The following is a 44210-nucleotide window of genomic DNA, read 5'->3' as shown; positions in this document are numbered from 1 at the left end:
TTTGCGACGGCGGACTTCCGATTTTTCGCAACAAAGACCTTGCCGTAATCGGCGGCGGCGACTCGGCAATCGAAGAGGCGATTTATTTGACAAAATTCGCGCAAAAAGTATATTTAATTCACAGAAGAGACGAGTTCAGAGGCAGTAAAATTATGCAACAGCATTTGGCTAAAACTCCGAAAATCGAAGTGCTTCTCAATAAAATCCCCGTTGAATTTTACGGCGAAAAACTGCTCGCGGGAATGAAATTAAAAGATACTAAAACAGACGAAATTTCGGATTTACCCGTCAGCGGCTGTTTTGAGGCGATTGGCAATATTCCAAACACTGCGTTTTTGCAAGATTTGGTAAAATTGGACGAAAACGGATATATCGTCGTCGATGAAAACAATATGACGAACGTCGCGGGAATTTTTGCGGCGGGCGATGTTATGTGCCCGAATTACCGTCAAGCGGTAGTCGCCGCAGGAAACGGCGCAAAAGCCGCTCTGGCTACCGAAAAATGGCTGTTGAACAATTGATTTTATGAAATTATTCGCGCCTTTTGACATTTTTATCGCAATTTTTATAATTGGCGCGTTTGTTATCGTAGGGGCAGGTTTAAAACCTGCCCTTGCACCGCAAAATATCGACAAATTCATAATCTTCGCAGACGGCGAAAAAATAGAAATCCCACTTTCTGTCGACACAACAATAATTCGCAATTCGGTGAAAATCGTTCTGCAAAACCAAACCGCGCAATTTGTGAAAAGCGAATGTCGAAATCAGATTTGTACGTCAATCGGCGTTATTTCGAGCGGGCAAATTGTGTGTGTGCCGAATAGGGTTATGGTTTCTGTTCACCGAAGACCCGTTAGGGCAGGTTTTAAACCTGCCCCTACAAAAATGCCGAGGATAGATGTTTATGCTAATTGATAGACAGAATGAAAAAGCCGCGCTGTTTGTTATGGCGTTTCTTTTGGCGGGGATTGAGCGGTTTTTCCCTGTAATTCCTGTTTTGCCTTGGCTGAAAATCGGGCTTTTTCACGCGGTTGTTATGGTTTGGATTTACAGATACGGACTAATTGACGCGCTTGCCTTTGTTTTCATTCGTCAATGGGTTATTATGGCGTTTTTCGGCTTTGCAATTTTGCCGTTTGTGCTGGGAACAAGCGGGACTGTCGTTTCGGTGATTTTGGGCGCGGCGCTCATAAAATCGCGGAAATTCGGCGCAATCGCAATCGGGATTTTTTGTGCGATAGTTCATAATATCGTGCAATTGTTTGTGCTTTATCACATTATGGGCGGAAATTTCGTATGGCAGTGGCAATTACCGATAATGCTTGCGGTTTCGCTTTTTACGGGGGCGATAACGGGATTTTTGGCGGTGAAAATCAACGGAATTTCGTTTAATGATAATGTAGGGGCGTATTGCATACGCTCAAAAAACGATATGCAATGCAAAAAAAACGACAACGACAATATTGGCGATAGGGCGTATGCAATACGCCCCTACGGGATTGCCGTGTTAATTGTTGTAATCGCAACAACATTTATTTTTGAAAATTATATTTTTTACGCCGCAATATTTTTGGCGGGGTTAATTGTTTCTAAATTCATAAATTGCAGGTTGTTAGGCGCGGTTGAGTTTGTTAAGCGATACGGGATTTTCATTGTTGCGCTGTTTATTTCTTCTGCGTTTTATAATTATCAGGGCGCGTTGCATCATACTGCCAAGATTTCGCTTTGGTTTTTTCTTACGCCGTTTTTTCAAAAGAGTGGGTTCTATCAGTTGTTTTATGGCGCGCTTACTAAGATTTTCCCGCAAAAATATTCCGAAACGCTCAGCATTGGTGCAATAATGCCGCAAGTTTTTCCAAGCGTTTTGGAAGAAATTCCGAGTATTATCAAGAGTGTTTTTAAGAAACCCAAGAGCGCGGCGGAAATTTTGGCGAGGAAAACGTCGGAATTGTTGGCGCAATGGGGGAAAAATTAAAGTTTTCTTGTTTTTGCTCGTGGCAAATAGTATATTGTTTTTTTATAAACAAAAATTTATAGAAGCGGAAAGGTAAAATAATATGCCGCAGATGTTGCTGGAAGCTGAAAACAAACTTGACTTAAAACCATTTGCCCAAATAGCAAGAAAACAGGGCATTATCGTTCGCTATATTATTCAAAAAGAAAAGCAATCAAAAAAATCGCACAATCCAAGTCCAAGCGGTGATACTTGGTTTGACGACCCCAAAAATTTGGCGTATTTGAAAAATAGAATTGAAGCGTCAAAAACAGAGAAGCATTACGTTATAGGCAGAAATCAAAGCGTTCGGGAATTTTTTGATAAAATATGATTTACGAACTTGATATTCCTGAAAAAGTATTTAAAGAAATAGCAGATTACAAACGGACGGGTAATTTATCGGCTTTTAACAAAATAATGACATTTTTGGAAGAATTGAAAATACATCCAAGGACAGGAACAGGAAAACCTGAGCCGTTAAAATTCGGATTGAGAGAATTTTGGTCGAGAAGAATAACTCGTGAACATCGTTTGATTTACTCAATAAAAGATGAAGTTGTTATGGTTGAGATAATTTCTGCAAAAAGCCATTATGGAGATAAGTAATACAAAAAAAATCAATAATTATTTAACTTTCTTATCAAAAAAACAAGCAAATCCGACAATTTAGCATTATATTCTATTTCTGTATGCAATAATTTCGCTCTTTTTGCGTTATTTGATGAAGGGTTTACCGAACAGATAATTTTCAGGGATTTCGACTTCGTACTGCAAAAGTATGCTGGACTTGTTTCAGAAACTTGAACTTTGCGAGCGGATTACCCACCGTTGTCATAAAGGGATGGTTAAACGCTATCTTGATGTGGCGCAGAAAGGGCTTTTTTGTAATTTTGGGCGAATAAAATTTCCAACCATAAGAAAAAAAATAAACAAAATGGTCGGCAACCGTCGTCCGACCGTAGCGCATATATTATTTTACTGCCAAAAAGGAGTAAAATTATGGCTATTATTATCAACGACGTATCGAGGACATTCTCCGAATATCTTCTGATACCGCGGCTGAGCGAGAGAAAACACACTACGAACAACGTTTCTTTGAAAACTCCGATTTCGCGCTTTAAAATTGGCGAAGAACCGCGGCTTTCTTTAAATATTCCGTTTTCTGCGGCGAGTATGCAGGCGGTTTCGGGTGCGGAAATGGGTGTTGCGCTTGCCCGCGAGGGAGGAATGGCGTTTGTTTTTTGTTCGCAACCTATAGAAAATCAGGCGGCAATGATACGCTCCGTCAGGAATTTTAAGGCGGGATTTATTAAGAGCGACACAAATGTTTCGCCGACTACTTCGCTCAAAGATACGCTGAGATTGGTTTCGCAAACAAACCATTCCACGGTTGCAATAACCGAAAACGGTAAAAATAACGGTAAATTTTTGGGGATTTTGACCGACAAGGATTATTGGGCAAAGGAAGACGATTTGTCGAAGCCCGTCTCGGATTATATGACTCCCGTCGAAAAAGTTCATTCGTTGCCCGTGGGGGTTTCGCTTCACGACGCAAACGTTGCAATTCGCAGATGCCGCAAAGATTGTATGCCTGTTTTAACAAGCGAAGGCTACTTGGACTCCTTGGTTTTCCGCAAAGATTTTGTCGCTCACAACGACAATCCATACGAGCTCATAGACAACGAAAAACGACTTGTCGCCGCCGCGGGAATTAACACTCACGACTACAAAGAGCGCGTTCCAGCATTGGTCGAAGCAGGCGCAACCGTGTTTACAATAGACTCTTCGGACGGATTTTCGGAATACCAAAAAGATTGCGCGCTTTGGATAAAAGAAAACTACGGCGACAAAGTAATTGTAGGCGGCGGAAACGTAATAGCGGGCGACGGTTTCAGATATTTGGCGGACGAAGCGCAGCTCGATTTCATAAAAGTCGGGATAGGCGGCGGAAGTATCTGCATAACCCGCGAGCAAAAAGGAATAGGTCGCGGACAAGCAAGCGCGCTTATGGACGTGGTAAACGAGCGAAACCGTTATTTTGCGGAAAAAGGAATTTACGTGCCGATTTGCTCCGACGGCGGACTTGTAAACGACACTCAAATAATTATTGCGCTTGCGATGGGCGCCGATTTCGTGATGATGGGTCGCTATTTTGCAATGACCGACGAAAGTCCCACGCAAAAAATATCCATAAACGGACAACGCTACAAAGCGTATTGGGGCGAAGGCAGCAACCGCGCGCGAAATTGGCAACGCTACAGCGAAGGCGGCGCAAGCGGCGGCGCAATGAAGTTTGAAGAAGGCGTTGACGCTTATGTTCCCGCGATGGGCGCGCTTTCGGAGGCGTTGAGCATTTCGCTTGCAAAACTTAAAGCCACAATGTGCAACAACGGCGCGCTTACGCTTAAGGAATTTACCGATAACGCCGTATTAACGCGCATTTCCGAGCAGTCTTTTGTAGAAGGCGGCACAAGCAACGTAATGAAATTAAACGCGAACGCGAACGTATGACGACGCGGTTGAACAGAAAATCATTGTTTTTTATGCGTAAGGGCGGGTTTAAAACCCGCCCCTACATTATGTTTTTGATTTTTTGTTTATTTTTCTTTTTTATATCGTCTTTCGCTCAAAATCAGAGCGATTTGGAGCGATTGCATTCTCTTATGTTGCACGACAGTATTGTTCGCGCCGATTTTATCCAAACAAGACAAGTGGCGGCTCTTCCTGCTCCGCTTGTATCCGAAGGGCGGCTTTGGGTGGTAAGGGACAAAGGCGTAGTTTGGTTTTCGGTAGAGCCGCCGCCGATGTTTAAAGAAGTTATTCTTTTTAACGACGACAATTTATCGCGCCCGCAACAAGCAATGCTCGCCCCGCTTTTTACGGGAGATTTTTCGACCCTGCAAAGACGGTTTGACATAGAACTTTCGGAAAGCCAAAACGGCTGGCGATTAGTATTAAATCCGAGAAGCGCCGTAATCCGAAGCCGTTTAAGGCAAATAATAATAGCGGGCGCGCACGATTACAGACATTTGGACGTCGCCATAATTTCTCCCGACAACAGCACAGTAGAAATCACCATTACTCCGCAAAGACCGACCGCGCAATTTTTAACGAGCGAAGAAGAGGCGCTTTTTGAAACACCTTAACGCAACAATTTACATAATCGCCCTCATTTTAGCGATTTTTTCCATTTTTTTCAGAGTAGAGCAAGGCGTAAATGTCGATTCTTCGGTTTTATCGCTTATCGGCGGCGACAAATCAAGGCAATTTATAAGGGATTTAACAGATAACGCCGCCGACGAATTATCGCGAAAAGCATTTTTCTTAATTTTGGACGAAGACGAGTACAACGCTGTAAATTCCGCAAAAAAAGTAATAGAAACGGCAAAAAACTCGGGAATTTTCACCGAAATTTTTTCAGGAACAACCCCCGAAACCGAAAGAGAATATTTTAATTGGTTTTTTGCGCAAAGATACACCCTTTTATCGGATAATATGCGGGATGTTGTAGGGGCGGGGTTTGCCCGCCCTAATATATGCACGTCCGATGTAAAAAATGTCGCGACAATTCAAGGGCGGGCAAACCCCGCCCCTACGGGGACGTCAACACAACGTTTCATCCAAAATTTCAACCAAAGAATTTTTGCGCCTATGCCCGATTTTTACGGTGAAAATTTAGTGCGCGACCCGTTAATGCTTTTTATGGACAAAATGCTCGAATTAAGAGGAAATTCTCTTTGGATTTCGGATGGCGGACTTCTGATTTATCCGTCGGATACAACAGCTGTCCTTATAACCGCCATACTTAAAGAAAACAGTTTTTCGCCGAGAGCGCAAAACGAGCTTGAAGCCTTGATTTCACAAATAAAACAAGAGATAAGTTCAGAAATTGCAGTAGTTTCCATAGCGCGCTTCGTAAAAGTAGGCTTTGACGAAGGCAAAAGAGACGCGGGGATAATAGGCGTAATTTCGCTTACGGTTATCGCCGTTATGTTTTTGGCGATATTTCGCAATATCTTCGTTATTTTTACGGGACTTATACCGATTTTCTGCGGATTGATTTTCGCATTTGCCGCGCTTTTTCTGTTTTCGTCCGAATTAAATGTAATTGCATTGTCTATGGGCGCGTGTTTTGTGGGCATTGTAATTGATTATTCTTTACATTATTTAGTGCAAAACGAAGATAATCCCCAAAAGCGGCTTAAAAACGTTTTCGGCGGAATAACATTAGGCGTAATTTCAACGATTGCAGGGTTTTGCGCGTTTTTTATAACGCCGATTGCGGGGCTTAGACACATAGCAATTATGAGCGTTTTCGGACTTTTGGGCGCGTATTTAAGCGTTGTAATTTTGTTTCCGAAAATAAAATACGCCAACAAAAAACTGCCGATAAAGCTTCCTCAAAATTCAATTCCGCAAGTCCCGTTTTGGGCGGTAATTTTAATTGCGGTTTTGGTCGCGGCGGTTTCAATCCCCGGACTTTTGAAAGTTCGCTTTAACGACGGCGTTGAAAATTTCACAAACCCCGCCCCGCTTCTCGAAGCCGAGGAAGCGCTTTTAAGAAGATTTACGCAAGGCAGTCAAGCAAACAGATTTTTGGTAGTCGTCGGCAAAAACGACAATGAAATGCTCAACGAATTATCGCGGGTATCAATACAACTTAACTCGCTGAAAAACGAGGGCGTTATAGGCGGTTTTCGTTCAATCGGACAATACGTGATAAGTGAAGAAGTCGCCGAACAAAACCGCAAAAATCTTCTTGAATTAATAACAAAAAACGACGGAGAAGTGCTTGCTCATCTGAGAAACCTCGGTTTCCAAGAGAACGTTCTGCAAAATTTAGTGAATGAATTATCGACGGAAAATTTTGTGCATTTCGACATAAACCAATTTTTTGCTTCTTCGGTATCGCGCGATTTTTCATCGACATTTATCCGCAACGATACTTTATCGGCGGCGCTTATTTTGCTCGAAAACATAAGAAATGAGGAACGGTTGAAATCGCTTGAAAACAGAGAAACGGTTTTTTATTTTAACCGAATTGGCGAAATCAGCGCAATTTTGCAGGAATATCGAGAAACAATGCTGAAGACAATAATCATTGCGGCGGCGGTAATTTTTATGTTTCTGCTGATTTATTTCAGCGTAAAAACAAACTTTTTATCAGCGATTACCGTGATAATTCCGCCGTTTTTAACCCTAATTTTAACGCAGGCGATTTTAGGCTATTTCGGCGTTGAGCAGAATTTAATGCACGCCGTCGGACAACTTCTTGTCTTGGGAATAGGCGTAGATTACGTAATTTTCCGAGCAAAAAGCAAAAAAGCCCCCAACGAAACCGAACTCGCGCTCTTGCTTTCCTGCATAACCTCGTTTATGGCGTTCGGACTTCTGTTTTTTGTAAACACCCCCGCGCTGAGGTCAATGGGCGAAGTAGTGGCGCTGGGCTTGGTGTTGTCGTATTTGTCTTCGTTTTTGGTGAGGAAGAGATAAAAAAAACTGAAATCTTTCATTTCTATTAACGGGAATATTATAGGAGGATACATTAGCGATGGTGTTTTGCGTCTCTTTTTTATTTGCGCAAATATTATTTTTGTAAAAAACAGAGAGGAAAAATAATGATAAACGAAACAATGTTAAATGCCACCGACGCGAATCATGTTCAGCGAGACCTGAATTTAATGATGGTTTATGCTACGGAAGGTTATGCCAGAAGGCACGGCATTTCCGAAAGCGAGGCGTTTAATCTTTTCCTAAGATACTGTATAAATGATTATTTTCGCAAATACTACGGCGTTTTACACACGCAGGATTTTGATGAAGACGTGTTTTTGGCGGAAGATTTGATAGAACGAGCCAAGGAACGCGAACTGCAAGGAGCGGACAAATGATTTTGCATCACGGCTCAAATTGCGAATTTGATGTTATATCTTTAGAAAAATCTAAAAACAGAAATCAAACGACCAGATTTCGTTTCATACTCAAAAAGCGGTTGCAAAATTAAAACTTGTAAGGAGAAGCAAATGGAGTGTGTAAAAGACATATACATCTACAAAGGAAAAGATATTTCGTTTCTTGTCGTCAAAAAAATTGAGCAAGTCGTTTTTTTGATTGCCCAAAAGAGCGGAAAATCCTTTGAAGAAGCATACTCGGCATTTTTGAACTCACAAACATACGCGACATTGCAAAATACAAACACTCTTATGTGGTATGAAAATGCGGAATTCATTGTCGAAGAATTTTACCTGAACGGCTACGTGTAACGAAAATACCCAAAACATTAATAATTATTATTCAAGGACGAATTCCTGTTATTATTTTTATTTCCCACCACCTACCACCATCCAAATATTATTTTATATCAAAAAAACGGCAACAGATTTCTAAAAAAAACAGGAGAAAAAATGCTGGAAAATGGGCAAACCCCCTCTAAACACTTGACAAATACGTTGCGCAAAACGTATTTTATGCCTATATTAAGAGAAAATGCGAATAACTCGCAAAACGGCTTCTCTTCTCTTCTCTTCTCTTCTCTTCTCTTCTCTTCTCTTCTCTTAGAGGAATTGTATCTAAAAATATAAGTAATTGCGAAATATGTCGCGATAAATTTTTACCGCTAAAAAAATATTTTATTGAAAACGCAAACATTTTTATTTCGTTTGCGTTGGATATTGTCTTTATTATTCCGAAAACAAGAAATAAATTTTCAAAGGAGATTGTTATGCCTCACGTTCCGGCTACGCCTGCTATAACGGTTGAATTTATGTGTACCGTTTGTGGTAAGACGACATTAAGAAGCAAAAGATTAGGACGTCCCGAGTCGGGGAAGTGTCCGAGAGCGATAACGGCGGGGCGCCCGCATCGCTGGGTAAAAAACAGGGAGATTAAATAATGAATTTGAGGAAGATAATAAAGATAATTAACAAAAAATCGACTGAATAGTCGGAGAAGGAGAGAAGATGGGAATAATGGACGACCTGAAAATCACGCAAAAGTTGGGAGAGGAAATCTCAAAGCAGGTGGAAAAAGGTATTGACTTTGCCGTTAATAAGACAAAGCAGGTCGCAAACGAAAAAATAGGCTTGCTGAATGCGGGCGGGGCTGTGGAGCAGATCGAGGTTTATGATGATGTGCGGTCTGTCGTGTCGGAAGATGAAATCGCGAATATTGTAAGTATTGACAGTTTGGAAAATCTGCTTACAAAAATTCAAAATTCCGAAAACGCGGACGAAGTGCTAACTCACTCCATTGAGGCGCAACTGCAGGTAATAAAAGTGCTGAATTCTCCCGAAATGGCGTCAAGTCCGTTTGATACGATGATTGCGCAACTTAATAGAGCCGTAAAGTTTGCGGCGAACGAAGAACAAAAAGAAGACATACAAACGCGTGCTTCAATTATGGCGAATAATATTGTCTTTTTTATGGAAGCAAAACTAAAATACGAAGAAGATAAAAATTCGCAAGAGGGGAGAGAACTGCTTAAACAAGGTTGTGTTTTGCTCGCGGAATCGTCGGTATCAATGGCTATTCCTCCGTTGAAGGCAACAGGCGTTGCTAAAATGGTTGCCGCCAATATGTTCAAAAATGCAGTATCGGGAGGCAGTGATAGTTTTTTGAGCAAAGTTATCGGTTGGTGGGGCAAAAAGAAGGATTTAGAAAAAAGCAAAGCTGAGTTTCAGAGATTTGTCGCTTTGTCTGTCGATAAAATTAACAAGTATCACAATCTTTTTGGAGAATCGATTATTTTGTCGGAACTTGTCGAGCGTTATAAACCGATACTTATTGAGCAGAAAATGAAAAACCTGCAAATTCTTGCACTAAAAGAACCCGTCGGCTCTACAATGAAAGGATTTATGTTTTGGCTTCCGCTTCTTTTGGGGTTCGTGACGGTCGGCGCTATAACCGGTTTGATAGCGGGTAATTTCGGAATGGGCTTACAAATAGCGGCGGGTCTTTGGCTTGTGGGACTTGTCTTAACCTTTATCGGCAATTTTATCGGAATAAACAATGAAAAACGTTTATACGGCAAAGCAAAATTTGCATATGAACGTTATCAGAAAAACTTTGAGGGTTATTACGATAAGATTATCTCAAAAATAGGTATAGGCGGCAGTGCGGACGGAATCGCAGAAATGAGCAATAAGCAACTTAAAGATGACAAAGCGATAATAGACCGTTATGTTTCGGTGCGAAACGACAGATACAATAATCTCGGTATAATTCAAAAAGGTAAAAAAGCCTTACAGAAAGTATAATCTGGTGAAACGCTTTCAAAAGAAAGGAGGATAATATGGCAAATTTCAGAGCGATATACGAAACCAAAACAGGCGCAAAATTTCATACCAATGTTTCCGCTACCACAGCAGGCGAAGCAAAAGAAAAAGCCAAAGCAAAACTTGCAAACAGTTCGAGCTTCAAAAAAATTGTAGCTGTTGTGAAAGTGTAGGCTTGTTTTAGTATTCGGGGCGATAGTTTTTTCTATCGCCTTACTCAAGTTTCTTAAAGTATTGATAATTCTGCATTTTTTCAAGAAAACGCTTGAAATTTTGCTTGGAAAACCTGTGTGGAGAAGAGGAAATTAAGAAAAATTGTTAAATTTCGGCTTCCCCCTTGACTTTTTCTTGTAAATATATTATATTATTAGGGTAGAGAGTAGGAGACGGGTAGTTAGTTGAATTGGCGGCTGCCTCTATTGTTTCTCCTAATCTCTCTATTTTAACAAGTTCTATAGCGTGCATTCTACATTTTTGTTCTCTTAAATCTATAAATTCTCTTGCCGTAATATAAACAACGGCGCAGTAATTCTTACTTATCGGTGCACATAACCTTATTATTTTTGCGCTGTCGCCCTCTTTGCGACTATTATGCTCTAACACTTTTACGGCATTTGGAAATATTTCGTCAATTTTAGATACGACATCAAAGTGTTCTTCGGCAGAGAAGCCGTTTTTAAGTGTATTTTCTAAGCCATACACCATTTTGCCCAGAGTTTTACTTGAAATTATAGCTTCTATTCCATCTTTTGATACAAGCGTTTTTCCTTGCAATTCTTTAAGTTTTTGTTTTGCTTTTGCAATGTCTCTGTTTGTATTTTCGTTTTTTGTCATTTAATCGTCCTTTTTTTCCGAGAAAATACTATAATCGCACGATGCGAAGAAGAAATAAAATAAAATACGGAAAAAAGATTTGCCTTATCTTATTTCCCTTCCGCTCCCGTCGCCACCTGTCGCACCCATTTCCGTATATTCTACATAAAGAAAGCGCTTGAAATTTTGCTTGGAAAACCTGTGTGGAGAAGAGAAAATAGAGGAAAGCGGATAGAAACGAAGTAAAAATGGCTTTGCTTTTTTAATATCCGCTTTTTTTGTTTGTGCGGAATGTATATTTATAATAAAAAAGGAGAAAAAATGCCAATAATTTCGGATTTTTATGGGATCTTTATAACTATGTATAAAGGAAACGAGCATAATCCGCCGCATTTCCACGCGAGATACGCAGAATATAAAGCAAAGTTTGACTTTAACGGAAAAATAATCGAAGGAAAATTTCCGCCGAAGCAAGCAAGATACATAAAAGTTTGGGCAGAACTGCGCCGCGAAAGTTTGCTCACCGACTGGGCTTTAGCAATGGAAGGCGAAGAGCCGTTCAAAATAGAACCATTGAAATGAGCAATATATGCATTCGCTTTATTATAAAAATTCAAAAGAAGTCATAACGCCCATAAAAGTTGAGGCGCTTGATGATTATGTTTTGCGTGTTTTATTCTCGAACAGCGAAGTAAAAAAGTTTGACGTAAAGCCATACTTGCAGTATAAAATGTTTGCTCCGCTAAAAGACAAAACATTTTTTGCTCAAGCAACAACAAACCTTGACACTGTTTGCTGGAACGAAAAAATAGACATAGACCCTGAAGATTTGTACTGGAATGGTTTTTTAGAAACAGAACAAAAATAGTTAACTCTCACTAATCTCCAAGTTGTAAAAAAATTCCCCCATCTTATTTCCCTTCCGCCCCCGTCGCCACTTATCGCACCCATTTCCGTATATTCTACATAAAGAAAGCGCTTGAAATTTTGCTTGGAAAACCTGTGTGGAGAAAAGAAAGTTGAGAAAGGCGGATAGAAACGAAGCAAAAATGGCTTTGCTTTTTTAATATCCGCTTTTTAGTTTGTGCGGAACGTATATTTATAGTAATTATTAGGGGAAATCTGTGATTAGAACAAAAAAAGAAAAGACTTCCGATGTCCGAATTATCGGCGGAGTCGTTTTTCTATCAAAGAAAGGGATTAATTATGGATTGGGAATTTTTATGGTTTCTTGTAATTGTAGCCGCCACGGTAGCAATAACGCCTTTTGTTCTTATTTACTGGGACAATTTCGGTAAAAAACAAGGACAAAAAATGTTTGGCAGGTTAAAGACGATGTAGGGGCGAAAAATCTTTCGCCCTCATTTACGTAGGAACAAAATACAAAAAACCACCAAATCTTCTCACCTCCACAAAACAGCATTTTTTCTGTCGGTGAACTTTCTTCCGCCGCCTTCAAATGTTCCAATCACAAAAACGGGACCGACGGGGGCTATTCTGCCGAATTCGTTTCTTCCGTCCCACGAAAAGCGGGTTTGGGCGGGGCTTTCAAAAGTTCTCAGCAAATTTCCGTCCATTGCGTAAATTTCTATTTTTACAGTTCCGCTTCGGGGCTTTGAAGCGGTGATTATAAGGCTGTCCAAATGCCCGTCGCCGTTGGGGGTGAATTTTTTGCTTGACAAATTTATGGAAAAATTTCTTTGCGGAGTAAATCTTAAAACTGCGCCCGGATTTGCAGTGCCTGCGAAAACATTGTCGCTGTCAAAACCGCAGCCGTTTATGTCTCTTCGCTGAACGGTTGAGCGGTCTCTCGAGTCTGTCCAGATGTCGCGCGTAAAAGCAATGCTGTCGATTACGCCGAACGGTGCGACTAAATAAATGGTATCCTCAAAATTGTTTATTTTTCGCCAATTCGGCACTCTTGTCATTTCTACTAACCCACTGCTTTCTCTTTCACTTACGCATAGAATTCTGTTTGGCGGGCATTCGAGGCGCGGTAAATTTACAACGCTTCCGCCGACAAGCAAATGCCAGCCTTCAAGCGGAAAACACTCGTTTTTCCAATAAAGTTCTATCCATTCCACACTTGCTCTTGCATCGACTTCGGAAATGACGACCGAGCCTTTTTCCGCGAATAAATTTGCTGTCCAAATTGTGTCGAAAAATGTTTGATTTTCTATGTTTATTTCAAAAATTACAGACGAAGCAAGCGGTTTTGTCAGTGAGATTTCGCCCGAATTTTGGCTTAAATTTTTGCCTTCGATTTTTGCGGTTCTGCCGAAATTCCTGTATAAAATCTTGATTGCAAATTCGTTGCCTTGGCGCTCGATTTGATATTCGCGCAGAACGCCGTTGTTGAAATTTTTGATTTTTCCGACTGTTGGGATTTCTACATTCCAAACGGGAGACGCGAGCATCGCGTCTCTACACAATAAGGATTGCGGGACTAGGGAAAATCCGTTTGTTTCGGGGGTTGTCGGGTGAACTTTGTATCTGCCGTTTTCAAAGGCGTTTCGGAATTCGGCGATGGTGTCGTTTGCGCGGATTATTACAAAGCCGTCGTTTGCGGCAAATCCGCCGCAGATGGTTATTAAGTTTACGGTTAAAACTACAACGTCGTCGGGAATTTCGTGGCGAAACTGCTCAAAAATCGGGATTATTTCTCTGCTCAAAATTATTGCTATTTGCCCCGACTTTATTTCGCTTGTTCCTGTAATTCCTTGTGGGATTGCGCCTCTTTCGACGGGTAAAATGTTGTTGAAAACGGCGCCTGTAAAAAGTCGCATTCCCTCTATGGAAACGGTTTCGTCGCCTAAATTTACGATTTCTATGTATTGATGCGCTCTTGCGGCTGTTCTTCCGCCGATGGGATTTCGCATAACTTCGCTGACTTTTATTTGCGCCAAACACGGAAAAAATGCTAAGAATAATATGTGAAAAAATAGTGTTTTTTGCAAGTTTTTATTTCCCGCGCTGTCCTAAAGTTTTGCATATCGGATACGTAATTACATACGCGAGCAATCCTGCGGCGGTTGCCAGAAGCGCGCTTCCTATTATGAAATATTTTCCGCTTATTATGAAAAATTCCTTCTTGTTTTCGGAAAAAAGCGTGATGAGCGCCTGCACGTTCGGCAATTCTTCGACTTTCGGCGGAAACGCTGTCGAGCCAACCCATACTCCCGCAATAATAAGGAACGGAATCATAGGCGGAATGGAAATGTTTGAGCCTAAAAATGTCAGCGGGCGGTTGAGTTTCAGGAGCGTTGCGGATATAATCGCCGCCGCCGTTTGAAATCCGTAAATAGGGAAAATCCCCCAGAAAATGCCGAGCGAAAACGAAATTGCTGCCTTGTTCGGCGTGGTGTTCGACTTTAGTTCGGAGACAAAAACGTTGTGGATTTTTCTGAAGCCCGTTTTGGTGAAAAACCAGCTTATGCGCACGCTGTCGCGAAAAACTCGGTAATGTGAAACCCGCTCTTCTTTCGGCTGATAAACCTGCGGTATGGCAAATTCGCCCAACTCTATGCCGCCGTAAGCAGATTTTACCAAAACTTCCTGCTCAAACTCAAATCTGTTTGTTTTTAATTTGATGTTTTTCATTTTTTCTATAGGATAAACCCGAAATCCGCTTTGAGTGTCGTTGAGCGCAAATCCCGTGTAAATTTTTATCCACATATTTCCGAAATTTCGCGCAAAAAGGTTCTTTTTCGGCGCGTTTTCGCCTTGATTTTCGCCAGTTCTTGCGCCGACAAGCAGTTTTTCGGGATGTTTTTCGCACTCGTTTCTTGCGATTTCTATCCATTCGCAGAAATGTTGACCGTCCGCGTCCACCGTTATTGCGTGCGTGCAACCGAGAGAAATGGCAATTTCAAAACCCTTGCGAAGCGCCGCGCCTTTTCCGCGATTTTTAGGGAATTTATGGACGTTAAGATTGTCGAATTCGCTTAAAATTTGCGTTGTATTGTCGGTTGAGCCGTCGTTTATAACGATAAGATTGTCGCCAACCGATTTTTTCGCCTCGATTACTATGTTTTTTATAGTGTTTTCGTTGTTGAAAACAGGGATTATTACGCAAATTTTATTCATATTGTCTCGCTTTGTTTTTTGTAAGATCCACAAGTTTTATATTCAGCGCTTCGGCATAGCGGCAAAGTTCGCTGTCCGCCGATATTAACAAATCAGATCTTTGCGCTACTTTTAGCACTACGGAATCCGCCAAGCCGAGTTGGTCGAAAAAACCTTCATTTGACGCCTCTTCGGATTTAATATACTCTTCAATGCTTTTAAGATATATGTTTTTTACCAAATACAAATATTTGTATTTGTCATCTCCGCTTATTCGGTTTAGAATATTGTCTGTTTCCGTCAAAACGTTGGGGGTTGTTATTATATCACACTCTTCCTCGTTTATTATTTCGCACAAATAATGAAAATCCTCACTATTCCAGTCAGATTTTCTGGCGTAGTTTCCGATTTGGTTTTTATTTACCAATCCTGCAAGATACAGTATAAAAGCATTTGAGTCCAGTACTATTTTACGCATTTTTGTGCATTTTTATAGAAATAATGTTTCCGTTTTTATCTAACACAACTTCCTTGTATAATCTTTCGTAATCAAACAAGGCTTCGTAAGGCGACCTTTCTGTTTTTGACGATTGCGCTCTCTTAAATACGTCCGCTCTCGGAGAAAGAAAAGAGAATGTAAAATGCACGCCCGCGACGTCTTCCCATATTTCTTCCACTCTGACATCTTTTATTTCTTCGCCGAAAATGTCGGGAAGTTTATTTTTAATTGCACCAATTCTTTCTCTCTTCAAATCTGTATTAAGAGCGGTTGTCGTAGCGGTGCGTGTGCGTGTAAACATAGTCTGCCTCCGTTGTTTATCTTTATCAAAGCTATAAAATACGTTTTGCCGAAAAAGAAAAGAGGAGCAACCGTCAGCACCAACTACTTCTTTCGTAATTTCTCGATATATTCGAAAATTCTCTCGCCTGCGACTTTCCAATTTAAGCGGGTTTCGTATTGCTCGAACGACGAAAAACATAATTTTTTGTAATTCTCATAATCAGCAAGCATTGCTTGTATATATTCCGCATATTTCTCACCATTATCAGTCCGTTCAAATAATTTTCCGTTTTTATTGTCAAGAACGGCGCTTGCCACTCCGCCCGTCTTTGTTGTCAAGCTTGGAAGTCCAAAACTTGAAGCCTCACAAAACACTACGCCAAAACACTCAGCGCGGGTCGGCAAAATAAGAAAGTGCGCTTTTTCAAACAAATTATCAATCTTTTTCTTGCCTGCGGCTGTCGATTTTGAAACAAATCCGTGATTTTTTACATAATTCGGCAATTCTACGGGGCAATCTTTAATTCCTATAATATCCAAACGAACGCTAACGCCTTTTTCGTAAAGATTTTTTGCTGTTTCCAATGCTATGTCGCCACCTTTTCGTTCCCAATCTACACCTATGAAAAGCAAATTGCATTTGTTTTTTTCTTTGCTTTCTATAATTTCGGCTATATTGTTCTTTGTCCGACCACATTCAATATTTGCTCCGAAAGGCACAACTTTTATTTTGTTCGGATCGTTAATTTTATAGTTGTTTTTTGCTCCGTTTGCCGCCCATTCCGAAGAATACAAAACCAAATTGCAGTTATTTAGGGTTGCCTCTTCCATTTTTGTGGCGATTTTTATTGTTTGCGGAGAAAGATTGTAATAACCCGGATAATAATTCAACATACCGCAAAACTCTGCTACATCGGTATAAAGCACTTTTAATTTATCTGTTTTCAAGTAAGCCAAAACAATCGAATCGTGAGAAAAAACAACATCGACATCGCTTGGCAACTGATTTTCTATTTGTTTTGCGTAAAATTTTGCAACTCGTATTGTTTGTTCGCCAATATATCGCTTGCCCAAAAATTTCCAAAACAATCTGCAAATTTTTGCAAAAGCCCTTTCTGCCTTGCTTCTTTTGGCGAATAATTTATCAATTATCGCAACTTCTCCTATTTCGCGCAAGGTTTGCGAAATATAATATATTGAGCCGCTCCAAGCATTAACGTCGCTTGAGTCCAAAGTTGAAATAAACGCTATTTTCATTGGATAATTCCAATTGTCAAGCGTTTAGAGAGGTCTTGTTCATTTTTTTTGCCCATTTTGTTTTAGTGTTAAGAGTTAGTTTTTAGGGAGAATATACGTTATTTTTACGACAGTTTTCGGAAGTAATTTGTTTTCTATGAATTTTCCGACTTCTCATAAAAAACAACAGATTAAGCAAAATTGCGAAATTACTGAATTACTATTGACAAACGGGAAAATAATAGTGTATATTATATAAAGACAAAATGGGCTTTAAAAGCAATACAATGCGTGGGCGAACATCGCGCGAAAGGTTGAAATTATGAAAAAAACAATTTTTGTTGTGGACGACAACAATACTAATTTGTCTTTGGCGGAAAAGGCATTGCAAGAGCAATATCGGGTGATAACTCTGCCGTCGGCGGAAAAAATGTTCAAATTTCTTGAAAAAACAACGCCGGATTTAATTCTGTTGGACATTGAAATGCCTGAAATGGACGGATTTGAGGCGCTGAGCCGTCTGAAAGAAAATAATGCGGATATTCCCGTCATTTTTCTGACGAGCCTTATCGACGCCGAAGTAGAAGCGAAAGGCTTTCAGCTCGGAGTAATTGATTTTATCACAAAGCCGTTTTCCGCTCCCGTTTTGGAAAACCGCATAAAAACGCATTTACATATAGACGACATAATCCGCGAACGGACGGCGCAACTGCGGAATTTGCAAAATGCCATCATATCCGGGTTCGCAGATTTGTTGGAAAGCCGAGACGAAGAAACGGGCGGGCACGTCGAACGCACGTCAACATACATCCGAATATTATTGGATTCCTTGTCGGAACGGGGAATATATGCCGATGACATCAAGGAAATAAACAGGGAATCGTTTATTTCGTCGGCGCGTTTGCACGACGTGGGAAAAATCGCTATATCGGACACAATTCTGAATAAACCCGGCAAGCTGACCGACGAGGAATTTACAATTATGAAAACTCACGCTATTGAAGGCGAGCGGGCTATCGACAAAATTGCTTCGCGGACGTATGATGTGGAATTTTTGAGAAATGCAAGAATTTTCGCAGGCAGCCACCACGAAAAATGGGACGGAACAGGCTATCCGCGAGGGTTAACAGGCACGGATATTCCGCTTCAGGGGCGGCTTATGGCGATTGCCGACGTGTACGACGCACTCGTTTCGGAGCGCCCGTACAAAAAGCCGTTTCCGCCTGAAAAAGCAGTGGAAATCATTATGGAAGGCGCGGGAAAACATTTTGACCCTTTGGTTGCAGGCGTTTTCTACGAGGTAAGGGATAAATTTGAAGCGGTCGTTCGATGAGGCATACGCGAAAAAACAAAGTTTTCGCCTAAAGGTTGCATAGAAAAAAATGTATAAACAGGAGTATGAATATGGGAAAAGTCGGCATTGTTAAACAGCACGGTAAAACGATAATTATATTAGCGTTGTGCCTCAGCATTCCGTTTGTGGCTATTTGGTATATCTCGTCTTATGTAAATAAAAATATTTTTTACGAGCAAAAAAGCAATAACCTAATGGCGTTTGCCAGAATACTCGATTCCCGACTTGCCCTCGGCGGTTATAACGAATTATTGACTAATGTCGGTATGGAAAACGCCTCGCGAGAAGAGCAGATTATGGCGCTGAACGACGCATTGCGCGAAATCACCGACGATGTAGCTCTCTCCACCCCGGGCTTGGGCGTGGGCTATTATTCCCGAGAGCTGGACGCCATACTTACTTACGGTCCTTCCGCCGAGCATCAGAGCAGAGTAGGCGTTGCCATAGGCGAATATCATCCCGGTCGGCAGGTTATGGCAACGGGCGCCGCTAAAGTTTCGATGGGAACTATGGTGCGCGGAAATATTATGAACGCAATGTTGCCGATAGTGCGAAATGGCGAAGTAATAGGCTATATTTGGTCTAACAATCTCGTTTCCGAACTGGAACAAACCCTTTCGCAAATGTCGCAGATTGTATTGTTGTTGCTTATACTCTCATATATAATTGTGCTTGCCATTATAGTGTTGTTTGTTCGCAAAATGCTATTAACGGAGCAAAAATTTATGACGGCTCTTTCGGAAGCTCTCGAAGAAGCAAGGGTCGCCAATAAGGCAAAAAGTACGTTCCTGAGCACAATGAGCCACGAAATCCGCACGCCGATGAACGCCATTTTGGGCATTACCGAAATACAGCTTCATAACGAAATGCTGGAGCAAGACGTAAGGGACGGGCTCGAGAAAATTTACTCTTCGGGCGATATGTTGCTCTGTATAATCAACGACATTCTTGATTTGTCAAAAATCGAAGCGGGCAAATTTGAACTGGTTGCCTCAAAATACGAAACGGCGAGCCTTGTCAGCGATACGGCGCAACTGAATATGATGCGTATCGGCAGTAAGCCCATAGAATTTGAACTGCACATAGAAGAAGATTTGCCGACAATGCTATACGGCGACGAACTCCGCATAAAACAGATTTTGAACAACGTACTTTCCAACGCCTTAAAATATACGTCCAAAGGCACGGTAAAAATGTCCGTTTCATCAAACCCGATTGAGGGCGACGACGAGATAACGACCTTGGTAGTCAGCGTAAGCGACACGGGGCAGGGTATGTCAAAAGAGCAGGTTGACAAACTGTTCGACGAGTATTCCCGCTTTAACCTCGAAACCAATCGCTCTACGGAAGGAACGGGGCTTGGAATGAGCATTACGCGCAAGTTAATTCGTATGATGAACGGCGACATCTCCATAGAAAGCGACCCCGGTGTAGGCACAACTTTCACCGTATTTTTGCCGCAGGGTAAGGTCGATACCTCCGTATTGGGAAAAGAAATGGTAGAAACCCTGCACAATTTCCGCTCAAGCAGTAGGGCGCAAATGAAGCGCACCCAAGTAATACGCGACCCGATGCCATACGGCAAAATATTGATTGTGGACGACGTAGAAACGAATATATACGTCGCAAGAGGACTTTTAACGCCATACGGATTGAACATCGACTCGGTTGACAGCGGATTTGCCGCAATAGAAAAGATTAAACAAGGCAACGAATACGACATAATATTTATGGATCACATGATGCCGAAAATGGACGGCGTGGAGGCTACAAAAATCATCAGAGATTTGGGATATACTCACCCCATTGTCGCATTGTCGGCAAACGCCGTGGTTGGTCAAGCGGACGTTTTCTTGAAAAACGGTTTTGACGACTTTATTTCCAAGCCAATCGACGTGCGCCAATTAAATTTTGTCCTGAACAAATTGATACGCGACAAGCAACCGCCCGAGATAATCGAAGCCGCAAAGCAACTAAACGCGCTCAACAAAAAAGCGCAGGACGCCGCCGAAGCGGTGCAACCGAGTATTGACCCGCAACTTATAGAGTTATTCTTGCAAGACGCGAATAAAGCCATCGACGTATTAGACGCGATTATCGAAAAAAGCGGCTCCTACAGCGCGGAAGACATACGGATGTACATAATATATACGCACGGAGTGAAAAACGCGCTGGCAAACGTGAATAAAACCGACCTCTCCGCCACCGCTCTTAAATTAGAACAATTAGGGCGGGAAAATAATATAGAGTTAATAGCAAGCGAAACGCCTGTTTTCCTCAGCGCGCTCAAGGACTTTGTAAACGAACTGTCGCCGCAAAAAGAAGAACCCGTCGAAGACCCCGCAAACGAAGACAAACCGCTTTTACGCGAAAAACTGCAAGAAATCAAGTCCGCGTGCGCAGATTGGGACAAAAATAAAGCAAGAGAGTCGCTTGCGGCATTAAAAGAAAAATCGTGGTCAAAGCAAACAAGAGAACTCTTAGAAAAAATCAACGAGCAACTGCTTCACAGCGATTTCGATGAGATTGAGAGTGAGATTGATAAGTTTACCGAGGGGTTGTGAGGTAAGCGGTGAATTTTTCGCAGAAAGCCTAATTCGGTTGTGTGGATTTTATGTAAATCTGCGATTAAATCGGTGATTTCGGGCATAAATTTCTTCTCGATAATCTAAAATTTGTATTCATACACAAAAACTTCGTTTTTCTTTTGTCCGGTCGAATAATTATATACCACTGCTTCTGCGGCTGTTTTAGAGAGACCGCAGTGTTCGTAAAAACCTACGTTGCACGTTAAATCGGCTATAAGATAAACTGATTTTGCACCCTTAGAAGAAAAATAGGCGGACGCTTCATTCCACAGCGTTTTTCCGATTTTCAATCCTTGCGCCTGCTTAGATACCGCAAGCAATTCCAAACTTCCGCCATAGTTTTCAATCCTGCTTTCCAAAAGTTTGCCTATAACCTGAAAATTTGCCGATATGTGCTCCGTAATGTCTTTTCGCTCGGTTTCGGGAGCGCATAAAAGCGCAAGCGCGGTCGGCGCCAAATCTTTTTGCAGTAATCTGTAAATTTCTGTTTCCCCTTTTACGGAAGCCAAAACAGCCCCGACAACATTACCGTCTGTTTCCGCGACTTTGCCGAATGTGGCGGCGTTCAGGAAAATGCTTGTATAAACGCCTAACAATGGCTGATAGAAATCCGCGTTCGGGTCAAAACTCCCTAAATTCCAGCCCTCGCCAAAGGACTCTGCGATAAGCGATTTTATGGCGGGATAATCCTTTTCTTCAATGTCGCGAATGATTATGTCGGTCATAAAAGTTCCTTGTAAAAATGTTTTGTTTTCGATGGAGAAAATACGTTGTGCCATAAACAAAAAGAGACGAGAGTGTTGGGTCTCTACGAAAAATGGCGAAACGCCTAAACAGGCAACTGCGCTATAATCAATCCTACTATTATACCAAATAATGTAAGCACCGACGTCATTCGGCTTTTTGTCATAATTGCGGACTGAGGTATTATTTCGCCAAAAACAATATAAAGCATAGCTCCGCCTGCGGCAGAAAGCGACAACGCAACCGCAATATCCGAAATACCGCCGATAAAAATTCCCAAAATACCGCCCAAAAGAGTTGTTGCGCCCGACAACGCTGTTAAGAAAATCACTTTCCATTTACCGATTCCGCCTGCCAACAACGGAGCGGCAACCGCCATTCCTTCGGGGATATTATGGAACATTATCATAAGCGCCAACAACAAACCCAACTGAAAATTATGACTTCCGCCCGCGCCGATAGCCATTCCCTCGGGAATATTATGAAAACTCATAGCCAAGAGTATAATCAATCCCGAACGAAGCAGTCGAGTCGGATTTTTTATCAACCGGCTTTCGTGATACATTTCTTCGTAAGTTGTGTGTATATTCAGTTTTTCTTTTCGCTTTATGGTGATTTTATCAACAATGCGATTTAGTCCCATTACAATAACAATTCCAAGCGCAAGCCCAAAAATAGAAACAGTTGTATCGGCAAGTTCGAGCGCTTCGGGAACAAGCCCAAAACAAACAACGCTAACCATAACGCCTGCCGAAAAAGATAAAAGCCAACAGATAATTTTATCCGATGGTTTTTTCAACAAGATTGCGGCAACAACACCGCCCAATCCCATTCCGCAAATGCCTGTAATTGCGCTTAACAAAACTATTTGCAAGATATCGTTAGTCATTTATTTTTCCTTTCTTTAATTTTCTAAAAATACGTTATTTTGAGATGGTTTTTGGAAGTATTTTGTTTTTGGCGGTTTTTTTTATGGAAAAATATAGGCATAAAAATACATTCTGCACAAACCTCGCAAATATTTTCCGAATATTGCGCGAATGAAAACCCATTCTCACTCTCTTACTACAATAATTCTGCCATCAATTTTTGTATATCCTTGCTTTTTGTAATATTCGTCCACGTCGCTCATAACGTAAACAGTGCCTGAATAATCTTTGCAAACCTGCTCAATAAGACATTTCCCGAAACCATTGCCGCGAAACTTTTTGTGCACAAGCAAGTCGTGAATATAAACGCCGAAACCGTAATCGTCTCTCGCCCGCACAAAGCCGCAAAACACATCGCCGCTATATCCGACATACACGATACAATTATCAAGCGCAATTTTATATTTCTCTGCGCCGTTTTTGTCGCCCGAATAATCTGTCCAGTCGTCCTCGGAGCGCATCAAGTCAAACAGGGCGGCTTCGTCTTGTTTTTCGTAGCGTTTTATTTTTAGCGCCATTATTTTAACCCCTTTTTGTATTCCATTTCGGGCTTTATGTTCTGGTCTTTTAAGATTTGGGTTTCCTCTCCGAATTTAGTTGTTTTTTTGATTTTCATATCGCGGTTTCTCCTTTTTTGCTGTGAAAATACGTTCTGCCAAAACCCCAAATATAATCTCTTTTTATATATTTTTCCTGTAATCTTCGTCTTTTATTTTTACAAATCCGTTGCTTAATAGTATTTTTATTGATGTTATTCGGTGCTTTTTATTAGATTTTCGATTTCCGCAACTACGAAATTGTTGTCTAATGTGTGAATTGCCTCAAATGTTTTTTCGATATACTCAAATATGCCGCGTTCTCTAAATAAATTATAGACATTACGGGCAGTTAAATTGTTTTTTGCACGGTATTGTTCTATCAAAAAAACTGTGTATTTTTCGATATTTGTCATAGAACAACCTCCGGAATTTCAAAAAGCCCTGTTTTTTGCTCGTGGTCAAAAACCATAAACAGAAACAATCTGCTGAATTGCCAAAGTCCGTTGCTTTTATCTTCCAAAAAAGCGTAAGTTTTTGAGTTGTAAAGCAAATTCATTGCTTCATTTACTCCGATTTTATACTTTTCGGCAATAAAATCAATCAATCCTTTTGTAATCGCAAAGAGCAAAAAGGAATATTTTTTATCAGGCATTTTTACCCTCCAGAAAAATTAATTTGTTCATAATTTCTTGCGTTTTAAAAACATATTGATTGAACAGTTTTTTTATTTTCAGTCGTTTTAATGCTTCCTCTTCGTCGTAAATTTCATTTTCCAATCCTGCAATAGTTTCATAAACATCGTCGTCGGCAACGGGACCGATTATTAACTCGTAATTTTCGTTTTTATGTACCATTTTGCGATTTGCTACAACAAAATGAAGCCATTCGACATTCGGCTCGTCAAATTTTAATGTTTTATTTTCAAAAACATTTGCTTCGTTAAATTCGTAAATGTTAACTATCGGCGTATATCCGCGAAGTTTTACAACTCTGCGGGCAAATGCTTCCGCTTGCTCGTAGTTGGTAGTTGTATAAAATCCTCCGCCGAAATCCATTGGGTGAGTAGGAGCAAGTAATTTTGGATTTTCGACGACTTGATTGCTTCCGTGATATAATTTCATTTGTTTTCTCCTTTGATTGTATTCAAAAATACATTCTTTTTGAGATGGTTTTTGAAAGTATTTTGTTTTTGGTAAATTTTGTTCGTAATAGATAGTTTTTTCACAAATATTTTCCCGATATTTCCTTGAATATATCCTGCGTTTTTGTCTTAAATTTCTCTTTCGGCGAAAATTTTTTGTCGAAACTTTCTGCTTTTTTCGGGTCGATTTCGTATGCTTTGCCTTCGTCGAATACGCCTTTTATTCCCGTTAATGCGCCGTCAAACAATTCCAATGCCAGCAATGCCGCAGGAAACTTTTTTTCTTTATCGGCGATGTTATATTCTTTCGACGGCTTAAATCCGAATTTTTCGTAATATTCGCAAAAACCGTAAATCAAGATTGCCTTATATCCCATTTTTTTTGCTGATTGCACGGTGTGATTTATCAATTTTGCACCGATACCTTTGTTTTGATATTCGGGCAAAACGCTTACGGGACCAAATGTCAATACTGCGTGCTCTTTTTCGCAATCGATTACTTTTGCTTGCGCATACATAATATTTCCGACTATTTTTTCGCCCGAAACCGCCACAAAATCTAATTCGTGAACAAATTCTTTCGTTTTTCTTAAATTGTGAACAAGCAAATGCTCGTCGCAACCCGGGACGTGAAGGTTCCAAAACGCTTCTCTTGTTATATTCTCAACTGTTTCGTAGTCGTTTTCTTCCTCGAGGCGAAGGGTGATTTTCATTTTTCCTCTTTTTTATTTGGCATAATTGCTCTCTTGTTAAATTTTTGGGGTTTTGTTTTCGATGGAGAAAATACTATATTCAGAAAACTCAAAGCAGTATTATTACTATTTTGCACAATTTTTATAATAATTGGAGTTGCAACAGAAGCGAATGTAGAAAGTAGAAAAGAAGCAGAAAGTAAAACAGAAGAACACATTTCTCTTTGGAATAGAAACGGCGATAATATTAGACTTGAAGGAACATACATTTATGCTACTGAAACATTTTGTTTTACGTTAAGAGGGTGTAGTTCTATAAGAACTGCTAGCGTAAGATTACAATCGCGAACAGACAGGAATATCGTCGCTATTTTAGTTAATGATTTTTGGCGAGAGTCATCTCGAATAGACAAGTGGAATAATTTACAATATCGCAACTGTATTAGATTGAACCCAATTATGTTTAATATGGTCAAAAATGAATTGATTATTACTATTTGGCGATAAATTTAATCTGACAGAACAGCCTTTTTCCTCTGTTCTTGTCTTAACATTTAATTTTAAGGAGGTTTTTTATGGAAAAATGTTTCAAAATGTTTTTGGCGGCAATGTTGGTCATTGTTGGCGGGGTGTCAGCTCAAATCAATTGGAGAGCGGACAATATTACAATAACAACGGAAGAGCAACTGAGAGAATTGGCTCAGTTGGTTAGTAGTGGTGCAAGAAATTTTGAAGGTCAAACCATTACGCTTGCCAATAATATCGACCTTACAAACGAGTGGATACCTATCGGCGATAGTACTAATACATTTTGGGGAACGCTGTGCGGCAATGGTAATACTATAAGAGGTCTTCGTATTAACAGCAATCGTGGCACTCAAGGATTATTTGGTCAAATTGGTGCAAGAGGAGTGGTGAAAAATCTTCGAGTTGTCGATGTTGATATCAGAGGAAAAGAAAATATAGGTGCGTTAGCAGAAATAAATCAAGGAACAATTGCTAACTGTTATGTTTCGGGAAAAATTAAAGGGGACGCGCATCTTGTTGGCGGATTAGTTGGACTTAATTTTGCTGTCGGTAGAATTATCCGTAGTTCTTCATCGGTAAATGTAGAAGGAAATGACCAAGTTGGCGGACTTGTAGGTGTTAATCACGAAGGCAGAATTACTAATTCCAGTGCAACCGGAAATGTAAAAGGAATTTCTGCCGGTATAGGCGGATTAGTTGGAAGAAATGTTGCAAGAGGCTCTGTAAGCAGCAGTTATGCAACAGGAAGCGTTGAAGGAAACACCAATAATGTCGGAGGATTAGCAGGGAACAATGAAGGCGAAATTACAAATTCATTCTCTACGGGAAATGTAAAAGGGCGTGCAATGATTGGTGGCTTAGTGGGTAGCAACACAAACAGAAGCGCCAGAATTGCCAATAGCTATTCTGTCGGAAGCGTAATAGTGCAGGGACAGGCAGGCGATGTCGGCGAACTGGTAGGAATTAACCAAGGCGGCACAATTACCGAGAGTTATGCAATATCTGGTAATATTGAAGCATTGATAGGAGTTAGACAAGGAGGCACCATTAGCCAAAGTTCAGGATTAAGAACTGCGGAACAAATGAAACAGCAAAGCAATTTTAACAATTGGCAGTTGTTTAATGACACTTGGGCAATTCAGCCAAATGTCAATAATGGTTTCCCGCATTTGAGAAATGCCGGCGTAATTGACGGTTTATATACTCCTCGTGATGTCAATACAATTACAAGACCCATGAGATGAAGATAGGAAAGGAGGGTATTATGAGTGTTTTTAAAAATATATCGTTGGCAGACGAAGAACGAGAATTTGGAACAATAGACAAATGGATTTGCTCTGAATGTGCAGAAAATACACATTGGGAACAAATAGTTGCAGACAATTTGGAAGAAAGAAACTGTGATTATTGCCCAGAAAGCAATAAATCTGCCTCTGTAAATGTGTTGACAGGAAAAATATTAGCTGAAATAAAGTTAAAATATATGCCGTGCCAAGAAACTAATGTATCTCCTTACCCTTGCGGTATTAATGTTTTCGACACGCACGAAGTGTTAAGCAAACTAGGGTATGATATGATGGAAATACCCTGCGGACGTGATATTATTGAAAGCATTCAAGGCTACAACGATATTTGGGCTATTAAATCCCTTTCGGTGTAGGCGGTTAAAGCAGTCGATATTTCCGACAGGATTTTCTTGTTTGTAGAGACACAATGTCTTGTGTCTCTTTTTATTTGACGAAGAGAGATTTTCATTTTTCCTCTTTTTTTATAAAATTCTCCTTATTTATACAACCCAAGAAGTTCATCTGGTTTAATATCTATTTTCGCTACTCCAAGTCTTTTTTCTCGTCTTTCAAACAACTTCTTAAGCGAAATTTTCTTATCTTCAAATCTGCCGTAATGCAAAAAATTGTGGCAATAACTGCATAATGAAACTATGTTTGCCAAATTGTCAAGCCCTTTTTCAAAACTACCTTGATAAGAAATAGGAATGAGATGATGCGGCTCGGTATAATTGTTGCCATTCTTTTTCAAAAACAATCGCTCTTCTTTTTCACATAATTCACACTTGTAATTTGCACACGCAAGCGCTTTTTTGGAAATTTTAGGGTCGCGTTTGTATCCAGTTGGATTATTTTCTGCTTTTTCTGCTGGCGGGCAAGGCGTATCAGGAATCTCTATATCTGTTGTTTCAGGCAAACCGTCAACTTCAAAGATAAACTTTGCATCTTCTATTACATCAGACAAACTTTGTTTATTTATCTCTTTTTTTGCAATAACAAAATTGTTTGCGTTAACAGTCCTTTGGGTTTCTGTCATATCATTTACTGTCGAAGTAGATTTTTACCCGTCTGCAATTAAATTAAATACATCTAGCCATTTTAGAAAAGAACTATATTTAGTTACTGCCTTACGACTGTCCTCATAATTTTTCTTATGAGGAGTCGATTCTTTTTGCAATTCTATTTTTACTGCTTTGAGAATATTACTTACAACACAAGCAAATTCATCATTATAAGTTTGATATTCAAACAAATTGCGATTTTTGTAAGGTTTCATTTTTTTTAAACGGCGACAGTATGGATCAACAGTTTCTTTCTCATCTAAATTTCGACATTAACAGCCCAATCTCTAAATTTCTTTTCTTGTTCTTCTACTGAATTCATTTCTTATCCTTCCTTATACTCAAAACTCGCCTTAATTCTGCTTCGTCGCTAATCCCTAACTCCGCCAAAACTTCCGCTGCCTCTGACTTTGTATCACGAATCATTTCTAACAACAAAAATTGCGCCGCATCCAAATTTTCGGAATAAGTGTTTATTGCACCTTCCGCTTTTCCGAGCACTAATTTAGCACGAGGAGTAAGTGGAATAATCGTGCCAGCTGTTGCAACATCAGCAACCCCCATCTCCTTTTCTGCTCTTTTGGCAACTACATTTAACAAACATTGCGCTATGGTAGGCGAAGTTGCCGTTGTGTCTTCTGCATTTTCTGCGACTTTGTCGATGTAGATTCCCAAATTTTTGAGAAACCGAGCAACTGACGAATTTTCCTCTTTGGCGATTGCCAACAAAAGATGCTCTGTTCCTACATAATCCGACTTAAGTTGCAGGGCTTCTTGCCTCGCTGTGTCGATTATTTGTTCTAAACGCTTGTTCATATTTTAACTCCTTGTTAAATTTAAGTTTTTATTGTGTTTTACCTTAATATATACCAAATGATGACAAAAAGTTGTACTTTCAAGAAAAAAGTTGCATTTTGTGTGTGTTTGTAAAAACTTATTGACAAATTGCGCGTAAGATATGTATTTTAAGTACAAAGTAGGCACTTTTTTTGCTATTGGTGTGAAATTAAAAAGGGGGACAAAATGTCTTACGTAAGTATGAATATAAGAATGAACGACGAGATTAAAAAACAGGCGCAAGAACTGTTTTCAAATCTCGGAATGGATATGACAACGGCAATAAACGTTTTTTTGCGACAAGCAATTTTACGCAACGGATTGCCATTTTCTGTAAAATATTCTAAATTAAACAGAAAAACAATTGCGGCTATTGAAGACGTAGAAAATGGAAAAAATTTAAGCCCTGTATTTAATTCGACGGAAGATGCCAAAAGGTGGTTAAATGCTTAGATTGCAAATGTCCAATCAATTCAAAAAGGACTATAAGAAAATTACAAAGCAAGGTAAAAACGTTGACGAATTGTGGGCAATTATTGAGAAATTACAAAAGCGCGAGAAACTTGACGAAAAATTCAAAGACCATTCATTGAGCGGAAACTATAAAAATAATCGCGAATGTCATATGAGTCCCGATTGGTTGTTAATTTACAAAGTTGATAATGAAAAATTGATTTTGACTGCCGTTAGAACGGGGTCGCATAGCGAGTTATTTTAGTACGGTCGCCTCCGCGGGCAAAAGCGAGGGATAGCCTACATTATAAAAAACTCTGAAATAAGCGACTGTTGCGGCAAAGACAAGTCCGCCGACAATCAGTAAAATCGGGAAAAATGCGCCGATAATCAGCATTGAAATTCCGCCGCCGACTTTGTAGCACATTTCCATAAGTTTTTGGTTTTGGGGAGCAAATGCGTGTAATATGTAAAAAACGAGCGCGACCGACGAGGCTGATAACGCGACAAAATCGCCTGCGTTAAACGCTAAAGCAACCGACAAAATTATACAGAGCATCGCGATAAAATGCGCCGTTCTTTTGCCGAAAAATACGGCGGTTGTTATTTTTCCGTTTGCTTTGTCGCCGTCGTAATCAGGCAGGGTGGAAGAAATTGAGCCGCCCGCCATCATAAAAAAGTAAGGAAGCATTGCAAATAAAAAATCAAAATGGGAGGCGAACGTCGTCCCTAAAATCCAGCCGACCGCAAAGGCGACTGTTCCGTAGCCTAAGGCGTTCGATAAAAAGTCCAAAATCGGTCGTCCCGAAAACGAAAAGGGCTTAAAGCAATATAAAACGCCTATGCCGAGCGAAAATGCGGACAAAACGGAGATTTTCGGAAAACCGCAAAAAAACGGGATTGTTATGGAAAGCAAGGCAAGAATTATCGTCCAAATCCACGCGGTTTTGTTTGAAACGCCCGCTTTTAAGAGGAGCGGGAAACCCTCGTTTGCTTCATCGACTTTTCTGTCGGCGACCTGATTTAGCACATATACCGCGGCTACCGAAAGCGAAAAAAGGAAAATTTGGGCGATTGTTTGAAAGCTTATCATTTGAAAAAAATCGTTGGTTTGCGTGGAAATTCGGTAGCCGAAAAGCGCGAAACCCCAAACAGGAACAAGAATAATGGGGCGGGTGATGAATATAAGGTCGAGTAAAAATTTTGCGGCTCTCATTTTACTCCTTGCTGAAACTCGGATATTCGTGGTTAAAGCGCATTTTGTAGTAAATTCGGCTTAAAATTACCGTGGCAAACACCAAAATTGCATAAACGGGAACAAAAATCGCTATCATTACAGATAAAATTACCACGGGATAACGGAAAGTTTTGAACGCGTTTTTGACGTCTTGCGCGATGTATAAACGGAAGAAAAGCGGAATGCAGATTGCCGCGGGAATTGCCATAATCCAAAGCGAGTGCGGGATAAAAAACGCCGTCAAAAATGAAATTACCACGCAGATTGCCGCTAAAAGCGAGGTGTTTTTTGCTCCGAATGCGACCGCGAACGTGCGCTTGCCTACGTTTTCGTCGCCTTTTATGTCCGAAATTGTGGAAGTCAAATATACCGCGCCGTTGGCAAATGCCGCCGAAAGAGCAAATAAAAATCCAACCATAGGAATTCCGAAAGGGGGCGACAAATTTACGCCGCCCGAAGTCGCGCCGATTTGCGTTGCATACCAGCCTGCGTAATATGTTAGCATTCCGTGTCCGAGCGCGTTGGCGATAAATCCGCCCCAAGGTCTGTCTTTTAGTTTGAACGGCGCGCAATTATACAAAAAACCGAGGAAAGCAGCCGTCAAAATTATGAAAACGCTTACAAGATCGAGCCAAATCCAAGCGATAACGACCGAAAACGCAAGAAGCAAAAGCGCCTGAAGCCACGCGGCGCCGACGGGAATATGACCGTTTGAGAGCAAAAAAAGCTTGTTGTTTATTTTGTCGCTTTTGCGGTCAACAATCTGATTTACTATATATATATGGCAAACAACGGCGGTGAACGCAAAAAACATTTTTACAAAAGGCGAGGCAAAATCGAACGAAAAATCGAATATTTCGCGAGGTTGCGCGGTCGTCCAACCCAAAAAGAGAATTGTCCAGACGGGAACGAGAAGCGTCGGGCGATTGAGAAAAAACAAATCAAAAACAAATATTGCAACCTTTTTTAACGGCATATTTACTCCAAAAAGAACAAATTTTATGCAAATATACTATTTTCCATTGACTTTGTGCGGAAACATATCGTATTTTACCGATGAATTTTATTTAAAAAAATCGCGAGTATTAAGGAGTATTGAAAATGCCGCAACACAAATCGAGTGAAAAAAGATTGAGACAATCTGCGAAAGCAAACGCATATAATCGCGCTGTTCGTTCGCAAATCAACACCGCCTCAAAGAAATTGGCGGCGGCTAAGGGTGAAGAAGAAGTTGCTTCGGCGCTCAGTAATGTTCATTCCGTTCTTGACAAAGCAGTCAAAACGGGCGTTATCCACAAAAACAAGGCGGCAAACCGCAAATCACGTTTGGCAATAGCGGTAAAAGCTAAAGCCGCAGGATAAGTTTTAATGGAATATGTTTTAAGCTGGCAGGCGACCGTCGCAATCTTCGCGGTTGTAATGGTCGTTATGTGGTTTTTGGGCGCGATATTCAAATGTCCGAGACCTCTTGCTATTCTTATTGCGGCGGGAATTGCCGTTGCAGTAAAACACTATTGGTGGTTTATTGACGCTAAACTAAAAGACTGGGCGCGCTTTATGGGACTTGACGTGTAATTTTTACGCGTTTCGTTGTATTTTACTTTATTATGCTCGCACATTTACGCAGTATCGCACTACAGGGAATTGACGCTTACGAGGTGGTTATCGAGTCCGATATTACCGAAGCGCTTCCGTCTTTCGCTATTGTAGGACTTCCCGACGGCGCCGTTAAAGAGAGCCGCGAAAGGGTAATGTCCGCAATAAAAAACAGCGGTTTTGAATTTCCCGCCCGTAAAATCACAATAAATATGGCGCCTGCCGACATCAAAAAAGAGGGAAGCGCCTACGATTTACCCATTGCTTTGGGCATTTTAATTTCCACAAGACAGATAGAAAACCGAAACAAAGACATTTGCATTATAGGCGAATTGGCTTTGGACGGCTCGCTTCGTCCGATAAAAGGCGTTTTGCCGATAGCTCTTTCCGCGCGAAAACATAATTTTTCGGCTATTATTGTTCCCAAGGAAAACGCCAAAGAAGCAGCCGTCGCGCAAGGTTTGCCCGTATTTGGCGCGCAAACGCTCAAAGATGCGATAGATATTATAGAAGACAACAGCGAAATTGAACCCGAAACCTGTGATATTAACAAGCTTTTCAGCGAAAATCAAAACTTTGCCTTGGATTTTATAGACGTAAAAGGACAAATCGTCGCAAAAAAAGCGCTCTTGGTAGCGGCTTCGGGCGGACATAATATGCTTATGATAGGACCTCCCGGAAGCGGAAAAACGATGATTGCCAAACGAATACCGTCAATTCTGCCGCCGCTTTCCCTCGACGAAGCCTTAGAAACAACCATAATTCACTCAATCGCGGGAAAATTGCCGCGAAATATGCCGTTAATAACGGCGCGCCCGTTTCGCTCGCCTCATCATACAGTTTCGGACGCGGGACTTATAGGCGGCGGAACATATCCGCGACCGGGCGAAATAAGTTTGAGCCATCACGGCGTTTTGTTTTTGGACGAACTTCCCGAATTTGATAAAAACGTGCTCGAAAACCTCCGTCAGCCGCTGGAAAACAAGAATGTCGTAATAAGCAGGGCTGCCCAATCGCTGTCTTTTCCCGCGGATTTTATGCTTGTAGCGGCAATGAACCCCTGCCCTTGCGGACATTTGGGCAACGAAAATCACGCCTGCACTTGCACCAAGCAGAAAATCAGAAACTATATATCCAAACTTTCGGGTCCGCTTTTAGACAGAATAGACATTCACGTCCGCGCCGCCGCGCTTCCGTACGAAGATTTGGCAAAAACGAGCGGTACTCAATCGTCCGCCGAAATGCGAGAAAAAGTGATACGCGCAAGAGAAATCCAGCAAAAACGCTTCGCCGACCGAAAAGGAATTTACTGCAACGCAAATATGGAGTCAAAAGACATAAGAGCATACTGCATTCTCGAAGACGGCTGTGAAGAAGTCCTCAAAAAAGCAATAGACCGCCTCGGATTATCGGCGCGCGCCTACGACCGAGTCCTAAAAGTATCGCGAACAATCGCCGACCTGAAAGGCAACGAGTTGATTTCCAAAGCGGATATCACCGAGGCTATTCAGTATCGGAGTTTAGATAGGGCGGTGGTTTAAAATTTTTGCAAATGCGGAAAACCGTTATTTACATTCGGGGCAATTCCCAAAATGTCTGTAAAATAAAGAATATTCACAAAAAAACAAATAATTCTCTTTTTTCGCGTTGAAATATAGTATTTTTCCCATAGCGAAAACCACAGCGACCATAAATTGGTTGTTGTTTGTCGTTGCAGAAATGCGCGATTTTTTTATTTTTGTACTATCAAAGAGGTGTCGCGCACGTCTGTGCTGCCTCTCCTCTTTGATAGTATGTAATCAACAATCAATAGGGCTGTTGTGGTTTTCGCGAATGATAATAGTTCGGCGGCACAGACCTTTTGAGCTCAATCGGAACTGTTTTGTTTGGACTTGTAATTTGACTTTTTTTATTTTACGGGAGGTTGCTTTATGAAACAAGCAGTAATATTATGCGTTTTTATGGTTTTAGTGTTGCCTATTACGGCATTGGGTCAAGTTCGAACGTTCGTTAAAGAACATACCTTAACAATGAGCGACGACGACAGCAGAAACTCGGTGCGGGCAAGAGCGCAAGAGCAATTGCGCACAATGATTTTATCAGAAGTCGGTAGTTTTGTGCAGTCAAACCGTTCGTCAGCTATGACTATTTCGGGCGGCAATGTCGAAGATATTTATAGGGAAGCGGTAAATATAAGCACGCAAGGCAGAGTGAGTTTGAGAGTTCTTGACGAGAGGTTTGAGGGACCCACTTATTGGGTAAGAGCAGAAATGAGAGTTGATGTCGGAGAGATAAATCGTAATTTAGAAAGAAAACAGAGAGAAGTAGAAGAATCTGAACGCAGAAGACGACTTGATGCGGAAAACGCCGAAAGAACAAGGCGACAAAATGATGAGGCTGTCGCTCGACTTCGCTCACAAATAGAAATCTCTCAAAAACAGGTCAGCGAATTAGAAGCAAGAGAAGCGGAGGCTCAAACAAGAAGAGGCGTTGCGACAGCAAGCGCAAGTCGTGCAAAAGAGGCAATGGATAAAGCTCAGAACGACCACAGAGAAGCAGTTGCATTATTGGGCGCCAATCCTGCAAGCCAACCTGCTCAAAGAATGGTAAATATAACTCTTGAAGATTTTAACTCTGCAAGAAGAACACACGCCGAAGAAGAGGCAAAAGCAAATACTGCTGAAAACGTGTGGAGAACTGCCGATACCGATTTGAGAAGAGAAAGGGAGCATTTAGAGGGGCTTCGTAATCAATTAAGACAGTTAAACGCAGGCACAATTTCGGCGGAATCGGTAAATACTCAGCGTTCTTCGGCAAGAAACACAACTTTGTCAGAATTGAGCGACACTCGAAAGCAGTCGCACAAAACCGAAATAATATTGAATGCCGAAAAATTCACAAGAAGGAGAAACGCAGGCATCGCATTAATGGCGGGTGGTTTTAGTTTCGGTATTATAGGTGTGGCTCTTACGACAAGTGATCAATTCGCGTTAGGAGCTTTGTTTGGAGTGCCAGGGTGGCATGCATTAGCTGCCGGTATTCCTATTTATATTACGGGGCAAGTAGGGTGCAACAGAAGCAAAAGAGCCGAAAGAATGATGGCGCCGTCTTCTGCTTTTATTATTCCGAATGGTGCGCAATTTGTTTGGAATTTTTAAGTAATTTTGCAAGGAGCGTATGAGAGGCGCGTTCTTTCTTGGTGGCAAAACGTATTTTTGCTTACAAAAAAGGAGAAAAAATGCAAATAAGCAACGATTACAAGCAATGGCTGATAGACCTAAAAGGTCGAATTCGGCAAAGTCAGATAAAGGCGGCGATAAAAGTAAATACCGAACTTTTACGTCTGTATTGGGATTTAGGGCAAGATATTGTCGCCCGACAAATGGAAACATCTTGGGGAAGCGGCTTTTTTGAGCAGTTGAGCAAAGATTTGAGAAGCGAATTTCCTGATATGAGCGGATTTTCGGTGGTTAATTTAACTTATTGTAAACGATTTTATTTGTTTTACGGTCAGGCAGTCCCAAAACTTCAACAAGTTGTTGAAGAAATTCCGCAACAACTTGCGGCGGGCTTACAAGTATCTGAAAACAAAGGAGATATAATTCGCCAACAAGCTACTGGCGAATTGTACAACCACCCAATTTTCCAAATTCCTTGGGGACACCACATACAACTTTTTTCCAAATGCAAATCCGTAAAAGAGGCGTTGTTTTACATCAAAAAAACCATAGAAAACAATTGGAGTAGGGACGTTTTGGCATTGCAGATAAAATCGGATTTATACACAAGACAGGGTAAGGCGATTTCTAATTTTGTCAATACATTGCCTGCGCCAAACTCAGACCTTGCACAACAAACGCTGAAAGACCCATACATTTTCGATTTTTTACAACTTGCAGAGAATTACAAAGAACGAGATGTAGAAATCCAACTCACTAATCACATTACCAAATTTCTGCTTGAATTAGGCAAAGGTTTTGCGTTTGTCGGCAGGCAGTATCCTCTCCAATTGAACGAAAAAGAATATTTCGTCGATTTGCTTTTTTATCATATACCTATGCAATGCTATGTGGTGATTGAATTGAAAAACAAAGATTTTCAGCCAGAATTTGCAGGTAAACTCAATTTTTATTTGACGCTTGTTGATAAAACAATAAAACGCCAATCTGAAAATCCGACTATCGGCATAATGATGTGTCGCGGAAAAGATAATTTGGAAGTAGAATACGCCTTGCAAGATATACACAAACCGATTGGCGTAAGCGAATTCAATTTGGAGAAAATATTGCCCGATAATCTGAAAAGCAGTTTGCCGAGTATCGAGGAGTTGGAGGAGGAATTGAGGAAGATGGGAAGTTGAGACGACAAAAAACAGCAAAAAAAGGGGAAATGCGAATTCATTTTTTCTGCGGAATGCCAAAAAGCACCAATGAAAAGCCGGGGGCTATTCCGACATTTCATCGTTTTCTGCATCGGGAAAATACTTTTTATTTGTGGTGGTTTACGAGATTATTTTGTTTTTGGTGAAAATAGTTGGAAATTGACGTATCTCAAACAGAAGAATTCAAGAAATTCATAACCAGATTGCACATAATTTCTTTTTCTTCCGGTTTCGACAGCGCGAGCATCAAAGTCATTGCCGCCAAAGTATTATTATCTATAAGCAAGTTGTTGTTTTTATCTTTCAGCGCGTTATTCTTATCTAAAAAATACACAAACAACGCCGCAGCAATTCGTTTGTTTCCGTCTGTAAAAGAATGGTTTTTTACTACAAAATACAATAAATTAGCCGCTTTTTCCTGAATGCTCGGATATAACTCCCGCCCGTTAAATGTTTGATAAATCGCTCCAAGCGTTGCCTTAAACGATTGGTCTTTTTCGTTTCCGAAAAGCGAGCTTTCTTTTCCGAATTTCATACTGTTTACAAAGTTTTTCGCTTCGTCGTATTTTAATTGCCAATTACCGTTTGTTTCGGATTTTGGCTTTTGCAAACATTGATGGTCATATTGGTCGAGCAAATCCAAGCCGTGAGAGAAATCCTGCAATATTTTAGCAACACCGCAAACTTCGGGAATATCGCTTCTTGAAATAATTTGCAATGCCTTGTTTAATTGCTCAAGCCGTTTGTCGTTTGTTGCAACTCCTTTTAATAGATAATCTTTGAGAACTTTGTTTGCCCATTTTCTAAAGATTGTTGCATTTCTTGAGTTAACTCTATAGCCGACGGAAAGCACTGCGTCGAGATTATAAATCTTTGTTTGAACGGTTTGTGTTTTGTTGGGCATAGCACCGTGTTGAGTGGTATGTTCCATTTTGGAACTAACCACTTTTTCGTCCAACTCTCCTTCATTAAAAATATTTTTCAAATGCTTTGTTATCGCTTGGCGTTTTGTTCCAAACAACTCGGCGATTTGCGCTTGTGTTGCCCAAATCGTATCGTTACGAAAATCCGCCGAAAGAGATATGTCGCCGCTTTCGCCTTGATAAATTACTATTTCCTGTTTTTCTGTCATTTTTTTCCTTTTGATATTATGAAAAATACGTTTTGTTTTCGGTGGTTTTCGGAAGTATTTTATTTTTGGTGAATTTTTGTGTTTTTGTTAGATTTTTTCATTTCGACTGTTGTTTACATTCAGGGCGATATTCCGGTATATTTACAAAATCCCAATTTACAAAAGTGTTTGGAATTAAGAAAATAAATAAATTTATAGCAAAAGCGAAAAATAAGGGCGTATGACAATACGCCCTTGTTGTTTTATTTCTGCGGGAAATTTTCAGGTGCGGTATCGAAAATTCCGAAGCCCAAAAAGCCGTGTTGCGGGCTTATCATCGCGGAAGAGTTAAATGTGGTAGAATGCCATCTGTTTCTGATGGTTTCATTTCTATTCAATTCCCAAGAATAAACTCTGTGTTCCATACCGTTTTGGTCGGTTATATAACAGTCAATAAATTTGGCGTTGCGCTTGAAAATCACACTTCTGCCTTGAATTTCGTAGGTGCCCAAAGGGATTGGAAATGCGCGATTATTTTCAAACCTAACGATTTGATTATCAGATGTTCTGAACAGCAAATCCCAACCGTTTGCACGCCTAATTCTATTTGCCCACGTTTGCCTTATTTGTTGGGTGGCTTGTTGCTGTTGCGCTAAAACCTCTTCTTCGCTAAATCCTTGAGCATCAAAAAGTCCGTGCCATTCAGGTTTTAACGGCGCCATTAAAGTCATTTTTCTGATTGTGTAATATCTGTACCCAGCACCATCCCGTGCAAACGGCGCTTCTATTCTGAAGACAAGAACATTATCATAATATATGTTCCATATATCTTGAACATTTTCAATGCGGAATTTGACATCGAAATTAACCTCTATCCCTGTAGATAGCCATCCTTCTTTTCCGACTGCCAAATTCAAATCACCGAACCCTCCCCGGTAAATTGTTAATCTCCTTATATCATTTTTAGGAAATTTCTCAATCCAAAGTTCAACCTTTTCCATTGCCATTTTAGCCTTTTCTGCCTTTTCTTTTTCTCGTTTATCCGAAATTTCTCTTGCCAAATCTCCAAAATTATGCACCAAACTTCTTGCGCTTGAGTTATCTTTCCACAACGCGCTTCCACTAAATGATAATTCTGTTGCGCCTTGCGGTCTCGGAAAATTTATATCAAACCTTTTGGTCGTATCTGTTTTGTTGACAACCGTTATTCTTGCAGGATACAAAAAATACTCCTTAACCCAAACATCTGCAGGATTTATGCTCAAAAAATGCCCGTTTTGCCTTAATGCTTGCGCTTCTGCAGGTGGCACCGACACGGTAGCGGTAGTAGGTGCGGCATTAGCGGCTTGTCTAGTATTTCTGCCTGCCCACCCCCAGTTTACAGCAAATACGCCTTTGTCTGCATTGTAATTTCCAAGCCAAAATCGAAGCCCGTCAATATTGATTACAGGCACAACATTTCCATTTTCGTCCGTCGCTTCACCGATATTAAAACTTTCCTTAACAATAGTATCGGTTGCCAAAAGTGCCCATTTTCTGAAATAATGCTCCGTGCTGTCTCTGTAAAAATTACTAAGCCGTTCATTAAATGCTTCGGTCGTCTCAAATTCTCCTCTTTGCGGAGTTATTTTAGGAAGAAATTGCTTTGCACTATTAGGCATTGGGAAGAGGCTCCATTCATTGTAAAGCACTCTATGGATAAATCTTTCACTAAATGCTTGTTGTCTAAGCAGTTCCTGATGTTGTTGCTGGGCTTGCCTTTGTGTTTCGGCAGCATTTCTTCTTGCGGCGCGCTCGGCTTCGTTCATTAAACTTTCAGCCGCTCTCAAATCTGCGTTAAGTTTTTCAAGTCCAACTACTTGCGCTCCTGTGACTAAATCCAATTGATTTATACCTCTGATTTGCCTAACCAATCCGCTTATTCTTTGCGCTTTATCTCTCGTGTTTGACATAGCCAAAATTTCTCTGTAAACAGTCATTCTTTGTTCTGTTATACCAACGCCCCTGTCTAAATCACCTCTATTTCTAAACAGATGATAGTTGCGTAAATTTTGATTTAAAAACTGAATTTCCAAATCCATAACTCTTCTCTCATAGGCAGTCAATCCCTGAGCAAACACACCAACAAACATTACCAAAACTGCGCATAGCGCAAAAATCATTCTTTTCATAAAAAGATACCCCTTTCTTATTTCGCTCCGAATTTTCCGAGCATTGGTTTTAATTGTTTCCATATTCCGTTCTCCAAATTTTGCAAAACTTCTTGATCTGCATCAACTTTGAAGTAATAACAAGTAATTTTCGTTTCTTCAGGTAGCCATTCTGAAAATCGGATTGCGTAAGTGCTTTTACTTGCCTTTCCGAGATGTTCTGCAATGCGCTTGCTGAAATCTGACGAACTGCCGACATAAATACAATGATTTAGTTCGTTTTTTTTATTAAATTTTGCAAAATGGCATTCGCATTTTTCTTGATTTTTGGCTCTGTTAAATTCTTTAGCCAAACCACTAACATCATCTGCAAAAAACAAGTAAATATACTTTTCATTTTTCTGCAGATTTTTTTCTTTAATTAAGCAATCTATTTTATCTTCTGATAAAATATCGCTTTTGTTGAATTCAAATTGCGCCAAATCTTTTTTGGCTAATTCGAGCGCACTCATATCATCAATTACTTTTTTCAACACAGAAATTTCTTTGTTTTTCCCCTTGTTGAACTCTGCGACAACATCGTCTTTAGTCATACAACCGCCTTTCCACCGTTTCTTTACGGCAAATGTCAAATTTTTAAGCAAAAAACAGCGGAAAGGCTGTCCTGCCCACAATTCAGTTTTTTGCGGAAAACGATGAATTTTCACCTGTTCTTAGATTGAATAAACACAAGGCATATAAGACAGAACAACCGGCAAGGGAAGTTCACGCGTTGTGTTTATTTACACAAAATAAAAAAATCAAAGAACATCAATGAAAAGTCAGATATTATTCCGACATTTCATCGTTTTCCGCAGTAGTAAAATACTTTATTTCTGAGATGGTTTCCGAGATTATTTTGGTTTTGGTGAAATTTGTAAATTTGTTCTAAACGCAAAACGTATTTTTGCTTACAAAAAAGGAGAAAAAATGCCTAATTCAATAGAATTGTATTCAAACGAAATAGAAAACCGAATTTTCACAATTCGCGGTTTGCAGGTGATGATTGACAGGGACTTGGCTGAGTTGTACGGCGTAGAAGTCAAAAGGTTAAACGAACAGGTAAAAAGAAACATAGCGCGCTTCCCCGATAATTTTCGCTTTCAATTGGATATTACGGAATTCAACGAACTGGTCGCAATTTGCGACCGGTTCAAAACTCTTAAGCATTCTTCCGTAAAACCGCATGCTTTTACTGAGGCGGGCGTAGCAATGCTTTCGGCGGTATTGAATACACCAATAGCAGTGCAGGTAAGCGTACGAATCATAAACGCATTCGTCGCAATGCGCAAAACCTTAACGCAAATCGGCGGCTTTATTCAACGCCTCGAAAACGTGGAACTAAAACAACTGGAAACCACCCAAAACATAGACAAAATATTTGCCGCGCTGGAAAGCAGAGACGTTATTCCAAAAAGCGGAGTTTTCTTTGAGGGAGAGGTCTTTGACGCTTATGTTTTGATGTGCCAAATCGTAAAAACGGCGCAAAAATCCATAATTTTGATAGACAATTATATAAATGAATCCACATTGACAATATTTTCCAAGAGAACAGAAAATGTAAAAGTTATGCTTTTTACAAAAGAAATATCAAAACAGTTAAAATTAGACATAGAACGATTTAACGAACAATATCCGCCGATAAAAGCAAAAGAATTCGACCTCAGCCATGACAGATTTTTGATAGTCGATGACAAAGAAGTTTATCATTGGGGCGCAAGTTTGAAAGATAGTGGCAAAAAATGGTTTGCCTTTTCAAAAATGGATTTGGACGGATTAGCGGTTTTAGAAAAAATCAGGGAATGGGAAGATGTAGAATCTAAGAGAGAAGAGAAAAGGCAGGAGATGTGATGTACGGGCAAATAATCTTTCGACCTCTAATTCGTTATGAATGCCTTTGTAATTTATTCCTTTTTCTTTGTTCGGAAAAATACTAAATTTGCTTATAAATACGGAAAACCATTGTTTGTGCTATCGTTTATTCCCCAAAGATTCTCGAGATTATTTTGGTTTTGGTGTTTTTTTATTCTTTGGCATTTAGTATTTTTACACCGGAGAGTTTATTGTAAAATAAAAAAAAGGAGAAAGTTATGGGAACAAAAGTAGTGCTGAGCGTTTTGTCGGTGCTTGCAACGGTTGGTTTTATTGCTCTTTTGATGTGGGGAATCCCGACGTATTCTGTGTGGTCGGCTGAAATGAGGGGAACTGCGGAATTGCGCCGCGCCGAAATGAACAGAAACATAATTATCGCAGAAGCGGAAGCGCGCCTTGCTGCCGAAAAATTAAACGCCGAAGCAGAAGTTGCCAGAGCGCAAGGCGCAGCAAAAGCAATGTATGCGGTTCAGGAATCGCTGTCAGAAACATATATTCGTTATCTTTGGGTGCGGACTATGTCAGGAAATCAAAACATTGTTTACATCCCGACAGAAGCCGGACTCCCTATTTTGGAAATTGGCAGAATGCGTCATTGAGAGGCGAAGGAATGCTGTTTTCTGCTCGGGAAGCCGGGTCGGGAGAGTATAAAGTTGCCGACATCTTATTAGTTAGTAAAAGCAGAAAGAAACCTTTCTGATTTTACTCTTTTGTGATGGTGTTTCGCAGAGAGAGATAGACAAGGTTATCTCTCTCTGCCTTTTGAATTATTGTTATACACCTTATTTTTTCGCCAGAGCGCTGATAAATGGTATTACACTAACTGCAATACCTGCAAAAATTAACAGATACAAACCGTTGCTAAGAAAAGTGAAAGGAGCAAATTTATTTTCGATCGCAATTATAAGCAATATTCCAATAATCGCGTTAATTATTCCAATGCTTATTGATAAAAACTTAATTTTGCCCAGCGGCTCTGCTATCTTTCCTGAAAAAGCAATTGCTATGGATATAGCGAAAATACACAGGGTAAACCACCCCGCACCTATCATTTGCAACTGGTAAAAGATTTCCCAATCTGTCAATTCATACAATCCAAATTCTTCATGTGTGCCATTGGCTGAAAATCCCATCGCGCTTCTCCAAGGCAAAAATGTTGCCAACATACCGAGCCCACCGGCTATTATAAGGGCTATTCTTTGTTTGTGCATACAAACCTCCTAAAAGTTAATAAATTAAAGCAAAAACAACGAAAGGTTGCCCTGCCATTACATAGTTTTTGCAACAAAACATGAATTCATCCGCGTTAACCAAATAAGCATTGATAAGCAGAACAACCAGTGAGGAAGTTCTCGCTTATTGGTTAACAATAAAATCAAAGAACACAGATGAAAAACAAAGAGATAAATCTTTGCAATTCATGTTTTGTTGCGGAGAGAAAATACTTTTTATTTTGGGTAGTTTACTGAATTATTTTGTTTTTGGTGAAAATTCTTAAATTTCTTTGCAATGGCAAAACGTATATTGATATAAAAAGGAGGTAAAATGTTTGTATATAACGACGACGAGCGAATAATAAACACTCCCCGATACGAAGAATATCAACGCCTTTTTTCGGAGGCGGGAAAATTGGCTGTCGCCGAGAATAAACGACTGGGAATTCCGCTGAGTTATGTGGAAAACGGCTGCGTTGTCAGAGAATATGCTGATGGTCGCAAAGAAATTTTGGGCGATGCTATACCTGATATAGTATATACAGGTCCTCGAATAATTGAGATACCAAATGCATAAAACAAAACGTCTCAGAATAATTGCAGGTCCTAATGGGTCGGGAAAATCCACGCTTTATGAATACCTCGTAAAGACCCATACTTTTAACGATTACTATTTTATTAATGCTGACGTTATAACAAAAGACCTTGCAGATTTTTTGAATTTGGCGTATTACCCTATCAATTTTTCAAAAGACGAGTTTCTTAAATTTGTAGAAAAATCCTCGTTTCAAGATAAGATACCGTTCAAAATAGCGGACAAACTTAGCATTGAAAAGACGATCGTTTCTTTTACAGACAAAGATTTCGCAGAAATTTCTTATGTTTCCGCCTGTTTGTCTGAATTTTTGCGCCACAAAATGATATTAGATTCCGAATCATCATTTGCCTTTGAAACGGTGTTTTCTCATCCGTCAAAATTAGATGAAATCCGTTTTGCAAAAGAGAATGGATACAAAATATATCTGTATTTCATAGCGACAAACACACCGTTGTTGAACATTGAACGCGTAAACACAAGAAGTGCGAAAGGCGGGCATTCAGTTCCACCTGAGAAAATAGAGGAGCGTTATTATCGTTCTCTCGACAATGCTTATGAAGCAATGTTGCTTGCCGACAGAGCGTTTTTCTTTGACAATACCATAACGGACGTAAAAAGCGAATATTCATTTTTTGCGGAGAAAACCGATAATAATTTATACATAAAAGACGGCGCAAATGTCCCTTGGTGGTTTGG

Annotated in this window: 52 protein-coding genes; 31 read left to right on the top strand and 21 right to left on the bottom strand. The window is 40.3% G+C overall.

From position 1 onward, the window contains the following. From FWE23_06190 to FWE23_06130, 13 genes are all read left to right on the top strand, one after another. Window positions 1-521, top strand: a 521-nt coding sequence (locus FWE23_06190) for an FAD-dependent oxidoreductase (protein MCL2845024.1), incomplete at its 5' end; no start/stop codon positions are given. Window positions 522-525: 4 nt separating this feature from the next. Next, a complete protein-coding gene (locus tag FWE23_06185; protein MCL2845023.1) occupies window positions 526-915 on the top strand; it encodes a NusG domain II-containing protein in 390 nt (129 codons plus the stop codon). Further along, window positions 905-1975 carry a Gx transporter family protein gene (locus FWE23_06180; protein ID MCL2845022.1) on the top strand — a complete coding sequence of 357 codons (1071 nt, stop codon included), beginning with the start codon at window positions 905-907 and terminating at the stop codon, window positions 1973-1975. The genes FWE23_06185 and FWE23_06180 overlap by 11 nt, the downstream gene beginning before the upstream one ends. An 82-nt stretch (window positions 1976-2057) precedes the next feature. Next, window positions 2058-2327: a hypothetical protein gene (locus FWE23_06175; protein MCL2845021.1), complete on the top strand. Its 270-nt coding sequence runs from the start codon at window positions 2058-2060 to the stop codon at window positions 2325-2327. After that, window positions 2324-2602: a Txe/YoeB family addiction module toxin gene (locus tag FWE23_06170; GenBank protein ID MCL2845020.1), complete on the top strand. Its 279-nt coding sequence runs from the start codon at window positions 2324-2326 to the stop codon at window positions 2600-2602. Before FWE23_06175 ends, FWE23_06170 begins: the two co-directional genes overlap by 4 nt. Before the next feature lie 393 nt (window positions 2603-2995). Then, complete coding sequence (locus FWE23_06165) at window positions 2996-4507, top strand: IMP dehydrogenase (GenBank protein MCL2845019.1); 1512 nt, start codon at window positions 2996-2998, stop codon at window positions 4505-4507. Further along, window positions 4504-5142: an outer membrane lipoprotein carrier protein LolA gene (locus FWE23_06160; protein ID MCL2845018.1), complete on the top strand. Its 639-nt coding sequence runs from the start codon at window positions 4504-4506 to the stop codon at window positions 5140-5142. Before FWE23_06165 ends, FWE23_06160 begins: the two co-directional genes overlap by 4 nt. Then, complete coding sequence (locus tag FWE23_06155) at window positions 5129-7489, top strand: MMPL family transporter (GenBank protein MCL2845017.1); 2361 nt, start codon at window positions 5129-5131, stop codon at window positions 7487-7489. Before FWE23_06160 ends, FWE23_06155 begins: the two co-directional genes overlap by 14 nt. A gap of 125 nt (window positions 7490-7614) precedes the next feature. Further along, the gene (locus tag FWE23_06150) at window positions 7615-7887 is read left to right on the top strand and encodes a DUF3791 domain-containing protein (GenBank protein ID MCL2845016.1); all 273 of its coding nucleotides are present in this window, start codon (window positions 7615-7617) and stop codon (window positions 7885-7887) included. 132 nt (window positions 7888-8019) lie between these two features. After that, complete coding sequence (locus FWE23_06145; GenBank protein MCL2845015.1) at window positions 8020-8259, top strand: hypothetical protein; 240 nt, start codon at window positions 8020-8022, stop codon at window positions 8257-8259. 458 nt (window positions 8260-8717) lie between these two features. Then, the gene (locus tag FWE23_06140) at window positions 8718-8888 is read left to right on the top strand and encodes a hypothetical protein (GenBank protein MCL2845014.1); all 171 of its coding nucleotides are present in this window, start codon (window positions 8718-8720) and stop codon (window positions 8886-8888) included. A gap of 67 nt (window positions 8889-8955) precedes the next feature. Further along, the gene (locus tag FWE23_06135) at window positions 8956-10251 is read left to right on the top strand and encodes a hypothetical protein (GenBank protein MCL2845013.1); all 1296 of its coding nucleotides are present in this window, start codon (window positions 8956-8958) and stop codon (window positions 10249-10251) included. A gap of 35 nt (window positions 10252-10286) precedes the next feature. Next, the gene (locus FWE23_06130; GenBank protein MCL2845012.1) at window positions 10287-10442 is read left to right on the top strand and encodes a hypothetical protein; all 156 of its coding nucleotides are present in this window, start codon (window positions 10287-10289) and stop codon (window positions 10440-10442) included. 145 nt (window positions 10443-10587) lie between these two features. On the opposite strand, the gene FWE23_06125 is transcribed toward FWE23_06130, so the two are convergent. Then, window positions 10588-11103 (bottom strand): hypothetical protein, encoded by a 516-nt coding sequence (locus FWE23_06125; protein MCL2845011.1) that lies wholly within the window; start codon window positions 11101-11103, stop codon window positions 10588-10590. A 300-nt stretch (window positions 11104-11403) separates the two neighbouring features. On the opposite strand from FWE23_06125, the gene FWE23_06120 reads away from it, so the two are divergent. The 3 genes from FWE23_06120 (at window position 11404) to FWE23_06110 (ending at window position 12423) form a co-directional block, all read left to right on the top strand. Beyond that, a complete protein-coding gene (locus FWE23_06120; GenBank protein ID MCL2845010.1) occupies window positions 11404-11664 on the top strand; it encodes a DUF4160 domain-containing protein in 261 nt (86 codons plus the stop codon). A 7-nt stretch (window positions 11665-11671) separates the two neighbouring features. Then, entirely contained in the window at window positions 11672-11950 is a 279-nt protein-coding gene (locus FWE23_06115; protein ID MCL2845009.1) for a DUF2442 domain-containing protein, read from the top strand. Between the two features lie 287 nt (window positions 11951-12237). Continuing rightward, window positions 12238-12423: a hypothetical protein gene (locus FWE23_06110; GenBank protein ID MCL2845008.1), complete on the top strand. Its 186-nt coding sequence runs from the start codon at window positions 12238-12240 to the stop codon at window positions 12421-12423. 62 nt (window positions 12424-12485) lie between these two features. Here FWE23_06110 and FWE23_06105 read toward each other — a convergent pair whose 3' ends face one another. The 5 genes from FWE23_06105 to FWE23_06085 form a co-directional block, all read right to left on the bottom strand. Continuing rightward, window positions 12486-13988 (bottom strand): hypothetical protein, encoded by a 1503-nt coding sequence (locus tag FWE23_06105; protein MCL2845007.1) that lies wholly within the window; start codon window positions 13986-13988, stop codon window positions 12486-12488. 55 nt (window positions 13989-14043) lie between these two features. Next, window positions 14044-15168, bottom strand: a complete 1125-nt coding sequence (locus tag FWE23_06100; protein ID MCL2845006.1) for a DUF2062 domain-containing protein — start codon at window positions 15166-15168, stop codon at window positions 14044-14046. Then, complete coding sequence (locus FWE23_06095; protein ID MCL2845005.1) at window positions 15161-15625, bottom strand: hypothetical protein; 465 nt, start codon at window positions 15623-15625, stop codon at window positions 15161-15163. Before FWE23_06095 ends, FWE23_06100 begins: the two co-directional genes overlap by 8 nt. After that, window positions 15618-15947, bottom strand: a complete 330-nt coding sequence (locus FWE23_06090) for a hypothetical protein (protein MCL2845004.1) — start codon at window positions 15945-15947, stop codon at window positions 15618-15620. The genes FWE23_06095 and FWE23_06090 overlap by 8 nt, the downstream gene beginning before the upstream one ends. Before the next feature lie 83 nt (window positions 15948-16030). Further along, on the bottom strand, window positions 16031-17185 hold the full coding sequence (locus FWE23_06085; protein ID MCL2845003.1) for a glycosyltransferase family 4 protein: 1155 nt from the start codon (window positions 17183-17185) through the stop codon (window positions 16031-16033). Window positions 17186-17486: 301 nt separating this feature from the next. Between FWE23_06085 and FWE23_06080 the strand changes: the two genes are divergently transcribed. Both FWE23_06080 and FWE23_06075 read left to right on the top strand, forming a co-directional pair. Continuing rightward, a complete protein-coding gene (locus FWE23_06080; GenBank protein MCL2845002.1) occupies window positions 17487-18497 on the top strand; it encodes a response regulator in 1011 nt (336 codons plus the stop codon). A gap of 71 nt (window positions 18498-18568) precedes the next feature. Beyond that, entirely contained in the window at window positions 18569-21082 is a 2514-nt protein-coding gene (locus tag FWE23_06075) for an ATP-binding protein (protein MCL2845001.1), read from the top strand. A 104-nt stretch (window positions 21083-21186) separates the two neighbouring features. Here the strand turns inward: FWE23_06075 and FWE23_06070 are convergent, their stop codons facing one another. The 7 genes from FWE23_06070 to FWE23_06040 form a co-directional block, all read right to left on the bottom strand. After that, window positions 21187-21831 carry a GNAT family N-acetyltransferase gene (locus FWE23_06070; protein ID MCL2845000.1) on the bottom strand — a complete coding sequence of 215 codons (645 nt, stop codon included), beginning with the start codon at window positions 21829-21831 and terminating at the stop codon, window positions 21187-21189. Window positions 21832-21935: 104 nt separating this feature from the next. Continuing rightward, window positions 21936-22739, bottom strand: a complete 804-nt coding sequence (locus FWE23_06065; protein MCL2844999.1) for a ZIP family metal transporter — start codon at window positions 22737-22739, stop codon at window positions 21936-21938. Between the two features lie 165 nt (window positions 22740-22904). Next, a complete protein-coding gene (locus FWE23_06060; GenBank protein ID MCL2844998.1) occupies window positions 22905-23297 on the bottom strand; it encodes a GNAT family N-acetyltransferase in 393 nt (130 codons plus the stop codon). Window positions 23298-23530: 233 nt separating this feature from the next. After that, window positions 23531-23731: a DUF3791 domain-containing protein gene (locus tag FWE23_06055; protein MCL2844997.1), complete on the bottom strand. Its 201-nt coding sequence runs from the start codon at window positions 23729-23731 to the stop codon at window positions 23531-23533. Next, window positions 23728-23970 (bottom strand): hypothetical protein, encoded by a 243-nt coding sequence (locus FWE23_06050; GenBank protein MCL2844996.1) that lies wholly within the window; start codon window positions 23968-23970, stop codon window positions 23728-23730. The genes FWE23_06055 and FWE23_06050 overlap by 4 nt, the downstream gene beginning before the upstream one ends. Beyond that, on the bottom strand, window positions 23963-24439 hold the full coding sequence (locus tag FWE23_06045) for a DUF3990 domain-containing protein (protein MCL2844995.1): 477 nt from the start codon (window positions 24437-24439) through the stop codon (window positions 23963-23965). Before FWE23_06045 ends, FWE23_06050 begins: the two co-directional genes overlap by 8 nt. Window positions 24440-24539: 100 nt before the next feature. Further along, window positions 24540-25172 carry an N-acetyltransferase gene (locus FWE23_06040; protein MCL2844994.1) on the bottom strand — a complete coding sequence of 211 codons (633 nt, stop codon included), beginning with the start codon at window positions 25170-25172 and terminating at the stop codon, window positions 24540-24542. A 554-nt stretch (window positions 25173-25726) separates the two neighbouring features. Here FWE23_06040 and FWE23_06035 point away from each other — a divergent pair. After that, on the top strand, window positions 25727-26923 hold the full coding sequence (locus tag FWE23_06035) for a hypothetical protein (GenBank protein MCL2844993.1): 1197 nt from the start codon (window positions 25727-25729) through the stop codon (window positions 26921-26923). A 20-nt stretch (window positions 26924-26943) separates the two neighbouring features. Beyond that, window positions 26944-27339, top strand: coding sequence for a hypothetical protein (locus tag FWE23_06030; GenBank protein MCL2844992.1), 396 nt, complete (start codon window positions 26944-26946; stop codon window positions 27337-27339). 122 nt (window positions 27340-27461) lie between these two features. Here the strand turns inward: FWE23_06030 and FWE23_06025 are convergent, their stop codons facing one another. Together FWE23_06025 and FWE23_06020 are read right to left on the bottom strand one after the other, a co-directional pair. Next, window positions 27462-28001 (bottom strand): HNH endonuclease, encoded by a 540-nt coding sequence (locus tag FWE23_06025; protein ID MCL2844991.1) that lies wholly within the window; start codon window positions 27999-28001, stop codon window positions 27462-27464. Window positions 28002-28344: 343 nt separating this feature from the next. Beyond that, a complete protein-coding gene (locus tag FWE23_06020; GenBank protein ID MCL2844990.1) occupies window positions 28345-28842 on the bottom strand; it encodes a Clp protease N-terminal domain-containing protein in 498 nt (165 codons plus the stop codon). A 207-nt stretch (window positions 28843-29049) separates the two neighbouring features. On the opposite strand from FWE23_06020, the gene FWE23_06015 reads away from it, so the two are divergent. Both FWE23_06015 and FWE23_06010 read left to right on the top strand, forming a co-directional pair. Then, window positions 29050-29316 (top strand): type II toxin-antitoxin system RelB/DinJ family antitoxin, encoded by a 267-nt coding sequence (locus FWE23_06015; GenBank protein MCL2844989.1) that lies wholly within the window; start codon window positions 29050-29052, stop codon window positions 29314-29316. After that, window positions 29309-29581, top strand: a complete 273-nt coding sequence (locus tag FWE23_06010; protein MCL2844988.1) for a type II toxin-antitoxin system YafQ family toxin — start codon at window positions 29309-29311, stop codon at window positions 29579-29581. Before FWE23_06015 ends, FWE23_06010 begins: the two co-directional genes overlap by 8 nt. Here the strand turns inward: FWE23_06010 and FWE23_06005 are convergent. Then, on the bottom strand, window positions 29573-30532 hold the full coding sequence (locus FWE23_06005) for a UbiA family prenyltransferase (protein MCL2844987.1): 960 nt from the start codon (window positions 30530-30532) through the stop codon (window positions 29573-29575). The genes FWE23_06010 and FWE23_06005 overlap by 9 nt on opposite strands. A gap of 1 nt (window position 30533) precedes the next feature. Continuing rightward, window positions 30534-31529: a UbiA family prenyltransferase gene (locus FWE23_06000; protein MCL2844986.1), complete on the bottom strand. Its 996-nt coding sequence runs from the start codon at window positions 31527-31529 to the stop codon at window positions 30534-30536. A gap of 125 nt (window positions 31530-31654) precedes the next feature. Here FWE23_06000 and rpsT point away from each other — a divergent pair, with 125 nt between their 5' ends. From rpsT to FWE23_05975, 5 genes are all read left to right on the top strand, one after another. Then, window positions 31655-31915, top strand: a complete 261-nt coding sequence (gene rpsT / locus FWE23_05995) for a 30S ribosomal protein S20 (GenBank protein ID MCL2844985.1) — start codon at window positions 31655-31657, stop codon at window positions 31913-31915. A 6-nt stretch (window positions 31916-31921) separates the two neighbouring features. Further along, window positions 31922-32128 (top strand): hypothetical protein, encoded by a 207-nt coding sequence (locus tag FWE23_05990; GenBank protein MCL2844984.1) that lies wholly within the window; start codon window positions 31922-31924, stop codon window positions 32126-32128. 32 nt (window positions 32129-32160) lie between these two features. Then, on the top strand, window positions 32161-33690 hold the full coding sequence (locus FWE23_05985; GenBank protein MCL2844983.1) for a YifB family Mg chelatase-like AAA ATPase: 1530 nt from the start codon (window positions 32161-32163) through the stop codon (window positions 33688-33690). A 390-nt stretch (window positions 33691-34080) separates the two neighbouring features. Next, complete coding sequence (locus FWE23_05980; protein ID MCL2844982.1) at window positions 34081-35307, top strand: hypothetical protein; 1227 nt, start codon at window positions 34081-34083, stop codon at window positions 35305-35307. Between the two features lie 80 nt (window positions 35308-35387). Beyond that, the gene (locus FWE23_05975; GenBank protein MCL2844981.1) at window positions 35388-36509 is read left to right on the top strand and encodes a PDDEXK nuclease domain-containing protein; all 1122 of its coding nucleotides are present in this window, start codon (window positions 35388-35390) and stop codon (window positions 36507-36509) included. 190 nt (window positions 36510-36699) lie between these two features. On the opposite strand, the gene FWE23_05970 is transcribed toward FWE23_05975, so the two are convergent. From FWE23_05970 to FWE23_05960, 3 genes are all read right to left on the bottom strand, one after another. Next, entirely contained in the window at window positions 36700-37662 is a 963-nt protein-coding gene (locus tag FWE23_05970; protein MCL2844980.1) for a virulence protein RhuM/Fic/DOC family protein, read from the bottom strand. Between the two features lie 242 nt (window positions 37663-37904). Further along, a complete protein-coding gene (locus tag FWE23_05965; GenBank protein ID MCL2844979.1) occupies window positions 37905-39812 on the bottom strand; it encodes a hypothetical protein in 1908 nt (635 codons plus the stop codon). Between the two features lie 17 nt (window positions 39813-39829). After that, window positions 39830-40384 (bottom strand): GIY-YIG nuclease family protein, encoded by a 555-nt coding sequence (locus FWE23_05960; protein ID MCL2844978.1) that lies wholly within the window; start codon window positions 40382-40384, stop codon window positions 39830-39832. A gap of 376 nt (window positions 40385-40760) precedes the next feature. Between FWE23_05960 and FWE23_05955 the strand changes: the two genes are divergently transcribed. Beyond that, the gene (locus tag FWE23_05955; GenBank protein ID MCL2844977.1) at window positions 40761-41681 is read left to right on the top strand and encodes an ORF6N domain-containing protein; all 921 of its coding nucleotides are present in this window, start codon (window positions 40761-40763) and stop codon (window positions 41679-41681) included. Window positions 41682-41920: 239 nt separating this feature from the next. Then, window positions 41921-42301, top strand: coding sequence for a hypothetical protein (locus tag FWE23_05950; protein ID MCL2844976.1), 381 nt, complete (start codon window positions 41921-41923; stop codon window positions 42299-42301). 183 nt (window positions 42302-42484) lie between these two features. On the opposite strand, the gene FWE23_05945 is transcribed toward FWE23_05950, so the two are convergent. Then, window positions 42485-42913: a hypothetical protein gene (locus tag FWE23_05945; protein ID MCL2844975.1), complete on the bottom strand. Its 429-nt coding sequence runs from the start codon at window positions 42911-42913 to the stop codon at window positions 42485-42487. Window positions 42914-43247: 334 nt separating this feature from the next. Here FWE23_05945 and FWE23_05940 point away from each other — a divergent pair, with 334 nt between their 5' ends. Together FWE23_05940 and FWE23_05935 are read left to right on the top strand one after the other, a co-directional pair. Next, window positions 43248-43493: a hypothetical protein gene (locus tag FWE23_05940; GenBank protein MCL2844974.1), complete on the top strand. Its 246-nt coding sequence runs from the start codon at window positions 43248-43250 to the stop codon at window positions 43491-43493. Next, window positions 43486-44210 (top strand): hypothetical protein (locus FWE23_05935; protein MCL2844973.1); only part of this gene is annotated, 725 nt, incomplete at its 3' end. The genes FWE23_05940 and FWE23_05935, both read left to right, overlap by 8 nt.

The organism is Chitinivibrionia bacterium (genome assembly GCA_009779925.1).
Classification (GTDB): domain Bacteria; phylum Fibrobacterota; class Chitinivibrionia; order Chitinivibrionales; family Chitinivibrionaceae; genus WRFX01.
The sequence above is the reverse complement of the archived record's forward strand: the minus strand, read 5'-3'. Positions and strand labels throughout refer to the sequence as shown.

Bases quoted from the DNA above. Each gene is read 5' to 3' on its own strand.
- FWE23_05985 (MCL2844983.1), top strand. From the start codon at position 32,161: ATGCTCGCACATTTACGCAGTATCGCACTACAGGGAATTGACGCTTAC.
- rpsT (MCL2844985.1), top strand. From the start codon at position 31,655: ATGCCGCAACACAAATCGAGTGAAAAAAGATTGAGACAATCTGCGAAA.
- FWE23_06070 (MCL2845000.1), bottom strand. From the start codon at position 21,831: ATGACCGACATAATCATTCGCGACATTGAAGAAAAGGATTATCCCGCC.
- FWE23_05955 (MCL2844977.1), top strand. From the start codon at position 40,761: ATGCCTAATTCAATAGAATTGTATTCAAACGAAATAGAAAACCGAATT.
- FWE23_06175 (MCL2845021.1), top strand. From the start codon at position 2,058: ATGCCGCAGATGTTGCTGGAAGCTGAAAACAAACTTGACTTAAAACCA.
- FWE23_06135 (MCL2845013.1), top strand. From the start codon at position 8,956: ATGGGAATAATGGACGACCTGAAAATCACGCAAAAGTTGGGAGAGGAA.
- FWE23_06080 (MCL2845002.1), top strand. From the start codon at position 17,487: ATGAAAAAAACAATTTTTGTTGTGGACGACAACAATACTAATTTGTCT.
- FWE23_06120 (MCL2845010.1), top strand. From the start codon at position 11,404: ATGCCAATAATTTCGGATTTTTATGGGATCTTTATAACTATGTATAAA.
- FWE23_06085 (MCL2845003.1), bottom strand. From the start codon at position 17,185: ATGAAAATAGCGTTTATTTCAACTTTGGACTCAAGCGACGTTAATGCT.
- FWE23_06050 (MCL2844996.1), bottom strand. From the start codon at position 23,970: ATGCCTGATAAAAAATATTCCTTTTTGCTCTTTGCGATTACAAAAGGA.
- FWE23_06145 (MCL2845015.1), top strand. From the start codon at position 8,020: ATGGAGTGTGTAAAAGACATATACATCTACAAAGGAAAAGATATTTCG.
- FWE23_05970 (MCL2844980.1), bottom strand. From the start codon at position 37,662: ATGACAGAAAAACAGGAAATAGTAATTTATCAAGGCGAAAGCGGCGAC.
- FWE23_06035 (MCL2844993.1), top strand. From the start codon at position 25,727: ATGGAAAAATGTTTCAAAATGTTTTTGGCGGCAATGTTGGTCATTGTT.
- FWE23_06025 (MCL2844991.1), bottom strand. From the start codon at position 28,001: ATGACAGAAACCCAAAGGACTGTTAACGCAAACAATTTTGTTATTGCA.
- FWE23_06010 (MCL2844988.1), top strand. From the start codon at position 29,309: ATGCTTAGATTGCAAATGTCCAATCAATTCAAAAAGGACTATAAGAAA.
- FWE23_06045 (MCL2844995.1), bottom strand. From the start codon at position 24,439: ATGAAATTATATCACGGAAGCAATCAAGTCGTCGAAAATCCAAAATTA.
- FWE23_06015 (MCL2844989.1), top strand. From the start codon at position 29,050: ATGTCTTACGTAAGTATGAATATAAGAATGAACGACGAGATTAAAAAA.
- FWE23_06095 (MCL2845005.1), bottom strand. From the start codon at position 15,625: ATGCGTAAAATAGTACTGGACTCAAATGCTTTTATACTGTATCTTGCA.
- FWE23_06160 (MCL2845018.1), top strand. From the start codon at position 4,504: ATGACGACGCGGTTGAACAGAAAATCATTGTTTTTTATGCGTAAGGGC.
- FWE23_06065 (MCL2844999.1), bottom strand. From the start codon at position 22,739: ATGACTAACGATATCTTGCAAATAGTTTTGTTAAGCGCAATTACAGGC.
- FWE23_05980 (MCL2844982.1), top strand. From the start codon at position 34,081: ATGAAACAAGCAGTAATATTATGCGTTTTTATGGTTTTAGTGTTGCCT.
- FWE23_06110 (MCL2845008.1), top strand. From the start codon at position 12,238: ATGTCCGAATTATCGGCGGAGTCGTTTTTCTATCAAAGAAAGGGATTA.
- FWE23_05960 (MCL2844978.1), bottom strand. From the start codon at position 40,384: ATGACTAAAGACGATGTTGTCGCAGAGTTCAACAAGGGGAAAAACAAA.
- FWE23_06180 (MCL2845022.1), top strand. From the start codon at position 905: ATGCTAATTGATAGACAGAATGAAAAAGCCGCGCTGTTTGTTATGGCG.
- FWE23_06140 (MCL2845014.1), top strand. From the start codon at position 8,718: ATGCCTCACGTTCCGGCTACGCCTGCTATAACGGTTGAATTTATGTGT.
- FWE23_06040 (MCL2844994.1), bottom strand. From the start codon at position 25,172: ATGAAAATCACCCTTCGCCTCGAGGAAGAAAACGACTACGAAACAGTT.
- FWE23_06130 (MCL2845012.1), top strand. From the start codon at position 10,287: ATGGCAAATTTCAGAGCGATATACGAAACCAAAACAGGCGCAAAATTT.
- FWE23_06185 (MCL2845023.1), top strand. From the start codon at position 526: ATGAAATTATTCGCGCCTTTTGACATTTTTATCGCAATTTTTATAATT.
- FWE23_06055 (MCL2844997.1), bottom strand. From the start codon at position 23,731: ATGACAAATATCGAAAAATACACAGTTTTTTTGATAGAACAATACCGT.
- FWE23_05965 (MCL2844979.1), bottom strand. From the start codon at position 39,812: ATGAAAAGAATGATTTTTGCGCTATGCGCAGTTTTGGTAATGTTTGTT.
- FWE23_06170 (MCL2845020.1), top strand. From the start codon at position 2,324: ATGATTTACGAACTTGATATTCCTGAAAAAGTATTTAAAGAAATAGCA.
- FWE23_06075 (MCL2845001.1), top strand. From the start codon at position 18,569: ATGGGAAAAGTCGGCATTGTTAAACAGCACGGTAAAACGATAATTATA.
- FWE23_06100 (MCL2845006.1), bottom strand. From the start codon at position 15,168: ATGAATAAAATTTGCGTAATAATCCCTGTTTTCAACAACGAAAACACT.
- FWE23_06000 (MCL2844986.1), bottom strand. From the start codon at position 31,529: ATGCCGTTAAAAAAGGTTGCAATATTTGTTTTTGATTTGTTTTTTCTC.
- FWE23_06150 (MCL2845016.1), top strand. From the start codon at position 7,615: ATGATAAACGAAACAATGTTAAATGCCACCGACGCGAATCATGTTCAG.
- FWE23_05945 (MCL2844975.1), bottom strand. From the start codon at position 42,913: ATGCACAAACAAAGAATAGCCCTTATAATAGCCGGTGGGCTCGGTATG.
- FWE23_06030 (MCL2844992.1), top strand. From the start codon at position 26,944: ATGAGTGTTTTTAAAAATATATCGTTGGCAGACGAAGAACGAGAATTT.
- FWE23_06165 (MCL2845019.1), top strand. From the start codon at position 2,996: ATGGCTATTATTATCAACGACGTATCGAGGACATTCTCCGAATATCTT.
- FWE23_05950 (MCL2844976.1), top strand. From the start codon at position 41,921: ATGGGAACAAAAGTAGTGCTGAGCGTTTTGTCGGTGCTTGCAACGGTT.
- FWE23_05990 (MCL2844984.1), top strand. From the start codon at position 31,922: ATGGAATATGTTTTAAGCTGGCAGGCGACCGTCGCAATCTTCGCGGTT.
- FWE23_06125 (MCL2845011.1), bottom strand. From the start codon at position 11,103: ATGACAAAAAACGAAAATACAAACAGAGACATTGCAAAAGCAAAACAA.
- FWE23_05975 (MCL2844981.1), top strand. From the start codon at position 35,388: ATGCAAATAAGCAACGATTACAAGCAATGGCTGATAGACCTAAAAGGT.
- FWE23_06060 (MCL2844998.1), bottom strand. From the start codon at position 23,297: ATGGCGCTAAAAATAAAACGCTACGAAAAACAAGACGAAGCCGCCCTG.
- FWE23_06005 (MCL2844987.1), bottom strand. From the start codon at position 30,532: ATGAGAGCCGCAAAATTTTTACTCGACCTTATATTCATCACCCGCCCC.
- FWE23_06020 (MCL2844990.1), bottom strand. From the start codon at position 28,842: ATGAACAAGCGTTTAGAACAAATAATCGACACAGCGAGGCAAGAAGCC.
- FWE23_06115 (MCL2845009.1), top strand. From the start codon at position 11,672: ATGCATTCGCTTTATTATAAAAATTCAAAAGAAGTCATAACGCCCATA.
- FWE23_06090 (MCL2845004.1), bottom strand. From the start codon at position 15,947: ATGTTTACACGCACACGCACCGCTACGACAACCGCTCTTAATACAGAT.
- FWE23_05940 (MCL2844974.1), top strand. From the start codon at position 43,248: ATGTTTGTATATAACGACGACGAGCGAATAATAAACACTCCCCGATAC.